The 57,671-nt window shown below is 45.0% G+C and carries 54 protein-coding genes (2 of these 54 cut by a window edge); 26 read left to right on the top strand and 28 right to left on the bottom strand.

Going from position 1 to position 57,671, the window contains the following annotated elements; translation table 11 throughout:
• Window positions 1-470, top strand: the 3' portion of a protein-coding gene (locus tag QMG91_RS24560) for a methyl-accepting chemotaxis protein (protein WP_022599211.1). 1,159 nt of this gene lie to the left of the window's left edge; only the last 470 of its 1,629 coding nucleotides appear in the window; the start codon falls outside the window, past its left edge; its stop codon occupies window positions 468-470.
• A gap of 156 nt (window positions 471-626) precedes the next feature.
• Window positions 627-1,277: an isoprenoid biosynthesis glyoxalase ElbB gene (elbB, locus tag QMG91_RS24555; RefSeq protein ID WP_281830648.1), complete on the top strand. Its 651-nt coding sequence runs from the start codon at window positions 627-629 to the stop codon at window positions 1,275-1,277.
• Between the two features lie 19 nt (window positions 1,278-1,296).
• Here elbB and QMG91_RS24550 read toward each other — a convergent pair whose 3' ends face one another.
• The 3 genes from QMG91_RS24550 to QMG91_RS24540 form a co-directional block, all read right to left on the bottom strand.
• Window positions 1,297-2,481 carry an NnrS family protein gene (locus tag QMG91_RS24550; RefSeq protein ID WP_004407270.1) on the bottom strand — a complete coding sequence of 395 codons (1,185 nt, stop codon included), beginning with the start codon at window positions 2,479-2,481 and terminating at the stop codon, window positions 1,297-1,299.
• 180 nt (window positions 2,482-2,661) lie between these two features.
• Window positions 2,662-3,555, bottom strand: coding sequence for a cation diffusion facilitator family transporter (locus QMG91_RS24545; RefSeq protein ID WP_281830647.1), 894 nt, complete (start codon window positions 3,553-3,555; stop codon window positions 2,662-2,664).
• Window positions 3,556-3,780: 225 nt separating this feature from the next.
• Window positions 3,781-4,659 carry a LysR family transcriptional regulator gene (locus QMG91_RS24540; RefSeq protein WP_004407275.1) on the bottom strand — a complete coding sequence of 293 codons (879 nt, stop codon included), beginning with the start codon at window positions 4,657-4,659 and terminating at the stop codon, window positions 3,781-3,783.
• Between the two features lie 260 nt (window positions 4,660-4,919).
• On the opposite strand from QMG91_RS24540, the gene yiaA reads away from it, so the two are divergent.
• Complete coding sequence (gene yiaA, locus QMG91_RS24535; protein ID WP_281830646.1) at window positions 4,920-5,396, top strand: inner membrane protein YiaA; 477 nt, start codon at window positions 4,920-4,922, stop codon at window positions 5,394-5,396.
• A gap of 63 nt (window positions 5,397-5,459) precedes the next feature.
• On the opposite strand, the gene QMG91_RS24530 is transcribed toward yiaA, so the two are convergent.
• Window positions 5,460-7,427 (bottom strand): acetoacetate--CoA ligase, encoded by a 1,968-nt coding sequence (locus QMG91_RS24530; protein ID WP_281830645.1) that lies wholly within the window; start codon window positions 7,425-7,427, stop codon window positions 5,460-5,462.
• Window positions 7,428-7,592: 165 nt separating this feature from the next.
• On the opposite strand from QMG91_RS24530, the gene QMG91_RS24525 reads away from it, so the two are divergent.
• Window positions 7,593-8,570 (top strand): Gfo/Idh/MocA family protein, encoded by a 978-nt coding sequence (locus QMG91_RS24525; RefSeq protein WP_281830644.1) that lies wholly within the window; start codon window positions 7,593-7,595, stop codon window positions 8,568-8,570.
• A gap of 23 nt (window positions 8,571-8,593) precedes the next feature.
• On the opposite strand, the gene QMG91_RS24520 is transcribed toward QMG91_RS24525, so the two are convergent.
• The 13 genes from QMG91_RS24520 to QMG91_RS24460 form a co-directional block, all read right to left on the bottom strand.
• A complete protein-coding gene (locus QMG91_RS24520; RefSeq protein WP_281830642.1) occupies window positions 8,594-10,969 on the bottom strand; it encodes a bifunctional diguanylate cyclase/phosphodiesterase in 2,376 nt (791 codons plus the stop codon).
• Window positions 10,970-11,177: 208 nt separating this feature from the next.
• Window positions 11,178-12,386 carry a multidrug efflux MFS transporter EmrD gene (gene emrD / locus QMG91_RS24515; RefSeq protein ID WP_281830640.1) on the bottom strand — a complete coding sequence of 403 codons (1,209 nt, stop codon included), beginning with the start codon at window positions 12,384-12,386 and terminating at the stop codon, window positions 11,178-11,180.
• A 269-nt stretch (window positions 12,387-12,655) separates the two neighbouring features.
• Window positions 12,656-13,153, bottom strand: a complete 498-nt coding sequence (locus QMG91_RS24510; protein WP_022561586.1) for a L,D-transpeptidase family protein — start codon at window positions 13,151-13,153, stop codon at window positions 12,656-12,658.
• A gap of 297 nt (window positions 13,154-13,450) precedes the next feature.
• Complete coding sequence (locus tag QMG91_RS24505; RefSeq protein WP_281870262.1) at window positions 13,451-14,941, bottom strand: NAD(P)H-hydrate dehydratase; 1,491 nt, start codon at window positions 14,939-14,941, stop codon at window positions 13,451-13,453.
• 335 nt (window positions 14,942-15,276) lie between these two features.
• Window positions 15,277-15,498 carry a hypothetical protein gene (locus QMG91_RS24500; RefSeq protein WP_281830638.1) on the bottom strand — a complete coding sequence of 74 codons (222 nt, stop codon included), beginning with the start codon at window positions 15,496-15,498 and terminating at the stop codon, window positions 15,277-15,279.
• Window positions 15,499-15,802: 304 nt separating this feature from the next.
• Window positions 15,803-16,204, bottom strand: coding sequence for a hypothetical protein (locus tag QMG91_RS24495; protein WP_281830636.1), 402 nt, complete (start codon window positions 16,202-16,204; stop codon window positions 15,803-15,805).
• Window positions 16,205-16,312: 108 nt separating this feature from the next.
• Entirely contained in the window at window positions 16,313-16,684 is a 372-nt protein-coding gene (locus QMG91_RS24490) for a VOC family protein (protein WP_004407306.1), read from the bottom strand.
• A 365-nt stretch (window positions 16,685-17,049) separates the two neighbouring features.
• Entirely contained in the window at window positions 17,050-18,114 is a 1,065-nt protein-coding gene (locus QMG91_RS24485) for an acyltransferase family protein (protein WP_281830634.1), read from the bottom strand.
• Window positions 18,104-19,498, bottom strand: a complete 1,395-nt coding sequence (locus tag QMG91_RS24480; protein ID WP_281830632.1) for an O-antigen ligase family protein — start codon at window positions 19,496-19,498, stop codon at window positions 18,104-18,106. The genes QMG91_RS24485 and QMG91_RS24480 overlap by 11 nt, the downstream gene beginning before the upstream one ends.
• A 275-nt stretch (window positions 19,499-19,773) precedes the next feature.
• On the bottom strand, window positions 19,774-20,394 hold the full coding sequence (locus tag QMG91_RS24475; RefSeq protein WP_281830631.1) for a DUF2057 domain-containing protein: 621 nt from the start codon (window positions 20,392-20,394) through the stop codon (window positions 19,774-19,776).
• A 61-nt stretch (window positions 20,395-20,455) separates the two neighbouring features.
• The gene (locus QMG91_RS24470) at window positions 20,456-21,613 is read right to left on the bottom strand and encodes a porin (protein ID WP_281830630.1); all 1,158 of its coding nucleotides are present in this window, start codon (window positions 21,611-21,613) and stop codon (window positions 20,456-20,458) included.
• A 527-nt stretch (window positions 21,614-22,140) separates the two neighbouring features.
• Window positions 22,141-22,815, bottom strand: coding sequence for a GIN domain-containing protein (locus QMG91_RS24465; protein WP_223097529.1), 675 nt, complete (start codon window positions 22,813-22,815; stop codon window positions 22,141-22,143).
• A gap of 128 nt (window positions 22,816-22,943) precedes the next feature.
• The gene (locus QMG91_RS24460; protein ID WP_004407319.1) at window positions 22,944-23,675 is read right to left on the bottom strand and encodes a MipA/OmpV family protein; all 732 of its coding nucleotides are present in this window, start codon (window positions 23,673-23,675) and stop codon (window positions 22,944-22,946) included.
• Window positions 23,676-23,946: 271 nt separating this feature from the next.
• Between QMG91_RS24460 and QMG91_RS24455 the strand changes: the two genes are divergently transcribed.
• The 9 genes from QMG91_RS24455 to QMG91_RS24415 all read left to right on the top strand — a co-directional run bounded on the left by QMG91_RS24455 (window position 23,947) and on the right by QMG91_RS24415 (window position 35,249).
• Window positions 23,947-24,591, top strand: coding sequence for a hypothetical protein (locus tag QMG91_RS24455; protein WP_281830629.1), 645 nt, complete (start codon window positions 23,947-23,949; stop codon window positions 24,589-24,591).
• An 8-nt stretch (window positions 24,592-24,599) separates the two neighbouring features.
• Window positions 24,600-25,283 (top strand): ABC transporter ATP-binding protein, encoded by a 684-nt coding sequence (locus QMG91_RS24450; RefSeq protein WP_281830627.1) that lies wholly within the window; start codon window positions 24,600-24,602, stop codon window positions 25,281-25,283.
• Entirely contained in the window at window positions 25,271-26,554 is a 1,284-nt protein-coding gene (locus QMG91_RS24445; protein WP_281830626.1) for an ABC transporter permease, read from the top strand. Before QMG91_RS24450 ends, QMG91_RS24445 begins: the two co-directional genes overlap by 13 nt.
• Entirely contained in the window at window positions 26,547-27,317 is a 771-nt protein-coding gene (locus tag QMG91_RS24440) for an outer membrane lipoprotein-sorting protein (protein WP_281830625.1), read from the top strand. Before QMG91_RS24445 ends, QMG91_RS24440 begins: the two co-directional genes overlap by 8 nt.
• A gap of 1 nt (window position 27,318) precedes the next feature.
• On the top strand, window positions 27,319-28,590 hold the full coding sequence (locus QMG91_RS24435; RefSeq protein WP_281830623.1) for a hypothetical protein: 1,272 nt from the start codon (window positions 27,319-27,321) through the stop codon (window positions 28,588-28,590).
• Entirely contained in the window at window positions 28,590-29,642 is a 1,053-nt protein-coding gene (locus tag QMG91_RS24430; RefSeq protein WP_022599827.1) for a sensor histidine kinase, read from the top strand. Before QMG91_RS24435 ends, QMG91_RS24430 begins: the two co-directional genes overlap by 1 nt.
• Before the next feature lie 16 nt (window positions 29,643-29,658).
• A complete protein-coding gene (locus tag QMG91_RS24425; protein ID WP_281830622.1) occupies window positions 29,659-30,444 on the top strand; it encodes a LytR/AlgR family response regulator transcription factor in 786 nt (261 codons plus the stop codon).
• 516 nt (window positions 30,445-30,960) lie between these two features.
• Window positions 30,961-32,094: an efflux RND transporter periplasmic adaptor subunit gene (locus QMG91_RS24420; protein ID WP_022608327.1), complete on the top strand. Its 1,134-nt coding sequence runs from the start codon at window positions 30,961-30,963 to the stop codon at window positions 32,092-32,094.
• Window positions 32,095-32,096: 2 nt separating this feature from the next.
• Entirely contained in the window at window positions 32,097-35,249 is a 3,153-nt protein-coding gene (locus QMG91_RS24415; protein ID WP_281830620.1) for an efflux RND transporter permease subunit, read from the top strand.
• Between the two features lie 73 nt (window positions 35,250-35,322).
• Here the strand turns inward: QMG91_RS24415 and QMG91_RS24410 are convergent, their stop codons facing one another.
• From QMG91_RS24410 to QMG91_RS24400, 3 genes are read right to left on the bottom strand one after another with little or no spacing between them, the layout of a single operon-like run.
• The gene (locus tag QMG91_RS24410; protein ID WP_281830619.1) at window positions 35,323-36,522 is read right to left on the bottom strand and encodes an RNA polymerase sigma factor; all 1,200 of its coding nucleotides are present in this window, start codon (window positions 36,520-36,522) and stop codon (window positions 35,323-35,325) included.
• Window positions 36,519-36,872, bottom strand: coding sequence for a YciI family protein (locus QMG91_RS24405; protein ID WP_004398231.1), 354 nt, complete (start codon window positions 36,870-36,872; stop codon window positions 36,519-36,521). The genes QMG91_RS24410 and QMG91_RS24405 overlap by 4 nt, the downstream gene beginning before the upstream one ends.
• A gap of 41 nt (window positions 36,873-36,913) precedes the next feature.
• Window positions 36,914-37,423: an SRPBCC family protein gene (locus QMG91_RS24400; RefSeq protein WP_281830617.1), complete on the bottom strand. Its 510-nt coding sequence runs from the start codon at window positions 37,421-37,423 to the stop codon at window positions 36,914-36,916.
• A 567-nt stretch (window positions 37,424-37,990) separates the two neighbouring features.
• Here QMG91_RS24400 and QMG91_RS24395 point away from each other — a divergent pair.
• Both QMG91_RS24395 and QMG91_RS24390 read left to right on the top strand, forming a co-directional pair.
• Window positions 37,991-39,199 (top strand): NupC/NupG family nucleoside CNT transporter, encoded by a 1,209-nt coding sequence (locus QMG91_RS24395; protein ID WP_022591809.1) that lies wholly within the window; start codon window positions 37,991-37,993, stop codon window positions 39,197-39,199.
• 129 nt (window positions 39,200-39,328) lie between these two features.
• Window positions 39,329-39,751 carry a GNAT family acetyltransferase gene (locus tag QMG91_RS24390; protein ID WP_004398235.1) on the top strand — a complete coding sequence of 141 codons (423 nt, stop codon included), beginning with the start codon at window positions 39,329-39,331 and terminating at the stop codon, window positions 39,749-39,751.
• A gap of 80 nt (window positions 39,752-39,831) precedes the next feature.
• On the opposite strand, the gene QMG91_RS24385 is transcribed toward QMG91_RS24390, so the two are convergent.
• On the bottom strand, window positions 39,832-40,086 hold the full coding sequence (locus QMG91_RS24385; RefSeq protein ID WP_004398236.1) for a YgjV family protein: 255 nt from the start codon (window positions 40,084-40,086) through the stop codon (window positions 39,832-39,834).
• Window positions 40,087-40,430: 344 nt separating this feature from the next.
• The gene (locus QMG91_RS24380) at window positions 40,431-40,745 is read right to left on the bottom strand and encodes a DUF496 family protein (protein WP_004398237.1); all 315 of its coding nucleotides are present in this window, start codon (window positions 40,743-40,745) and stop codon (window positions 40,431-40,433) included.
• A gap of 422 nt (window positions 40,746-41,167) precedes the next feature.
• Here QMG91_RS24380 and QMG91_RS24375 point away from each other — a divergent pair, with 422 nt between their 5' ends.
• The 7 genes from QMG91_RS24375 to phaC all read left to right on the top strand — a co-directional run bounded on the left by QMG91_RS24375 (window position 41,168) and on the right by phaC (window position 48,238).
• Window positions 41,168-41,827 (top strand): YceH family protein, encoded by a 660-nt coding sequence (locus QMG91_RS24375; protein WP_022591811.1) that lies wholly within the window; start codon window positions 41,168-41,170, stop codon window positions 41,825-41,827.
• Window positions 41,824-42,120: a GIY-YIG nuclease family protein gene (locus QMG91_RS24370; protein WP_004398240.1), complete on the top strand. Its 297-nt coding sequence runs from the start codon at window positions 41,824-41,826 to the stop codon at window positions 42,118-42,120. Before QMG91_RS24375 ends, QMG91_RS24370 begins: the two co-directional genes overlap by 4 nt.
• Window positions 42,121-42,276: 156 nt before the next feature.
• Window positions 42,277-43,413, top strand: a complete 1,137-nt coding sequence (locus QMG91_RS24365) for a conjugal transfer protein TraF (protein ID WP_281830615.1) — start codon at window positions 42,277-42,279, stop codon at window positions 43,411-43,413.
• Between the two features lie 558 nt (window positions 43,414-43,971).
• A complete protein-coding gene (locus QMG91_RS24360) occupies window positions 43,972-44,712 on the top strand; it encodes an SDR family oxidoreductase (RefSeq protein WP_022561563.1) in 741 nt (246 codons plus the stop codon).
• Window positions 44,713-44,731: 19 nt separating this feature from the next.
• Entirely contained in the window at window positions 44,732-45,937 is a 1,206-nt protein-coding gene (locus QMG91_RS24355; protein ID WP_281830614.1) for an acetyl-CoA C-acetyltransferase, read from the top strand.
• A gap of 84 nt (window positions 45,938-46,021) precedes the next feature.
• Complete coding sequence (locus QMG91_RS24350) at window positions 46,022-46,369, top strand: phasin family protein (protein WP_004398245.1); 348 nt, start codon at window positions 46,022-46,024, stop codon at window positions 46,367-46,369.
• Window positions 46,370-46,426: 57 nt separating this feature from the next.
• Complete coding sequence (phaC, locus tag QMG91_RS24345; protein WP_022599805.1) at window positions 46,427-48,238, top strand: class I poly(R)-hydroxyalkanoic acid synthase; 1,812 nt, start codon at window positions 46,427-46,429, stop codon at window positions 48,236-48,238.
• Window positions 48,239-48,356: 118 nt separating this feature from the next.
• Here phaC and QMG91_RS24340 read toward each other — a convergent pair whose 3' ends face one another.
• From QMG91_RS24340 to napF, 6 genes are all read right to left on the bottom strand, one after another.
• Window positions 48,357-48,494, bottom strand: a complete 138-nt coding sequence (locus QMG91_RS24340; RefSeq protein WP_004398247.1) for a TIGR02808 family protein — start codon at window positions 48,492-48,494, stop codon at window positions 48,357-48,359.
• 11 nt (window positions 48,495-48,505) lie between these two features.
• Entirely contained in the window at window positions 48,506-49,081 is a 576-nt protein-coding gene (locus tag QMG91_RS24335) for a NapC/NirT family cytochrome c (protein WP_022561560.1), read from the bottom strand.
• A 25-nt stretch (window positions 49,082-49,106) separates the two neighbouring features.
• Complete coding sequence (locus QMG91_RS24330) at window positions 49,107-49,565, bottom strand: nitrate reductase cytochrome c-type subunit (RefSeq protein WP_004408236.1); 459 nt, start codon at window positions 49,563-49,565, stop codon at window positions 49,107-49,109.
• Between the two features lie 69 nt (window positions 49,566-49,634).
• Entirely contained in the window at window positions 49,635-52,124 is a 2,490-nt protein-coding gene (napA, locus tag QMG91_RS24325) for a periplasmic nitrate reductase subunit alpha (protein ID WP_022561559.1), read from the bottom strand.
• Complete coding sequence (locus QMG91_RS24320; RefSeq protein ID WP_004408234.1) at window positions 52,121-52,423, bottom strand: chaperone NapD; 303 nt, start codon at window positions 52,421-52,423, stop codon at window positions 52,121-52,123. The genes napA and QMG91_RS24320 overlap by 4 nt, the downstream gene beginning before the upstream one ends.
• A 2-nt stretch (window positions 52,424-52,425) precedes the next feature.
• Window positions 52,426-52,917, bottom strand: a complete 492-nt coding sequence (napF, locus tag QMG91_RS24315) for a ferredoxin-type protein NapF (protein ID WP_079655594.1) — start codon at window positions 52,915-52,917, stop codon at window positions 52,426-52,428.
• 200 nt (window positions 52,918-53,117) lie between these two features.
• On the opposite strand from napF, the gene narQ reads away from it, so the two are divergent.
• From narQ to QMG91_RS24295, 4 genes are all read left to right on the top strand, one after another.
• The gene (narQ, locus tag QMG91_RS24310) at window positions 53,118-54,836 is read left to right on the top strand and encodes a nitrate/nitrite two-component system sensor histidine kinase NarQ (protein WP_022611641.1); all 1,719 of its coding nucleotides are present in this window, start codon (window positions 53,118-53,120) and stop codon (window positions 54,834-54,836) included.
• On the top strand, window positions 54,823-55,455 hold the full coding sequence (locus QMG91_RS24305) for a response regulator (RefSeq protein WP_004408230.1): 633 nt from the start codon (window positions 54,823-54,825) through the stop codon (window positions 55,453-55,455). Before narQ ends, QMG91_RS24305 begins: the two co-directional genes overlap by 14 nt.
• Before the next feature lie 149 nt (window positions 55,456-55,604).
• Window positions 55,605-56,702 carry an autoinducer 2-binding periplasmic protein LuxP gene (locus QMG91_RS24300; RefSeq protein WP_281830613.1) on the top strand — a complete coding sequence of 366 codons (1,098 nt, stop codon included), beginning with the start codon at window positions 55,605-55,607 and terminating at the stop codon, window positions 56,700-56,702.
• A gap of 18 nt (window positions 56,703-56,720) precedes the next feature.
• Window positions 56,721-57,671, top strand: the start of a protein-coding gene (locus QMG91_RS24295; protein ID WP_004408228.1) for a LuxQ periplasmic sensor domain-containing protein. The gene runs 1,659 nt beyond the window's last position; the window shows 951 of its 2,610 coding nt (coding positions 1-951); the start codon lies at window positions 56,721-56,723; its stop codon lies off the right edge, out of view.

Below are 57,671 nucleotides of genomic sequence, written 5' to 3'. Positions count from 1 at the left end.
ACCTGTTGGCACTGAACGCAGCAATTGAAGCGGCACGTGCAGGTGAGTCTGGTCGCGGGTTTGCCGTGGTTGCGGACGAAGTAAGAATGCTGGCAGCTCGAACTCAGGATTCCACTCAAGAGATTCAGGCAATCATCGAAGAACTTCAGGCGAAGTCCGGGCTTGCAAACCAAAGTATGCAGACCAGCCTGGAAATGTTGAAGCGCAATGAAGAGTTGAGTAATCAGGCGAATGACTCTGTGGTTGGCATTACCGAATCCGTTGCTGATATCAATGATATGAATGCGCAAGTAGCGACAGCAGCAGAGCAACAGTCTCAGGTTACTCAAGATATCAACCGCAACATCAATAACATGTCTGAGTTAGTTAACCAAAACGTAACGGGGATAAGCCAGAGTGCCACCGCAAGTGGTGAACTTTCTGAACTGGCGGAACAGCAGAAACACCAGCTCTCATTCTTCAAGTTATAATCTCTTCTTTCAGACCCGCCAGATGGCGGGTCTTTTGTCTGAGCACGATCTCGCTTTTGCTTCATCTCTTCTGCTATAACTGCTTAGTACAAAACCGTGTCTGATTAAGACATGGTTTGTGCGAGAGGTTATACGTCAGGCAAGGAAGGTTAAAGAATGAAGAAAGTTGCGGTAATTTTAAGTGGTTGTGGTGTTTACGACGGCGCAGAAATTCACGAAGCAGTACTATCACTGTTTGCTATCGAACAGAATGGAGCTTCGTGGCACTGCTTTGCTCCTGACATCAGTCAGCACCACGTTATCGATCATTTGAAAGGTGAAGAAGTCTCAGAGACGCGTAACGTCCTAACAGAAGCGGCTCGAATCGCTCGTGGAAATATTCAGGATGTGGCAAGTCTAAATGTAAGTGAATTCGATGCGCTGCTCGTTCCTGGCGGGTTTGGCGCGGCTAAGAATCTTTCAACGTTTGCTTTTGAAGGGAAGGAGAGCAAAGTTGATGACACAGTGCTATCTGCTTGTAAAGCGTTTGCTTCTGCAGGAAAGCCTGCCGGTTATATGTGTATTGCTCCGGCTTTGTTGCCTGAAATTTATGGGCAAGGCGTCAAACTGACGATAGGAACTGATGCAGAAACAGCTGCAACACTTGAAACTATGGGAGCTGAACATGTGGATTGTCAGGTCTCAGATATTGTTGTAGACGAAGCAAACAAGTTGATAACTACGCCAGCTTACATGCTTGCTAGCTCCATCTCGGAAGCGTCATCAGGCATTAATAAGCTGGTTAAAGCTTTACTCGACCGCCTATAGCATCCATTTACTGGCAGACCTAGCCAGGTCTGCCATCGACTCTTGGTGTACATAACATAGGCGCAAAATGCCAGACAAACATGCCAAAGGCGACTACCCACAAAAGCGCTGATACATGGATAAACCCCATCATGTACGAAGGCATAACAGAGACACCAATTGCCCTTAAAACAGCAGCCAGAATAAGCGCTCCAAAAGCCAGCCACATACTCGGTCCTTTGTAGATTTCTCGACCCGTGTGTCCCATGGTCACTCTGGAAATCATTGACAGAATTAACCCACCCAAAGCACCAAGTGCGAATAAATGGATCATGGTGTGATTAACAAACGAGTCCGACGTTAATCCTTTAATCGCCAGTCCTAAAGGAATACACAGATACGCCAAATGCAGTGACCAGACCAGAGGTTCAGAAAGTGTCTTCCATGGTTTCCAGCGGGCAACACGATAAAACTGCCCCACAGCTGAGGTAAGCATTAGCCACTGACCGATTTGCGGTGGTAGGAGTGGAAAAAAGCTGGTGATGAACAATAGTACTAATGGGAAGTTTGCAACCCATTCTAACCATACGATAGGTTGGGGTTTTTCGAACTGAAAACGTCGGGCGGTAAAAAAAGGAATGACACGCCCACCCATAATGGCAAGCAGCAACACAAACCACCACATCATGGATTGCCATACTGCACTCGCTGGAAAGGGGGGCATACCCTTAATAGCGGCATAGCTCGCAAAGTTAGCAACGGTTGCCAGCAAAAACATTGGAATAAAAAACAGGTTTCGCCAGCCTTTTGTTTTAAATACACGCCAGCCAACTTCCCATGCGACCGCGAGCAAAAAAAGCGCTTCAATTGAAGAGACCAGCCACAATGGTGCTGGCGTCCAGAACAAAAGTCGGGGTATCAACCAGAGTGAAAAGATGATGGCGAGAACTTTCCCTTTAGTGCCGTTCACTCCTGTCCAGTTTTGTACTGCGGTTAGCACAAATCCGGCGACAATGGCCATAGCAAATCCAAAGAACATTTCATGCACATGCCACCATAATGCTGGCACACTCAGAGCGGCGGGTTGGCCTTTTTGAAAGGCGTAAACCCAAACGAGAACTGCAACAATGGCGTACAAAGCACCAGCCAGAAAGAAAGGACGGAAACCAAGGCGAAGTAACGGAGGGATACGATTTTCAACACGCAGATCAGTAATGTTTAGCATAGGAAACACCTACAACCTTAAAGATGCATTTATAATACAACTTTAAGGTTATTAAGCCAGTGAAACTTTGATCAAGGTTAGGGGGAGAGGATCTTTTTAGAAAAAACTAACGATTAACGCCTCTGATCAGAGGAAGCAATTCGCCCAACAATGTGGAACTGCTTCCTCAGATAGAGATTATTAGTGGGAGATATTCAGATTCAGTTGGAGATCGTAAGGCAGAGCCGACAAACGACGAGTAATTTTGTTGCGTGTTTGCTCAATATCTTTGATATCAATGGCTTTCTTGTTGGTCAGAATATCGACATCAACCCGAAGTTCGCGACCAATTTTTGTTACACCAGTGACTTGAATGTCCTGCGGCATCTCTTTTTCTACCGCCGAGATATTGTTATCTACCTTCTGACATAGTTCTTTGTCTGGTGACATCATCAACAACTCTCGCGCTGCTTCTCTAAGCATGTCGAATGGCACTTTAATAAAGTAGAACGACATTAAAAGCATCATTAAGGGATCAGCATAAACGGCGTATACGCTTGCTGGTGAAACGGAAACCAGCCACGCTATCACGAAGCCTGCCGTCACCGCGACACTTAACAAGGTATCCATTTGCCACTGTTTGGATTCGGCTTCAATCAGCCCAGAAGAATGTTGCTTGCTTTTACGTGCAATAAACCACCATGCATACCCACAACCTAATACATTAACAACCCCAAACAGAGTTGCGATCGACGCGTCGACTTCGCGACCACCAGTGAACATGGCTTCTATAGCCGAGTAAAGGGAATAGCTGACTACCGCGAGAATTGTGGTGGCTTTGATGATGATAACGATGGGTTCAATTACCGCTCGTCCAAAAGGAAACTGAGCGTCAGAGGGCTTTTGAATGTACCAGGATGCAGCAAGTGACAATAAAGTTAACAGTAAGCTGACTAGAGAATAAACGCCGTCAAAAACAATGACTAATGAACCAACCCATAGCCCCAGCACTAAACCACCAAACGCAAAGCCTGATGCTAAAAGGGCTGAAAAGGTAAGAACACTATTTTCGTTTTTGCTTGTCCTGGCACACATAAAATATCTCGGTGGTAAACACTCTTTTATTTTTCGTGCTAGATGGTGTTTTTACAAACAGTTTATGGCTAGTGATAGAAATGAAAATAGATAAAACAAACAAAAAACAAATTAAAACAATAGGTTATTGATTAATCTTGGTGTCATGAATATTGACGGTGAGTGATATGTGCCTTAATTAAACAGAGCCAATCACTCGATGGAACGCAGATGTTGAGTGCGAAGCTAGAAATCAAACAAGTAGTCACTGAGTTGATCGGCTAGCCATACCATTGCGGAATCTTCTGTCATACCCGCAGCCGTGAACATGCAGTAATCTTCCTGGGTCAGACCATAGGTATGCTTGATAACCGAAATCCGTTCTTCTCGAAGTAAAGGACGGATTAACGGTTCAGGTAGTACGCCCCACGCATCTTCATCAAGAATGGTATTGAGCATGTAATCAAAGCTGGAGAAGCCAATGTAGCGTAATGAAAAGGGTTGTAGCTCTGGGTTGTCTTTTTCATTCAGGTAAGCGATAGAAGCCTGCATTGCGTTTCTCAGGTCTTCATCCGCCACACGACGCATTTTGGTAAGCGGATGCCCAGATCTGCAAACTGACATCATGCGAATTTTACCAATTGGGTGATAGGTGACTCTTGGATCATCAATGCGTTCGTAATCGACGCCAAATGCAAAATCGACTTGCTGAGTTTCAACCAGGTTCGCAAGGTCGCCACTGGACGCAAGAACGATGTTGAAGGAAGTTGCAGGGAATTTCTTGTTGATTTGATGAGCTAAATTTTGCCACAGCTCATCCGGTAGTGAATCGTCGCGAGCAATCCAAACTTCAGCGTTAAATTCGCCAGACACTTGGCGGCAAGTCTGCATAATGCGTTTTTGAGTCACAAGCATGCTTTCACAATCTTTGTATATCGCTTTGCCTGCTTCTGAAAGGCTTAAATGATTGCCTGCTCTTACAAAAAGCTCGGTATCCAGTTCTTTCTCCAGTGCTTTTATCGCCATGCTGAGTTTAGTTCGGTTGCACTCAAGTTGTCTTGCAGCTTCCGAAACAGATCCTAAATCAGCAACAGTGCAAAAGGCTTCGATTTGGGAAAGGTTCATGTGTTTGAGCTCTTATCGATTGGTTATCAGAAAAATAGCAGATATCGCAACCATTTACGACCGATCCATGCGTGTAGGTTAAATCCTGTTTCTGCAAATACCTCGTTTATTTCAGTAGAGTAGAGGTATCAATTTAATGTGACTTATGTCGCATTTAGAATTTTGGCTCTAAATTTCTTCTTGTTTGATTCGAATTCTTGAGCCAAGATTATTTGCAATAAAACAGTGTTCGATTGAAAAATGAGAGAAGGAATAAGAATATGGAAAACGTAATTAATCAACCAACAAAAGCGTTTATCGGTGCATCTTGGGCATGCTTATTTGCGGGCTTTGGTGGGTTTCTTCTGGGCTTGTGGAACTCAGAGTTACTACTGAATGAAAAAGGATTCTACTTCACGGTTATTTTGCTTGGTCTGTATGCCGCCATTTCGTTGCAAAAAACTGTTCGAGATAAGTCTGAAGGTATTCCTGTAACAGATTTGTATTTTGGGCTTTCATGGGTAGCGATATTGGCTTCAGTTGCTTTAATGGGGGCAGGGCTATGGAATGCTGATATGTTGCTTAGCGAAAAAGGCTTCTATGGTCTGGCGTTTCTAATGTCTCTCTTTGCTGCTATTACGGTACAGAAAAATACTCGTGACATGAGTTTACTGAAAAAAGCAGAAGAACCAGTAGAAGAAGAGCATCACTCTCAAGTAGATTGGTCAGAGTCCGAAGCCACTGACGATAAAAAATAGATACCAAAATTAGACTAACAGATATTAGTTCAAGCGCAGGCATATATGCCCGCGCTTTTGCATTCAACCTTGAGCGAAAACCGAGGCAATTTCCCCCAATACTTCTGGGTTGGCAATGGCACCAATGTTTTTGACTTCATTGCCATGGATGACCTCTTTAACAGCCACTTCCACCAATTTACCTGACTTAGTTCTTGGTATGTCGCTAACCGCATAAATCAGAGAAGGAACGTGTCTGGGTGAACATCGATTTTTTAGTGTCGACTTGATCTCGTCAATTCGCTCGTCCGACAAAATTTGCCCATCTTCCATCTGAACAAACAGTACGATTCTTTCGTCCCCTTCCCATTGCTGACCAACGGCAATCGAATCAACAATGCCATCTAGCTGATTCACCTGCTGATAAATTTCCGCAGTGCCGATCCTTATCCCGCCTGGGTTGAGTACGGTATCGCTGCGCCCATAGAAAATCATTCCTTTTCTGGACGTCATTTCCACATCATCACCGTGATGCCATACGTTCTCAAATTCTCCCCAATAGGCATTGTGATAACGCTCACCACTGTCTTGCCAGAAACCGATTGGCTGGTTAGGAAAGCTGTTAAGGCAGACAAGTTCTCCTCTTTCACCAAGAACAGAATTCCCCTGACTGTTAAAGACACGGACATCCAACCCCAAGCCCGCCGCTTGGCATTCACCCCGATAGACTGGGGACATAGGGTTACCCAAAACAAAACAGCCACAAATGTCGGTTCCGCCAGAAATCGAAGCAAGATGGATATCGCTACCAATGTTTTGGTAGACATAGTTAAATTGTTCGGGAAACAAAACAGAACCTGTAGAGCACAATGTTTTCACTGAACTCAGATCATAGTGTTCAGCTGGGTGGTAACCGTTTTTTTCTAATGCAGCCAGATATTTTGCGGAAGTACCGAACAGTTTTACTTTGGAGGACTCTGCCAGTTCCCATAAGATGCCCTGATGCGGGAACACCGGGCTACCATCAAATATGACGAGCGTTGCTCCGCTAGCCAGAGCGGAAACGTGCCAATTCCACATCATCCACCCGCAAGTGGTGTAGTAGAAAGCTTTATCTCCCCGTTTAACATCACAGTGAAGCTGGTGTTCCTTCATATGATTCAGCAAAGTACCGCCCACGGAGTGTGTGATGCACTTTGGTTTGCCAGTGGTGCCTGAGGAATAAAGAATGAACAGAGGTGAATTGAAGCCGACTCTTTGGTATTCCAGCTTCTTTGCTTCGTAGTTTCCGAGGATAACTGACCAAGATGAAAAATCGCTTTGCACATCGGTATTTAAATACTGTATTTCACAGACTTGATTAAGTGAAATAAGCTGTTCATTTAATGCCTGATTCTTTTCACGCATAGAATGCTGTTTACCCGCAAAGCTGTACCCGTCACAACAGAACAATACTTTAGGTTTTACCTGCCCAAATCGTTCCAAAACACTGTCGATGCCAAAGTCGGGAGACGTTGAAGTCCAGATGGCGCCGAGGCTGGTTGCTGCAAGCATCGCGATGACGGTTTCTGGTAAATAGGGGAGGTAGCCGGCAACAACATCTCCCTTTTCTACACCACAATCTATTAGCCATTGCTGGATAACTGACACCTGTTCACAAACGTCACGCCAGCTTAGGCTTACCTGCTGACCTCGCTCATTATGGAACTCGATAGCTATTGCGTTTGGGGTTCGAGATCCATTAGCCAGTAAATTCTCGGCGTAGTTGAGTGAAGCATTAGGGAACCATAAGGTGTCGCGGCTGCTTGCTGGAGATTCCCATTTTGAGGGACCCACCTCCCTGACGGTATTGCCTTTATTGCCAATCAGATTGGTAAAGTCCCACAAGCTTGTCCAGAAATCTTCACTAGAACTTACGGACCACGAGTGCAGAGATGGGTAGTCAGAAAGACACAAATCAAAGTCCTTGTTCACTTTCTGAATGAACTGGGTGATATGAGCATTTTCGACCCGGTTTGGATCTGGTGACCAGATTGGTGATACGTCTGACATAACGACTCCGAAATCTGCGAAAAATGAGTAAGGAACAACCTGAGTTGGAACCTAAAGTACTCAGTTTATTGAAGTGTATAGATCTATAGTTGTAAATAATTTGTTGAACAATCAGTTGATTCAGTCACAATTCCCTTTGTCTTGTGAGATTTCATGGAATTACGAATGATTAAGTTAGCCATTATTGGAACCAATTGGATCACTGAACGATTTTTAAATGCAGCACTGCTGACCGAACAATATGCACTGAGCGCTGTCTATTCACGATCTGAGGAAACAGGCAGGCAGTTTGCGTCGAAGTTTGATTGTGAGGTGGTGTTTACTGAATTCGGTGAACTGTGCTCAGATGAATCCATAGATGCGGTTTACATTGCAAGCCCTAATTCATTCCATTGCCAACAGGCTATTGCTCTTATGAATAGCGGGAAGCACGTTATTTGTGAGAAACCGCTTGCTTCTAACTACGATGAAGTACAAAAGATGTTTCAGGTAGCAGAAGAGAATCAGGTTGTTCTCTTTGAAGCCTTTAAAACTGACTACCTGCCTAACTTCAACCTGATAAAACAGCGCATGAACGACATCGCACCCGTTCGAAAAGCCGTTTTGAACTACTGTCAGTATTCTTCTCGCTACCAGAAATACTTAAATGGTGAAAACCCAAATACTTTTAATCCAGAATTTTCGAATGGCTCAGCTATGGACATCGGATATTACTGCGTTGCCAGTGCTATCAGCCTGTTTGGGGAACCAGAACGCGTGAGCGCAACCGCAATAATGCTGGATTCTGGTGTGGACGGGCAGGGAAGTATGCTGTTTGAGTACAATGGGTTTGATGTGGTGATTCTCCATTCTAAAATTGCAGATTCTGCCATTCCTAGTGAGATACAGGGCGAAAAAGGTAACCTGATTATCCATGCGCTATCAGACGCCGAAAAAGTAGAGTTCAAACCCAGAGGGGAGTTGGTGCAAGATATTACGCTGCCTTCAGATGAACAGAGCATGCGCTATGAAGCTGAGTTTTTTGTGCAGTTAGTTCGTGAAGGAAAAGCAGACAAAGTGTCAAAGCAACGTTCTTTGTCTACCGCGAAGATCCTGACTGAAGTGAGAAAGCAGATTGGGTTGGTTTATCCCGCCGACAGGTAAAAAAACGAACTCGCCAGAGCCCATCAGGCTTTTTCTACTTTCTCTGGTCTTGTTGAAGGGTGGGAGATGGCAGTAAGCCTTTGTACCGTCTTTGATGCACCCACAAACCTTGAAAGCTCGTTTTTCGAAACGGGCTTTCCTTTTAAGTACCCTTGAATGTAGTCACATTCATAGTTTCTAAGCATGTCTAACTGAGCCTGAGTTTCGACCCCTTCTGCCACCACTTCCAACTGGATGGCATGTGACATCTGAATAATGGCTTCACATAGCTGAGCAGATTTGTCTCCCGGTTTGTCCATTTTCCAGATGAAACTGCGATCCATCTTTACGACATCAAATGGATAGTCATTGAGAACAGATAGTGAGGAATAGCCAGTTCCAAAGTCGTCCAGATACAGGCTCACCCCCAGTGATTTGATTTGCTTGAGCGTGCTCAGTGCCGTGCTGTGGTTTAAAAGTGTCGATTCAGTAATTTCGACACCTAAGCGTGACGCTGGGAATCGATACTTTTTCAGTACATGACGAAGAGTTTTAACGATATGGCCCGATTTAAGCTGCTTTACCGATACATTAACGTTGATGCGTGGGCATTTCCCTGATTCAGATTTGTCCCATAGTTCCTGAATGGTTGAACACACTTCCTCTAGCACCCAATCGCCAATTTCAATGATTTGATTGGTTTCTTCGGCAACAGGAATGAAGGTATCTGGCGAAATCCAACCCTTATCCGGGTGTTTCCAGCGTAGCAGCGCTTCAAATGCTGAAAGCTGGTTTGATTCGGTCGAAAACACGGGCTGATAGTTGAGCAACAGTTGTTTTCTATTGTGTGCCTCACTCAATTCGTTTTCGATAGTGAATCGCTGCTTTGCCTGATCAAACATGGTGTTTTCGTAAAAAACAATCTGGCTTGATGAAGATTTTTTCGCCCGGTACATGGCTGTATCGGCTTCCCGCAGAATATTGGTTAACGTCTGGGTGGAAGAATTAACGGTCGTGACTCCAATACTCGCACCTATGTTGTATAACTGACCATTACAGTTGTAAGGCTCGGTTAAAGCACTTAAGTATCTCTGGCAGACGTTATTAATGTCGTAGCGATTTAGCTTGTTTCGCAGGCAGACAATGAACTCATCTCCACCGAATCGATAGCATATGTCGTCATTTCTTACGTTGCTTTGTAGTCTTAACGCAACCTGCTGCAACAGGAGATCGCCAACCATGTGACCCATCGAGTCGTTGACGATTTTGAAGCGATCCAAATCGATAAACAGAATGGCAAAGCCATTGCCTCCGTTTGGAGTGATGTTCTCAATAAATTCTTGAAGTTGTTCGGCAAGCGCCTGTCTGTTGAACAAACCAGTGAGTGCGTCATGCGTTGCCTGTGTACGCAGTTTCTGGGTTTTCTCAGCGACCAGCTTGTTCGATACTCTGAGCCGATTAGCATAGCTTTTCACACTGACTGAAACCGACAGAGTCAGCATAAAAATCAGTAATGTTGAAACCGTACTGTAAATATAGGGTCGGTAGTCTTTTGATAAGTGTGTAACAGTGACACTTAACGATTTATCTAATATAGGGAAATATAATGTTCGGGTGGCTGATGGATATTTAATCAAACCGTATTGATTCTGTTTAAAGCTTTGATTTTCGGTTTTAAATAGCTGACGACTATCGTCGTCTTCGACCAATATATCGATATTTTTCGCAATGATTTCTTCCTGCCACGTCAGCTCTAAAAATTCGTGGAGGATAATATTCATTACCAAAATGCCTAAAGTTTGCCCACTTCCAGACTGCACAGGCAAATAGATTTGTAACCCTCTTCTTCCTTCATGGTAAAACGTGGAAGCCTTCACTTCGTTAATTTCTATTGCCCGTTTTAATGCAAAATTGTTTGGGCAATGGCTCTCAATTCTTGAACCCAGAAAGTCGCTGCCTTCAAATTTAGGGGAGGCAAACAACACGGGGAATGCATGTCGACCAAGCCAACTGGCACAGGCATAAGTAGTTGAAAGTGAGGGAGTAATTGTATAACCCAATTGACCACTGAGATTCGCCAGACTTTGCGCTTGAAGTTTGTCTTCTGTCGAAATTAAAGGTGCCCAGAAAATAGTATGAATACCAGAACCAATGCCCGTTCTGTCTTTTAATAGTGTATGAAATTGTTCTGATGATAAGTTGTTGTTAATTTGAAGGAAATCACGAGTGGAATGCAGAATAGTAGTAAGAGAACCAATAGATTTCTCTAAGGTTTTTACCTTTTCGTTTGTTTGCAGTTCAAGGGCGTATTGCGCGCGTTTGTTTTCGTAATAGTTAATTGTAAATAAACAAAGGAGGGCGACTAAAATTCCTATTAGCCAAATATAGGTTGTTCGCGGCTGAATCCGGTTATATTTCAATCTTTTCTCAGGTCTTTCTGGTAGCAACTCGATTAATGTTAGTCATATTTTTTAAATATGTAAATGATATTTATTATCAACTGTAAATATAAATACTGACTCATTTGCGTATTCGTAAATGATAAACAGAGGGCGCATAAGGTTGTGAGATTAGTCAGCGCTCATGACAGATTTATGACATGCCATGAGCGCGAGACTAAAGCTGGATCTATATCGCAGAAATTTCAGGATTTTGTTGAGAGTCAGGGTGCTTGTCTACCCAAATCAAACTTACAAAGGCTGCAATGGCGCACACCAGCATGATGATTCCAAGAGGAAGCTGATTGCTTGCAGGCAATGCAGAAGCCGCTAATGTGGCTACACCAGCCCCAAAATTCTGCATTCCTCCTAGTACTGCGCCAGCCGTGCCAGCATGTGCAGGAAATGGTGCAATCGCTCCCGTTGTTGCCGCAGGAAACAACACCCCGGCACCAAGGAAATAGACGGTAGCGCCACCAACCAAAGTCACGGCAGTGGTCTGGTCGTTCAATCCCGGTAGCAAAACAATGCCAGAGCCCAGAATTGCAGCAATCAAACCAAAGTTCATCGCGTATTTTTCGGAGAACTTTTCCGCAATCACGCTGGATAGCCCTGCACCTGCAAGATAGCCGGGAATTGGGGCAATAAATAACAGGCTTACTACCGTTGCCGGTAAGTTAAGTGTTCCGCCCAATAACACCCCAGCCGCAGCTTCAAACACAGCAACACCTGAAAATGTTGCGATAAGGCATCCCAGATATCCCTGGAATCGGCGGTTTGATAAAACATAGCGATAATTCTGCCAGACTGGTGCCGCATTTCTTCTTGATTTGGGCAGGGTCTCTTTAAAGCTTGTCATCATGGTGAGCACGACAGCCGCTGCAAACAAAGCAAGAAACAGATAACTGCTGCGCCAGCCGAATGTTTCAGTCAGGTATCCACCTAGTAATGGAGCAACTAAAGGCGAAAAGATGACGCACATACTGATTAGGCTGTTGGCTCGATGCAGCCTGCTTCCTTCGAAACAGTCGCGTGTCAGTGTTCTGGCCATTGCTCCACCACAGCCAATGCCAGCCCCTTGAATAAAGCTTCCTAACAGAAATACATCGTAATTGTGTGCAAACAGAGCAACCAAGGTACCCAGTAGGTAGATGATCAGTCCAACCACGATAATGGGCTTTCTGCCTAAGCGATCTGAGAGGGGACCATATATGAACTGAGATAATCCATAAGGAATCAAATAGCACGCCATTACTGCCTGCAATACGGCAGGATCAACAATAAACTCAGACGCCATATGTCCAATAGAGGGGACGTACATGGTTTGAGTCATCTGACCAACAGCGGTCAGAATTGCGATCAGAAAGGTCAACCGAGCCAAAGGCACAGATGAAGGCATGTTTACTACTCCTAATGGAAAATATTGGGTATTTCGATACTCGGGAAATGAAAAGAAATGCTATCTGGCGTTTATTTAAACTGTATATTTACCAGATACAACACAAAATCCCGATACGGGCGAGATAGTAAGAGTAAAGCCTTTGTCAGACAAGAAAAAACAGATAGCCCAAGCACGATAGTTTTCTATGATTATGATTAGAAAAACTAATGCGAAATAAATGGCAGTAAATTCCTTGGGCTATTGAGAAAAGGGAAATGAAAGCGAGGTTAGTTCTGTTGGTCGGATTCTGTCCACATTATTTCTATTGGGGTTCCCACTTGAACTAAATCCATAAACTCGTCCATCTCATCATCTGTAATGGCAATACAGCCCTCAGTCCAGTCTACCTGAAGATATTTGTTCTTAGGGTTGTTGCCATGAACCATGATAAAGCCACCAGGATCGACGCCCAGCTCTTTGGCTTTCGCTTTGTCTGCTGTATTGGGGTAGCTGATGTGCATGGCTCTGTGGAATGCCGAGTCTTCTTTTTTGTAATCCAGAATGTATCGACCCTCTGGGGTTTTGTGGTCGCCTTCCTGAACTTTATGCCCCTTGGGAGAGCCACCTAAAGCGATCCGGTATTCCTTAATGATTTTTCCTTCATCAATTAGGTACATTTTCCTCTCAGCCTTGACGACTTTGACAAGATCGACTGAGGAACAGGCAAGTGTAGGGAGAAACAACGTTATGATTGAAAGGCAAAGAGTGAGTGTTTTTTTTATCATTTTTATAAATGTTTTATCTGTCGTAACCATTAAATTGACCCTGATGGTTACTGTTGTGTCAATGAACTATACGAGCAATCTACTTCAAGTTTATGAATTGAGCGAGAAAAAATGAACATGGATTATCAGCCTAGCTCTTATGTCTGAATGAAATTTATGCAAGCCTGCATCACACGACAATTTGGGTAAGAGCGGTTGGTAAACACACATTATTGCTGGAAGCGACCTAAAAGAATGACCGCATCCTGCTTTTACAAGCCGGATGCAATTTTCGAAATTAAAGGTCTAATGCAATCATTATTCTTCCATTTTGTTGATGAGTTTTCTCAAATACGGAAGTAAATCGCTGGCGAGTAACCCTACTGTGCCTTCCTCTCTGGCACACCAGTCAGCGGCATTACTGTGAAGCCATACCCCTAGCTTCGCAGCGTCCAGCAAGTTCAGTTTTTGCCCTAACAAACTGCCGATTACACCGCTTAATACATCTCCCATTCCACCTGTCGACATGCCGGGGTTGCCCTGACCGCAGACCCAGAAGGTTCCGCCATCGTAAACAATGGTGCCTGCACCTTTTAATACAACAACCCCACCAAATTTTTCATGCAGGTTCGCCGCAGCCTGATAGCGGTTGTCCTCTACTTCTGCCACTGTGCATTCAAGTAATCGGGAGGCTTCACCAGGATGAGGAGTAATAATCCGGTTATCATCCTTATCTGGTTGAGTAGCCAGAAAGTTAAGCGCGTCGGCGTCCAGTACCTTTGGTAGGTCAAGATGACAGAACAGATGATAGAGTTCGCTTCCCCAAACCAGTTGACCCAGCCCGGGTCCCAAAACCAAAGTGTCTGCCCACTGAAGTGAGTCATTGACCAGATGCTTATTGCCCATGTTTGGATCGATCATGATTTCTGGATGCGTAGCTAATAAAGAGGGAGCATTGTCCTTGTATGTGATGACTTTAGTTAACCCCGCACCAGTACGTGCACAGGCAGAAGCTGCGAGAGTAATAGCGCCTCCCATACCGTGAGCTCCGCCCACCAAAAGCACCTTGCCAAAATTACCTTTGTGACTGTTAGGCTTTCGTTTGGGTAACGCATCATCAAGGATTCGTGAGCCTATCATCTGATAGGGTGTGGAAACATTCTGTTTAAAATACTCGCTTGTCCCCAGAGAATCGCAACTCAAAGTCCCAGTAAAGTTTTTTGCGCGCCCTGTGACCAGACCTTTTTTCATCCCGATAAATGTTACGGTAAATTCGGCTTCTATTGCTGTCCCGAGAGGGAAGCCAGAATCGGCACAAAGCCCTGAAGGAACATCCACCGCAACAACAGGAGCTGGGTGCAGGTTCACACGTTCAATCACTTCTGCGTATTGTCGCCTGACGTTTCCAGACAACCCCGTACCCAACATGCCATCAATGATCAGTTCCAGATGTTTGGGAAAGGATGAACTTGGCGAAAGAATCTCCCCTCCGATACCCAGCCAACCCTGTTGCGCAGTCAGGGCGTCACCCGTAAGGCGGTCAGAGTCGCCCACATGCCACAAAGTCACATCCAATCCTGAGAGTTTAGCCAACTTGGCAACAACGTATCCGTCACCGCCGTTGTTTCCGGTGCCACATAAAACCAGTATCTTTTTTGCCGTGGCGTATTCATGTGTCATGAGGTGAAAGATGGCTTTGCCCGCTCTTTCCATCAGCTCGTACATGGGGATACCGAGCTTTTTTGCCGCCAGTTTTTCACCTTCTCTAATTTGTGAAGTGGTGTAAATCGGGGTGTGTTGATTGTTCATTGTCCTAGCCTGTTTTAATTTTCAGGTTTGCCCTGTGTTTTGAATCCTGAGTGTAGGTAAGACCTATATGGTTTTGAATGAAAAATTGCTTTTAAAATAAGACACATAAGCAGTTTTTCTTTACCACATAGAACCGAGAAAATTATGGGAAAGCACTGACTATTAGAATAGTCTTTATTAGAGGTTTTATCAGCAATTGGTGTGAATACATGTGACGATTGAGAGGGGAAGGCTTCTTAGAATTTTGCTTATGGAAGTAATTAGAGGATAGCTGTATGAACATCCTGATACAGCCAGCGAGAGCCGCTGGCTGTTCTACTCTGAAGTTTGGAGTTCTATTTTAAACTCCAGCGATCATCTACCCAACCTCCGGCGTTTTCATCAAAGTGAACACCGATAAAGCGATTTTGGTCTTCCATTTTCTGATCTTTACTTGGGTCTTCTGCCAACATTTGGCGTATGTGGCTTGCCATAGGGTCATCGACCGGTTGCTGCTGATTCCTAATTGCGACTTCTTTAATCATTTGAAGGCGATAGGTTGAACTGGCTCTTTTCATAACAATGACTCCTATGTTTGGTGTGTGGAAACCTGAACTGACTATTCAGAACAAGTGAGGGTATAGCAAACTTTAGGAGCCACATCTGACAGCGTCAAACGCGTTTTAAGAACATTTGAGTGGCTGGATATTCCGTTCGGATATCAAGCTTTAATTTGAGCTCAACTGATTGTATTAAGAGTGCAGAGAAGTGGGGTGTAAGAGTATGAAATGAGAGGTTACTTCAATAAAATTGCCAATCGACATGTAAATTTTGACCATGTGTGCGACAGGGTTAATTTCCTGTCGCGGACAGAAAATGAAATTAAATTGAAGCAAGTTCTTCGTAGATAGATGGCACTGAAACGGATAAGAAAGGCTTAATTCGTTCGATAGCTTGTTCGGGTGTCAGCTCTTCAAAATCTTTTGAAACGCTCTGCTTTCCGAATATACCGAGAAACCCTTTTTTCAACACAACGTTAGCAAACAACATGCAATGCTCATTGCCAAAAGGCACAATCTGAAAGGTCGCTTCCTGCTTATTGTGATTGGTGATTTCCACAAAAATACCACCGCCAGCGTGCTCTTCTGTTGGCAAGTTGCCTTCGGTATCCCAAGGGTATTCGGTCATAATGGACATGACCTGCTCGATGGTTGCGTTTTCAGATGAGAAGTGAGTGGGCTCTTTCGCATCACCTTCGCGATAGGAGTAGTGAACGTTGATCATGATGTGTTCCTTTATGAATTGAACCCCAAACTTGGCTTATTGAACCGAGTAAATCATGGGCATTCAATCATAGTTACACCTTTATGTGATATAGGGTCAGAACAGACCCTAGACATGCTGGTCTAGCAATATGGGATTGCCATCGGGATCTTCCAGCATAATATGCGCTGGTCCTGAACTGTTTTCATCGGCTTTGGAAGCAAGCGTAATCCCCGAGCTTTCCAGATGCTTCTGGATATCTCTAACATCGGTGAAGTTTTCAAGGGTAGCGCAGCTTTGCGTCCAGCCGGGGTTGAAGGTCAGCATGTTCTTCTCAAACATCCCCTGAAACAACCCAATTTTATGTTCACCATTAGACATGATGAGCCAATTTTGCGTTTCGTCACCTGCGAATTCAGTAAACCCTAGCGCTTGGTAAAACGCTTTGGATTTCTGTAAGTCTTTGACGGTTAAACTAACCGAAAATGCACCCAGTTCCATCGTCCTCTCCTTGTTTGATCGCTCACGTGGCTATCAATTCTTAGGGTCTGTTGACCTTTCGCGGTTAAATTTTGTTCGAGTTCTATGTGGTTTAATCGCGGCGCAAGGTCTTTCGCTTAGTCATTCTAAGTAAATACCTTGCAACAAAGAGTAAAGCGCATAGAACCGAACCCTTCGGGCAGCATTTGTGGCTCCTTTCTACTGTGTTACCGCTTATTGATGTAGAGCGACTACACCGAATAAGCGCTGCCTTGTATAAAGAACCCACAAATTGCTGCAAAAATCATCTCGAAAGGTCAACAGACCCTAGTAAGAAGCCATGTGATTCCTGTGCTGTTATGGTTAAACGTACTGGGTCAGGTATATCATGCTTTCGATCCTCTTGTGTTTACCGTCCTCACACTCTCTCGGGGTGTCATCAGCTTTTTGCGTAGCTTTAACCCCGGTTTCTCAATTATGTAATAGGAGAACAGAGCGAATGCAAACGCAAGAATGATGTTAGTCGGCCAGTTGGCGTACCACTCTCGGGTCCAGGAATTTAGGAAAGGTTCTTGCCACAGATACAGTGAGTAGCTCAAAACACCCAGCCAAACGGCAGGTTTACTGTTAAGCACTTTAAAGGTGATGCCCTGATTGAATTGGCTATAACGTAAAATCATCAGAGCCGCGCAAACATTGATGATGGTTTGCCCAGCGACATAAAACCAGGCAGGGCTAAGTTTGTAGATTGCACTAGGAACCAGAATCATGGCTGCAGGTATCACGATGAACCAGCCAGAGCCAAAAATCTCAGGGAGCCTGAAGCCACTTTCCTTCATGTAAGCGAGAATACAGCCCATCGCGAGTGCATCGGCGATTGCCTGAAATTCCCGTGTCATGGCTGAAGGGGAACTGCCTGCTTCAAACCACATCCAGTAGCGAACGCAAGGAATGATGACTACAGCGATGACCAATAAGTGTTTGGCATGCTTTTTACCCAACAAAGTCAGAAGTAGAGGCCAGAGAAGATAAAACTGCTCTTCAACCGCGAGTGACCAAGTATGGTTTAACCACCATTCTCTCTCGTGGTGGTAGTTCATGGTGTAAGTGACAGCGTGGAAAAGATCACCGGGCATCAGGGAGATAATCCCAGCATATTCTGCCACTGCGATACAGAGAACGTAAAAATAGAAAGCCGGAAACAGTCGGAATATACGGCGAATGAAAAACTGAGACAGGTTCACTTTTTCGTTTCTGTTCATCTCATTCAGCAAAAGAGTGGTGATCAGAAATCCTGAAATGACAAAAAAGACCTTCACGCCAAAGTTGCCCAAATTGTGAAGAGGCATGAATATCTGCGGAAAGTTTACGGTGCCAACCAAGTGACCAAAACAGACAAGAGAAATGGACGCTGCGCGCAGCCCATCCAGTGATGGAATTCTATTCTCCATGATTTTTCTCCCCGTGTTGCTTAACGAAATGATAGTTGGCCGCTGTCAGGGCCACCAGAATGTAGACAGGCCATGTAAACCCTTGAGTTAAAAAAGAACCCGAAACACTGAAAGCAATGATTCCGGCTAACGTGCCCTCACTCATGGCATAAGTGACAGGTGGGAATCGATCAACGTTCTCACTGACTTTTCTGAGTGAGTAGATGGCAGTTTTGTACATGGTGATCACCATGGCTAAGAAAACGAAAAGACCGACAAATCCTGTTTCACCCAATACGCCGAACCAGGTACTGTGAACCGCATGGTTCTTACCGTCCCAGTAGCTGCTGTAGAAGTAATAGTTGTAGAAGTAGTTATCGATGCCAACTCCGGTAACCGGGTTGTCTAGTGCCATTTTGAATGCGGCTTCCCAGGCATGAATCCGCCCCATAGCTGATTCATCAATACCTTCCTCTGCGGCACCTCCAGACTTTCGTCCGCTGATTCCAGCAGCGAAGTACAAGATCACCATAAGAACGCCACCGCCAGAAAACAGCAGCGCTTTAGATTTCACACGTCGATAAGCAAAAATGCCGAGCACGCTGGCAATGCCAAGTAGCCCGCCTCTGCTTTGAGTCGCAATGATTGCCCATACAATGAGTACGCTGGTAATAGCACCGAAGACACGCTCATATCTGTTCATACCCGGAGCCATAACGAGAGCAAGCGCAAACGAGAAGGGAAACAGTAAGACCAAAGAGAGGTCATTTGGATCTCCAAGTACAGATTGAAAACTTCTGCCGATGGTGACTCGCGTTCCCTCGACCAGACCTATTCCAGCGAGTTTGTTCGAGATAGCTACAAAAGCGACCAGTCCACCGGCAATACAGAAAAGGCGAATAGCGAGTTTGAAATGATTGGGTTGAGTAAGGATCCATGACAAGACGGGCGTCATAATGGCGATTTTGACATACGTACTGGTGAAGTAGTTGATGGAAGCCGTTTTATTACCAGCAAACAGAATTCCGAGCATCACAATAATGAAAAACACCGCAAACCACTTCAGTTCCTTACTTGGCTTGAACTGAATATTTCGTGTGATGGCTATGTGCCAGAAGAAGGTCATCAGTGTCGCCAGTGAGAGCAGCAAAGGAATGCGCAAAGGCATTAGAACCGGAAACGCTTCATGTAACCTGAAATAAGAAAAAACAATAAACAGTAGGGCGAGAAGGACAGGGAAATTAAGTGTAAACAGAATAGCAAAAGGCACAATGGCAAGCGCAACAGGTATCGCAGGATGCGGGACCAGATACCATAGCCCACCCAGCACGGCGCACAGCGCACTGACACAAAAAATCGTGCTCAGGTGTTTGCTGTAGTCTGTTTGCTGTTGGGTAGAAAACATGGCATCTCCTTGATATCTATATGAGAGATAGCAAGGGAAGTGCCAATATATATGGGTTTATAACGTATTGTTTTTAAAGATATAAATATATAAAGAAGTCGACCTTCTCAGAATGAGAGTCAAAATAAATAGAATGATGTGTTGTATGTTTGATATTCAAATGGTATCTTAGCCGCCGCAATGAATTATACACCCAATAAACGAAAGGTTAATTGGGTCTAGCACTATTCTTTCAGCCGGAACGGGCTTTGCGGGCATGCGGTGCCCGCTTTTTTTTACTTTAAATTCTCCATCGCCCAAGCCATAAACTTTCTTTGAGTATCAGAATTTAAATCCTGAAAGGCAGATTGTGCTGACTTAAGAAGATGTTCTTCAGAATGAGTCAACGTAACGGTCGTCTCTTTTTCTGAGCGATAGACCGCAAGTCCTTCACCCTTTTCATTGTATCGGCGAATCGCTCCTTCAAAGTCTTGCAACGTCTGCAAACCACCTATGTGTATCGTATCTATTTTGTAGTCGATTGGGTTGGATGAGGCATCGGTCAGAGTAAAGGCTGGCGCTTTTTCAAATTGGCGTGCATCACTCATTGTTCTGAACGCCTTGTAATCTAAAGTCAGTGACTCTCTTCCTTCGAACAGGAGGACGTAGGGCTGTGAATAGTATTTGGTTCTTCTGCCATCCTCTACCACGATCTGACCAATTGTCACGGCAATCTGATTTAATCCAGGCTGAATCTCCAGAGCTGAGCTGGACTTAATCCACTGACTCTCAATTTTAGCGCCATTGATGGTTCTTGGGGTGAGCTCGTTACTCAGGCTCAATGTAAGTGGGGATGCAAAGGTAAAGCTGGTAAAGCCAGCCAGTGCTAAGACAACTATACGTAAAGCGAATGCCATGAAGCCTCCAGAAACAGGTTAGGGCGGGGTAATATCCCGCCCAGAGTTTTATTTTGACTGATTAGAAGTAGTATTCCACGCCAACGGATACTTCATTAAATGAATCTGACTTCCAGCGATCATAAGTCATGCCTGCGTTACCGGAGTCAACCGTGTTACCACCCATGGTGACATCACGAGCACGTACGTAAAGCACCGCTGATGGGTCTACAAAATACATCGCCTGAGCAGAGATAATATCGTCAGCTGAGTCTGCCACTTTCTCGCCATTCACTTCTAGCTCAAAGTTTTTGGTGTAGCCGACTTTAAACTGCCAGTCGCCTGTGTTGTACATCAAACCAGAAGTCATGGCATTTTGTTTCTCTTCACGCCCGTTATCGACGCCTTCGGTAACTTTTGCATCTTGGATACGATATTGCGCGAAGAAGGAAATACCATTTTCAAACCATCCCTGAACCCCAATCAGGTACGTATTGTTATCCCAGATACGGTTAAAGGTATCTTTGGTTGATGGGTCATGGGCGTCGGGATCAAGCGTGCCATCCTGAAAACTTTCAGCAGTGTTTCGGTTGATCTCATAGGCTGCATCAAACTGGATTGGTCCTACTTTGTAATGTGCAGCAGCGCCTTGCCACCAACCTTCGTCACTTCCGGTTGCTGCGGCTTTGGTTCTTCCGTAAGCCACATCTAGAGTCAGACCGCCCCATTCCGGTGAGTCCCAACGAACCGTGTTTGATGAGCGATCCTGGAACTTTGCACCGCCAATCAGGCCACCCCAGTCCCACACATCACCCAGACCTGGGTTTGCACCGGGCCAGTCAACCACTTCATAGAGTGGTGTCAGAACACGACCTAGTCGGAACTGACCGAATGAATCAAAGTCTTCAAAACCGACAAAGGTATCTCGTTCACCGAAACCGCCGCTTGCCGTGTGATCAGAATAAGAAGGGTCGACATAGCCGCCTTCTATCTGCCAGATAAATTTAGGGCCAAAGTTTTGGAATTGTTTAGAACCTCTGAAACCAATGCGGCTTTCATTGTTGGTTTGAAAGCCAGTAAGGCTAGGGGAGTTTTCGTAGTCACGATAATGCGCCTGTAACGCGATGATTCCGTACACATCGTATTTCGTATCGGTTTCTTCTGCGACAGTTGGAAATGCTGTCAGTGCAACGCTGCTTACTGCCATTGCGATGATGCTAGGCTTAAAGATTTTGTTCATGTTTACTCCTAAAGTGTATAGCTGAATTCTGTGCCAGCTCCTGTAGGCCGCTGGATACTCGCACAGAGAATCGTTGTTGTTAGATTGAGTACGTGAACAAGCTTAATCAGAAATTTTTCTTGGGTAGTTTCAAGCAGTTATGGATTTGAAGACGGTCAAAATTTAGCTTTTTAGAAAAATATAAATCCATATTTTTCAATGGGATAGAATCACTGTGCAAACGGATGTAAAAATAGATAATCAGCGATTTAGAGAGATGAATAATTGAAAGAGAGTGCTTGGGTAAGGCTTGAAACAGAAGGGAACATACGGAGATTTTTTGTTTGTTTTAGATGCTTTGAGATGTCGCATATAAAAAGCTTGATGCATATCTCGTTGCAAGGAGATAGGACAGGGTGAACTTTTGTCAGGCGAGACTGTCTCGTGTGCTTTTTGTCTCGCCTTTTATCTCCTAGAGTTTGAATAGTACGATTATTTTGGTTTTATGTAAAACCATTTTTGCGACAGTTTTTCTATCAATAACCTTTTTACCAACAGCCATCGTAGGAAACTACGGCTCCCATTACCTGATCAATTTTATAGCGCGTATTCTCGCCAACGTAGAGAGCAGCGCCCATTTCCTGTGAACCTGTCACCCGTTTGGCATGACACAAATAGGCATTGGCTCCCATTGAAAAGTCGATATTGGCATTTTCGACATCAAGTAAAGAATCTGAATTGTTGAAGTTAGCACCCAGAGACAAATGAGCATCCAAGTTTGAAACCTTGCCCTCAACGAAGATTTCTGCCCCCATGCTGCCCACAACTTTTAACTCGTCGCTTGAAATAGCACATGGAACGGCGGTGAGATTTGTGCCCATTTTTGCTTCGACGCTTGTGAGTGGCTTGTCGGTTACCACGGTAATGTCGAGGTGTTTAGTCGCAAACCATCCAGGGTCTTCGCCTTCATTGCTGATCAGCAATTTGCCTCTGGTATTCTTTAAAGAAAGCTTATCCAGTACGTCTTCGTGACCTTGAGCAATCACCATAGGTTTTGCTCCGCATTGAACGTTGACGCTAATGTCTTTAGAAACACCCAGTGAGTGGAAGGAAGTGGTAGGAAATGCACGTTCTTCGTCTGCCATTGCAGAGTCAGCAATAACCAGAGAAACGATCCCGGTTAGGAATAAAAAACTCGCGTAAAACCTTGATTGAGAAAACATAACTAGCCCTTTAAATTAGAATTGGCACACATGCTTGGTATTTCAATATGTGTGCCAATTTATAATTGTTTGATTTTAAAGGGGTTGTTATATTTCGTGGTGAATTTAACTAACTGTTTTAGCTAAAATTACCAAGATTTCCCAGCAAATTTATAGGTAAGACCAACTTCAAATGACCAACCAAAATTACGCTGAACGATTGGGCTGTCATCATCATGACTTTCCATTCTTGCTTTACTGATGATCACCAACTTCTTCGAGAAGTCGTACAAACCAATTACACCAGCCTGATAGACAAAGCTGCTGGATGCGTCATATTGCTTTAATCCTGATGCACTGGATTCCGCAGCGCTGACACCGTACAAATGGTCGGACAGCTTTCTGTCTCTCCAGTCTAATTCCACGTAAGGAGTCAGTGTGAATCGACGCATTGGCGTGTTGAATGTTTTTCCTAGGTGAACCTGAATTTCTTTACCACCGTGGACATTCATAACATCCTGAAGGTAGGTAATTCGAGCGCCAGGTGTACCAATGGTAAGACCTAATTCCAGGTTACCGTCTCGCTCATCGATGCCATCTGGAATGGTATCAAAAGTGTTAGATACCTGAGCAAAACGCCAGTTACCGGAGATACCGACGTATGGCAAAACGTTGTAGCTTGCCAGGCTGCCGTCAATAAATCCGCGCTCACCGTAATAAAACAGGTTAGGCGTAATGCCAAACTTTGCAGAATCTTCGGTAGAGTAAACCGATTGTCCAAATGTACCGCTGGCACCAATGATGCCGTATTCCTCACCTGGCTCGAATGCGAATGTAGAACCAGATACCAATGCTAATGAGAGTGCGACAAGTTTTTTCATAATATACTTCCATGACCTTACTATACCCAAGTGACCTCGCTTTATGGGTTTCTGAGGTCACTTGGGTATAACAACCATATAGAACTGGCAACTGCGTTTTTTCTTTCACATGCGGCAAATAAAAATTGCCACCTGAAAGAACTGCAAAATAAGTGCCTAAAAAGTATAGATTACCATTCACTCCTTATAACGACCGTTTATCGCATTCTTCTGATTCTGGAATCTGGCGTTGCTAATGTAGCTTCACCAAACAACAGAATGGATATCGGTTATGAAACTCATCAAACGCACATTTATTATTTCTTCACTGCTACTGGCGGGACTTTCGCAAGCTGTTGCCAATCCATCCAATGAACTTATTCAGCAGTACAACCTGGCGGCAGCAGGCGACAGTGACAAAGTAGAGCTGGTTTTCGAACAACTCAATAAATTGATTCAGAAAGAAGGGGCTAAGCCACTGAGTCTGGTTTACCTTGGCAGTACACAAACGATGCAGGGTCGTGATGCCTGGATGCCCTGGAACAAAATGCAATACGTAGAACAGGGTCTGGCAACGATTGATAAAGGGCTTAACCTTATCGCCTCTCAAGCGGTTCCTGTCGAATCTCAACCTGTGATTCAGGGATTGCCGGACACATACCTTGCCAGAGCATTGTCTGCGGCAACTTTCAGCCAGTTGCCGGATATGTTTAATCACTTCGATCGTGGATACGATCTGTATATCGATTTGCTTGCCGAGCCAGAATTTGAGCAGGCACCTTTTGCTGCGACTTCATGGGTTTATTCATTTGCGATTGAAACTGCCATTCGGGCTGAAGATCAACAGCGCGCCCAAGAGTGGCTGGCAGTGATGCTAAAGAAAGACGCTTCACACCCCGAGACCCAAAAAGCTCAAGCCTTGGTCAATGAGGCTTAGGGGGCAATATGATTGAATTTAATCAAATCAATAAGAGCTATCAGTTGGGGACGATTGACGTTCCCGCTCTGAAAAGCGCAACTGGGACAATAGAAAAAGGAGAGATGGTCGCACTTTGTGGTCCTTCCGGTTCCGGGAAGAGTACTCTGCTAAATGTGCTTGGTCTTCTTGATACTGACTATTCCGGACATATTCATTTCGAGGGCAAACCGCTGCCAAAAACACCCAAACAGGCTGCGGAAATCAGACGCTACCAAATGGGATTCATTTTTCAGAAGTTCAATCTGGTTCCGGTGATGACCGCACTGGAAAACGTAATGTACCCCTTGAAACTCAACGGTCACAGCCGAGATCAGCAGCGAGAGATCGCGTTTTCAATGCTGGACAAAGTCGGACTCGGTGAATACGTCCATCACAGACCAGACAATCTTTCAGGGGGACAACAACAGCGAGTGGCCATAGCCCGTGCGCTAGTCAACAAACCCAAACTGATCATCGCCGACGAACCAACAGCGAGTCTGGATAGCGAAAGTGCCACGCTTGTTATCGACATAATGAAGTCGTTGGGGCATGAATTCGGCACCACCTTTGTGATTGCCACTCACGATCACCGAATGGCAGAACGGTGCGATCGCAGTATCGCCCTGTTTGATGGCGTTATTCAAAAGGAGGTTCTGAAATGGGTCAGCTAAATCGAGTTTCATTTTTATCTGCGTATTTTGAAAACCTCAGGTATGCGTTTTTAAACCTGAAGCGCAATTCTCGCCGCAGTGCACTTTCTATCTTAATCATTGCCATTGCTGTTTTCGCCATGGTAAGTGCTGGCGGGTTTGGGCTATTTACTTATCAATCTCTGAAGGAGTCGACGGCTCGTGACACTGGGCACTTAACACTAAGTCAGGTCGGGTATTTCGAGCAGGATGAAGACATGCCTTTATCTAACGGGCTTTCCGGAACCAAAGAGCTGGTCAACAAGATCATGGCGATGGACAAAGTGCGTTCGGTACAACCGAGAGTTTATTTCACTGGCTTAATTTCAAACGGCAACAAGTCGACCATTTTTGTTGGTAATGGCGTTAACGAAAAAGAATTCGATATGAAAGGTCCTTTCTTGAATGTGAAAGAAGGCAGAACCCTGACCAGCATGAACTCCAGCCGCTACAACGCTGATGAGCCTCAAGTAATGCTTGCTTATGAACTCGCCAGAAACCTCAAGGTTAGCATCGGAGACTGGGTAACACTGTTAGCCACCACCAGTGAAGGGGCATTAAACGCGCTGGACTTTAAAGTGCATGGCATCTACAGCACAGGTATTCCTGAACTGGATAAGCGTCAGCTATACCTTCATGTTAATTCTGCTCAGGAGCTATTGGTAACAGAAAAAATCAGCACCTTGTCGGTATTCTTGTTCGATACCGAGCAAACCAACCCAATTCAGAACCAAACTCAACAGTTGCTGGACTCTTCTGTACTGGATCAGGAGATACAGATTACACCTTGGCAAGACAGAGCGTTTTTCTACAAGAAAGTGAAAGATCTGTATGACCGAATTTTCGGCATTATGGGACTAATCATGGCGCTGGTGGTATTCGTTGCTCTTTTCAATACCATGACTATGTCTGTCACCGAACGCACAAGAGAAATCGGGACACTTTCTGCGCTTGGCACATACTCTAACGAGATCATTTCTTCATTCATTAAAGAGGCTGGGTTACTTGCGCTTATCGGTAGCCTGATTGGTGTACTTGCCAGTTTGATTGCTTCAGTCTTGCTACTGGTTGTGGAAATTAAAATGCCACCTCCTCCAGGTCACACCGAAGGTTACCCGCTACAAATCAACTTCTCTCCAGAACTGGCTGCTTATTCGACATTGGGAGTCGTCGCTATTTGCGTATTTGCGGCTTACTTCTCTGCCAGAAAGGGAGTAAACAAACCCATCACCGAGGCACTTGCATATGTTTAATTGTTCTATTCGTCAGGTATTGAATCTTGTCCTGGCAACAACAGCGTTGCTTAGCGGCCAAGTTGTAGCAAACGACGTGACATCCATGCTGAAAAATGCCGATAACTTCCGTATGGAAGAAGAGTCTTCAAAAGTTGTTTCTGTTGTGCACGTTTTCAAAAACGGTGAGAAGGAAAAAACGCATCAGTACCACGTTTATACTCGCCCTCAAAGGCAGTCACTGGTGGTATTAAAATCCAGAGTGGAAGCCGGGCAGAAGATGCTGATGCTGGAAGATAACTACTGGCTGGTTATGCCCAAAAGTCGCCGACCAATTCGAATTACACCCATGCAGAAATTGCTAGGTGAAGCGTCTGTAGGTGATATTTCAACACTGACCTGGAGCGACGATTATCAGGGGGCATTTGAAGGACAAGAAACCCTGACTACGTTATCGGGTAGCGAGATCCAAACCAATAAACTGCTACTGACTGCCAAGACAAAAGGCGCAAGTTACCATTCTATCGAGCTTTGGTTAGAGCAGGAGTCAGACTTTCCTGTAAAGGCAAATCTGATAATGAAATCGGGCAAACTGGCGAAGGTGGCTTGGTTTACCAAAGGTGAGCGTAATAATGAAGATGCCGTAGTTAGCATGACTTTGTTAGATAAAATTCAGCCTAGTAAAAAGACGACCATTGAATATCAGGAGATCTCGTCTTATGAGTTGGAAGACAAATATTACAACCCTTCATTTTTAGTCAGAAGTAACGTGTCGGAGCTGTAACGTGAAGATTGCAAAACCTTTAATCCTGTCTGTGCTTGTTTCACCGGTGGCATTGTCTTCGGAGTTGTCATCGAACTGGGATTGGATGATAAGTGCAGACACGACTCAGCACCAAGCAACCAATGGTGTGTTTGCTTCAGATGGAGAAAGTATCCAGAGCGTAGATGCGCTTTTAGAAGTGGAGCTGGGTTACCAATCGTTCAACGCGTCTCTGGCTTTGCTAGGCAATGGCATCTATCACTCAGACAGCTCGGTAGATTCAGAATCAGACTTGATCATCAGAGAGTTTTTCTGGCAGGGAAGTGTAGATATCGCTGGTACGACTTTGGATGCTACCGTCGGCAAAATTCGTCAGGATTATGGGGTGGGGTATGGTTATCGTCCGCTGGACGTATTCAATCCTTATCGTCGAAACCCAGTAGGGATTCAGGTTGAAGAAGGGGTAGGCGTAGTCAGCCTGTCCCACTTTGGAGCCGAAGGGGAATGGACGGCGATTGCTACGACGTCTTCGCTGACTCAGCAAGAAGCCACAGAGATTCAAAAAGCCGCGCAACAACATGGGGTAGGTGTTCGTTACTACGGTCTGCGAGGTGACAGTGAATTTCAGGTTATCGGCTATTTTGATGACGTAAGAAAAGGGCTGGTTGGGGCGAGTTGGGTAACTGTTTTCGGTAGCGAATGGGAGTGGCATTCATCGGCAGTGATTCAAAGAAAACATCTTGCTTACCAACAGCCAAGTCAGCTTTTTGCACCCGTTGCGCTCGAAACGCAAGGGGCTGCGCAACAAGTCATGACAGGTATAACCTGGAGCAGCTTTTCCGGACACAGCGTCATTGCGGAGTACTGGTATGACAGCCGAGCATGGGGGAAAGAAGAATGGGAAGATGCACAGGTTTCAGCGACCTCGCTCAGAGAAACTTATGGTCAGGATCGTCTTGCCGATTCCTACGGACTGGGACTCACAAATGCCAACTTAACCAAACACAACGTTATGTTTCACTGGACATTGGATACTCAAAACTGGCAGGGACAGCACTGGACTGCTGCTCCGGGTTGGTTTGAAAAGCTAACGCCCACAGTGGATTTGATGATAGCGCCCGAAGATGGTGGTGTGATCTCAACACCAAGATTGAGTTTTGAATGGTACGACGACGGGGCGTCCCGCTTTGAAACTGAACTTGCCGCACGTTTTTACAACGGTAAAGATAAATCACTCTATAAAAACCTAAAAACTAACAGTATGATTTTGCTAAATTTTAAAGGAAGATTTTAATGGGACTGGGGTCAGAGCTAGCCAAAAATGAGTGGCTAAAAAGCTTTTTATTCACTTCTTTATTTTGTTTTATCATCGCGATCACCACTTCCTTTGTCTGGGAAGCTCCATTTTACACGCACATAGTGATCAGCTTTGGCTTTGGCTACAGCGCGGTTGTCGGTGGCTATCTGGTTACTTTGGTGCTTCCGGAGCTATCACGACGAACAGTCAACTTAGTCGCACTCACCATCTCTATGCTGGGCGGTAGTGTTAACGCACATTTTTGGGTGAGTGATTACCCGAGCTTTGCGTCTTACTCCGACATGAAGCCTATCGTGTTATTGGGTTTTATCTTTACGGCGTTTTGCTTTTACTACTTTTATTCGGCAGAACAGAAAGCACAAGCCAGCCACGAGTTAGAGAAAGCGCGACGCATTCAGGCCGATCAGGAAAAAGCGCTGGTTTTAAGTGAGCTACAACAATTGCAAAGCCAGATAGAACCCCACTTTCTGTTTAATACTCTCGCAAACATCAACGTGCTTATAGAAAGTGACCCGAGTAAAGCTAAGCAAATGCTGTCTCGATTAACGGACTTACTTCGGGCAACCCTAAGAAAGAACCGCACACAACTTGTTCCTGTTGATCATGAACTGGATTTGTTGTCCGCCTATTTAGGGATTCAGCAAATACGATTAGGCGAGCTGATGAGTTACAATGTCACTAAAGACGAATTTACCGAATCCTTAATGGTGCCTCCATTTCTGTTGCAACCTTTGGTAGAAAACGCTGTTATTCATGGCTTGGAGCCGAGCCTGAATCGTGGTCACATCGATGTAAAAGTGTTGGATGGAAGAAAGGAAGTTGTCTTGGAAGTCAGAGATAATGGTGTTGGTCTATTGGCAGACAAGTCGTCAGGTGGTCATGGAATAGGGCTTCAGAATATACGAGCCAGGTTAAAGACCTTGTTTGGGGAAGATGCATCCCTTTCAGTCATCCAGAATGACCCTCAGGGTGTCACCTCTCGCATCTCAATTAACAGGTTGGCATTGGGCTCTCTTCAAAGCAGATAATAAAGGTTTATTAGACATGGCAAAGTATGTAAAAGCGGTAATTGCGGACGATGAACCTTTATTACTTCACCACTTACAACGGCAATTAAACGATGTCTGGCTGGAGTTGGATATTGTCGCCAAAGTCGGTGATGGTAAAAGTGCTTTTGATGCCATCCTGGAGCACGAACCCGACGTCGTTTTTCTTGATATCCGAATGCCGGGGCTAGACGGCATAACACTTGCGAATAAGCTAAATAAGCTTCAACACACGCCCCATATTGTGTTTACCACGGCATACGATGAATACGCGGTAGAAGCCTTTGATAACAATGCCACAGACTACCTGTTGAAACCCATCAACGAAGAGCGCCTGACAAAGGCGGTTGCCAAGGTGCAGCAAAGACTCAATGATCACCAAACCAGTAGCCAGCCTGATTTACAAAAGTTGTTCGAACAACTCTCTCCTGAGAAAACTCAACCTCAAAGCTATCTTCATTGGATAAAAGCATCAATGGGGGACGAGATACACCTCATCCCTATCGATGATGTGGTGTATTTCAAATCTGAAGATAAGTACGTTTCTGTTTATTGTCAGAATGGTGAAAGCCATTTGGATGAGTATTTAATCAGAATGTCGTTGAAAGAACTGTTGGGACAGCTCGACCCCAATCAGTTCTGGCAAATTCACCGTTCGACCATTGTTTCTGTTTCACGAATCAGTAAAGTTAGAAAAGATCTGACCGGAAGAATGTATGTTGTGATAGGTCAGAAAGAGCTTCCTGTCAGCCGCGCCTCTCAGTCTCTGTTCAAAGGAATGTAACCTGCCCAACTCAAAACTTTAGCCCTCCCACACTCAAGCTATTAGGTTATCATTTTTATGAATTATTTCACGTTGAACTATATGTAAAATGTAATAGGTAACTACATAAAAATGATGACTTTATCACTTCTTTGTAATTTGCAATAAACTGACACAATTTTATGTGAGATATTTGCAGCACTCTAACAAAAATAACTGTCAATATACGCAAGCTATCTCTTGAACCTTGGTTTAGTGAGAATGCATTGGTTTTCTGGCGAAACATCACTTTGAAGATCCTACGGGGCTGAATCAAAAACTGAAAACGCGTCATGAAAATCATTTCTACTCGCCACTAGGCAATCATATGAGGTAACTTGCGTATATCGCAACGGTTTCGCTGACATCTATTGTGTCACATTTCTTATGTTGGTGATTCCGGCTACGGATAATTGGTTAAAAGTAAAATCATAATCGCGCTAGCAAGGCATTATCCGTTAGACAAAACTCAAAACTCTTCTAAAAAATGGTAGATACATGAAGAAAACATTACTCAGTCTGGCAGTCGCCAGCTCATTAGTATTAGTAGGATGTGGTGAAGCAGAACAAGGAAATCGAAACGCCGTAGCACCTAATGTGGTGGCTATGGAGTCAACCACTGTCATGCATCAACAAAGTAAAACCTATGTTGGCAGGGTACAAGCCGTTGAAGATGCCAACATTACAGCCCAGGTTTCTGGTTACCTTAAAGATCGTCTGTTTATCGAGGGGCAGCTTGTTGAAAAAGGCGATGTTTTATATCAAATCGAACCTTCCTCCTTTGACGCTCAGGTTGCAACCGCCAAAGCCTCATTGGCACAGGCACATGCCTCATTGAAAAAAGCAGAAATGGACTTCAAGCGTGGCAAAAATCTCTTGCCGAAAGGCAACATCTCCAAATCTGAATTTGACACGCTTACAGCGGCGAAATTGAGTGCCGAAGCTCAGGTAGAAGCCGCAGAAGCACAACTCAACCTCGCCAATGTTAACCTGTCTCACACTCAAATTACTGCGCCATTCACAGGAAGAATCAGCAGCAGCAATGTGAGTATTGGTGATCTGGTTTCTCCCTCTTCCGGTCCTTTAACCACCATTGTCAGTTTGGACCCAATTCATACCAGCTTTAACGTGAGTGAGCGGGAAAGACTGGAGTTTGGTATGGATAAAGTGAAAGGTGATGGTGAAGGAGCTGCAAAAGCGCTTGAAGTAGTGATCAAGCTTGAAAATGGCAACGTGTATGAACACAAAGGCAAGTTAGATTTCATCGGTAACCGAATCAATCTGAACACCGGGACAATTGCACTTCGAGCCAGCGTCGCCAACCCAGATCATGCATTATTACCGGGGCAGCATGTTCGCGTTGCCATTCAGGAACAAACACCAGAAGAAGTGGTGGTTATCCCAAGACGCGCTGTTCAGACTGATCTTGAAGGCGACTTCATCATGATTGTTGCCAAAGGCAACATAGCTGAGCGCAGAAACATCACACTAGGAAAGCAGACCGAGCAAGGTGTCATCGTGACAGAAGGGCTCGCTAAGGGAGAGCAGGTTGTTACGCAAGGCTTGCAACGTGTTAGGAATGGAATGCCTGTCAATATCCAAGACTCCGATTCCGCCAACACGGGAGCTTAATCATGCTGAGCCGATTTTTTATTCAGCGCCCTAAATTCGCGCTGGTTATCTCCATCATTCTTACATTGGCAGGGGCAATTTCATTGCTTGTACTGCCGGTTTCTGAGTATCCGGAAATCAGCCCGCCTTCTGTTAACGTTACGGCTTACTACACTGGTGCCAGTGCAGAAGTTCTAGAGCAGGCAATCGCTGACCCGATAGAAACCTCCGTTAATGGCGTGGAAGACATGATCTATATGTCTTCGAAGAGTGCCAACGACGGTTCTTACTCTTTAAACGTGACCTTTGATATCGGAACCGATCCCGACATGGCTCAGGTCAACGTTCAAAACCGTGTAACCCAGATCGAATCAAAGTTGCCACCAGAGGTTCGAATGGTGGGTGTCACGGTGAAGAAAAATTCACCTGACTTGTTGATGGTACTGAACTTTTACTCGCCTGAAGGTAAGTACAATGACCAGTTCCTGATCAACTACGTGAACCTGAACGTTAAAGACCAGCTTGCTCGTGTTAAAGGCATCAGTAACGTGAGTGTTATCGGTGGCGGTGAGTACGCAATGCGTGTCTGGCTGGATCCGGAAAAGCTGGCTTCGCTGAAAATGACGACTTCGGATGTATATGCAGCCCTTGCTGAGCAGAATGTTCAGGTAGCAGCAGGTAACATCGGGGCGGCACCATACGCTAACCCACAGGAAGTGCAGTTTAACCTGGTGACTAAAGGCCGACTAGAGACGGTGGAAGAGTTTGAAGGTGTAATGCTTCGCGCTAACCCAGATGGTTCTGCGGTTTACTTGAAAGATGTCGCTCGTGTAGAACTGGGCAAAAACTTTTACAACGGTACGGGCTTATTCCGTGGTCAGGACGCTTCTATCGTGGTGCTTTCTCTCCAGTCAGGTGCGAATGCACTCGAGAGTGGTGGTTTGGTGATGGAAAGGCTGGAAGAGCTTTCCAAGACTTTCCCTGAAGGCATGGTGTATGAAACCAGCTACGATACGACACTGTTTGTCGAAGAGTCGATTAAAGGCGTAGTCAAAACACTTATTGAAGCCATTCTTTTGGTTATCGCAGTCACTTACCTGTTCCTGGGCAGTGCGCGTGCCACTCTGATTCCGGTTATTGCCATTCCCGTTTCTTTGATTGGTACCTTTGCCATCATGTTGGCAACTGGTTTTACCATTAATACCGTAACTCTGTTTGGTCTGATTCTGGCCATTGGTATCGTGGTGGACGATGCGATTCTGGTTATCGAAAACGTTGATACCATCATGAAGCGGGATCCTAGCCTAACGCCAAGACAAGCTACGTTAAAAGCGATGAAAGAGGTAACCGGACCTATCATTACCTCTACGCTGGTTCTCCTTGCCGTATTTATTCCAGTGGCAATGCTACCGGGAATCACCGGGATCATGTACCGCCAGTTCGCCTTAACTATTTGTATTTCTGTAGTTATTTCTTCGATTAATGCGCTTACCTTATCACCTGCTGTGTGTTCTCTGGTGCTTAAGCAAGGCGGAGGCAATACCGCGAAGTGGTTTGATGCCTTTAATCGGGTTCTGGACAAAGTCACCAGTCAATATGGTAAGGCAGCGGGTTTTCTGGTTAAGAAAACAATTCTGGCTCTGATTTTCTTTGGTGTCGCAGTGGCAGCAGTTTCGTTCCTTGCGAAAACCACTTCAACAGCATTCGTGCCACAGGAAGATAAAGGCATCATGCTGGTTAACGTGCAGTTACCGGATTCCGCTTCTCTGTCTCGTACAGAAGCGGTAACTGAAAAGCTGATGGATGTGATCAACCAGGAGCCTAGTATCGAAGGTGTGACTGTCGCTAATGGTTATGCTTTCCTGACCGGTGCAGCGGCATCAAACGGTGCTTCACTGTTCGTTAAACTCAAGGATTGGGACTACCGAAACAATCTGGACGGCGATCATTCTTCTTTTGCCGTTACGAATCGTATTAATGCTCGCGCGGCACAGGAAATTCCAGAAGCTGTTGTATTTGCAATGGGTGCACCAGCCGTACCGGGAATGGGAGCAGGGTCTGGCTTTGAATTTGTACTTGAAGATGCGTTAGGTCGAAACCGAAGCGACTTAGCTCAGGTTATGGGCGAAGTCATGGCTAAAGCGAACGCTCAGCCAGAAATTCTGTACACCTACAGTACGTTCCGTGCCAACGTTCCGCACTTCTATCTGGATATTGATCGCCAGAAAGCCAAGCAGCTTGGCATTCCTTTGGGCGAAATCTTCCAGACGCTTCAGGGTAACCTCGGTTCCATTTACGTTAATGACTTCACCATGTTTGGTAAGAACTTCCGTGTGACACTTCAGGCTGATGCTGAACACAGGACAGACATGGAAGATCTTGGCAGGTTCCACGTTCGTAGCCAGTCTGGAGACATGATTCCGCTAGGTACTCTGGTGAGTTATGAGCAGGTCTTCGAACCGGATGTGGCTTGGCGTTACAACATGTACCGTTCTGCTGTCATTCAGGGTGAAGCGGCACAGGGTTATTCCAGTGGTGATGCTATTGCAGCGATGGAGCGAGTTGCGGCTGAAGTACTTCCTCATGGGTACCAGTACGAATGGACAGGATTGGCGTACCAGGAGAAGCTAGCGGGCAATCAGGCGATCTATGCGTTTGCACTGGCTCTAATCTTCATTTACCTGTTTATGGTGGCACAGTACGAGAGCTGGACGATCCCACTGGCTATCATTCTTGTGGTTCCGGTAGCGACACTGGGCTCGTTCATGGCTCTTAACTTGACGGGCATTCCACTGAACCTGTATGCCCAGATTGGTTTGGTGTTGTTGATAGCCCTCGCAGCGAAGAACGCCATTTTGATAGTCGAGTTCGCGAAATTGGAGCGTGAGAACAAAGAAGTACCGATCGATGAAGCCGCTGTTCATGGTGGTGAATTGCGATTCCGTGCCGTGAATATGACTTCCTGGTCGTTTATCTTGGGTATTACTCCGCTAATCTTTGCGTCAGGTGCGGGTTACATCAGTCAGAATTCATTGGGTGTGTCACTGGTTGGTGGCTTACTCTGCGTGCTACTGGCGGGTACCTTCCTGATTCCGAGCTTCTATGCCATGGTTCAGCGCAAGCGTGAAAAGTTCCATGGAGGAAGTACTAAGCTGGTGGAACTTAAAGACGAGTAACACTAACAAGCTTTGTAAATTGATATTGCATGCCCCAGTTTATCTGGGGCTTTTTTATAAGCCTGTTACGCGCTCAGTTTAATCTCATTGAATTCAACTGGTTTTCCAGGAATCGTATGGTTGGCGTATCCGTCGAGAGAGAAATAGCTTTCTGATAGCAGTCTGCGGCTTCTTTGGGCTGGCAGAGCTTGCGGTAGAATTCAGCTTTCGTTGCCCAAAGAGGCTGGAAACCCGAACCAATTTCAGATTCTAAATCCAGAACTAGATTAAGCCCTTTCTCGTAACCAAAGTGTTTAGCCACTACAACAGAATAAGCCACCTTCGCGCCAACAGAAGGGGCAAACTGAATGAGTGCAGGATAAAGCTTACTCAGGGCTTCCCAGTCCGTTATTCCTGAAGACTTCCTAGCCTGATGAACCGACTGAATCGCGGCTTCAATCTGGAAGCGACCAACGCGATTTAACGCATGTGCGTCCTTTAGTTTACGTTGAGCATACAGTGAAAGGCTGTCGTCCCACAGTGTCATGTCTTGCTTTTCAACGGGGACCAAGGTCTGTTCATGAATTCTGGCTAACCGTCGCGCGTGTCCAAAGGCAATCAGTGCAGCAAGCCCTTTGGCTTCCGGATCGTCAGGAACGAGAGAAACAAGAAGGTCCGCCAGATACAATGCCTCTTCACCAAAGGTGTCGTTTGGGTCAAGCCAGTCGTAGGTGTGCAGAGCATAAATGGCTTCGTATATTGTCTGGCAACGTGAAGGTAACTGAGAAGGGTCTGGGACCTGAAAGGGGATGCCAGAGTCCCGGACTTTGGCTTTTGCCCTGACGAGGCGTTTTGCCAGCGCAGCAGGGGGATACATAAAGAGTCTGGCGATCACCTTTGCTTCAATTCCCAGAACAGTTTGCAGCATCAGGGGCGTATGCAAATCCGCTGAGATAGCAGGGTGAGCACAAACCATCATCAGTTCGAGTCTCTTGTCTGGCAGAGCGGGGGAGTCGGATTCCATGTTCGCTTCCTCTTCAATTTCTGGTTCTTCGGGAAAGCGAACCAATTGACGCTGGCGATCTGTGATCTTGTTTTTGGCGACCGTCATCAACCAGGCTTCTGGGTTGTTCGGAATGCCGTTCTCTTTCCAGTGGCTGAGTGCTTTAGTAAAGGCTTCCGCTAATGCGTCTTCAGCGAGCGCAATGTCATGAGTTCTGGATGACAGATACGCCAGCAGCTTTCCGTATGAGGAACGTGCCGCCATTTCGGCGGCACGATATTCTTTGCTCATAGTGAATCCATTGCTGAGCAGCGAATTTCAACTTTTCCGCGTTTTGCTGCAGGGCACTTCTCGGCCCAAACCATAGCAGCATCCAGGTCGGGTACATCGATTACGAAGAATCCCCCAAGCGTTTCACGTGTCTCTGCGAAAGGACCATCTTGCACCTGCTTTGTCCCGTCTTTCAGCGTGACTGTGGTTGCAGTATCAACTGGCTGTAGCCAGTCCGTATCTACAAACACTCCTGCTTTTTGCAGTGATTCGATGTAAGCCCCATAAACTTCTTTTTCTGCAATCCAGTCTTCCTGAGTCATGTCTGCTAGATCTGCCGGGTCGGTGTAAAGTAAAAATGTATAGCGCATCGTTTTTCTCCTTAAGTTCGCTAAGTTTTAAATTTGGTGGGTTAAGCAGCTTTCGCCAGGTTATCCAGACCTTTTTCGAAGGTTTTGCCTACCATCTTGTCCATAAACAAACCAAATACTCGAGCAATTGGGTTGTTCCCTAAATCCATTTCCATGCGCCATGTGACGAGTGCGCCATTTTCTTTTGGTTCTGCTTTGATGATCTGAGTGGGCTGCCCCATTGCTCCAAGATCAATACTGTACTGAACAGAGTGATTCGTGACAGATGAAACCACCTGGCTGCCTTTGCCATCTTTTCCGTTAAAGTGAAAACCAGAACCGATTCCATTCTCCGGGCCAAAATGTTGAATACTTAAATCTGGGTCAGCCGATTTATATGGATTGAATTTCTGGTATCCCTTGTTTGAAGCAGCCAGATTGATGATGTCTTTGGCTTGCTTAGGCAACATAGATTGTCTTTCGACTTCAATGTGTCTGGGTAACAAAAGAGTTGCCAATGCTAATACTGTCAGTATGCCTACAGCCGCCATTAATATCGTAGTAAGTGTCATGATAATTCTCCTTTAAATGAAAAAGCCCAACTGCTTTTCATTGACATGACGAACAACGATCGGCTCAAAAGACATGTTCACAAAAAAATTTAAAAATTTTTTTAAATGTTGGAAATCAAATGCCATGACCCATTGAAAACAATAGTAAAGAGTAGTTTGAACATTATTTATACGCTTGAACGTTTGCGTGAAAATATGTGATGAAGTTCTCATTTGTGCCGCTATACTTCTCGCTCGGTTATAAGCCGAAGCTGGCACATTCGGCTGTTTTATTGATTTGAACAGGCGATATAGAGGCGTGTTGATCTTTTGTGATTTATACGTTTTGCATAACCAATACAAGCCGTCACAAGGATTGCTAACGAGAGTCAACAGATTCTAAGCATGTGAATGACCCCACGGACCGGACCAGCTAATTTTAACTGCTTGTAAAGGTGAATCCGCAATGACGATTTTTTCCAATTCCATTCTGGGGTGGTTCAGTTCCGCGCCATCACAACCCTACCATTTACTGTCTGAATTGCGCTTGGGCGCTTCTTCAATTTCCATTCGATAACAGGGTTGATAATGAACATTCTTTTTAGCATTTTGGGTGTTATTACCCTACTGATTTGCGCCTACGCTTTCTCAGAGAATCGCAAAGCCATTAACTGGAAAACGGTATCCAGAGCGTTGATCCTTCAGGTTGGTTTTGCGGCACTTGTCCTGTACTTTCCTTGGGGACAGTTGGCTTTGACCAATCTGAGCAACGGTGTATCCAGCCTGTTGGGGTTTGCTGACGAGGGCATCGCTTTTCTCTTTGGTGATCTGGCGAGCAGTGGATTTATTTTTGCAATCCGTGTTCTTCCAATCATTATCTTTTTCAGTGCCTTGATTTCCGCACTTTATTACCTTGGCATTATGCAGAAAGTCATCGAGTTTATTGGTGGCGGCATTCAGAAATTCTTAGGAACCAGTAAGGCAGAGTCGTTAGTTGCGACTGGTAACATCTTTTTGTCTCAGGGTGAATCTCCGCTATTGGTTCGTCCGTTTCTGTCAAAAATGACACGTTCTGAACTGTTCGCTGTAATGGCTGGTGGTATGGCATCGGTCGCGGGCAGTGTTCTGGGTGGATACGCTGGGCTGGGTGTTGAGCTGAAGTACCTGATAGCGGCAAGCTTCATGGCGGCACCGGGTAGCTTACTGATGGCTAAGATTCTGGTTCCGGAGCAGGGAACACCATCGCAGCAGCTTGATGTTGAAATGGATAAAGCAGAACAGAGCAATGTTATTGATGCACTTGCTAGTGGTGCCATGAATGGTATGAAAGTAGCCGTTGCTGTCGGCACTATGCTGATTGCATTCGTGAGTGTCATCGCGATGGTCAATACCGGTCTTGAAACACTTGGCGAATGGGGTGGCTTCAGTGGCATCACTTTGCAAGCCATATTCGGCTATATATTTGCGCCTCTAGCCTGGGTGATTGGTGTTCCGGGCAGCGAAGTGTTGGCTGCGGGTTCTTATATTGGTCAGAAAGTGGTGATGAACGAGTTTGTTGCGTTTATCGACTTTGTGGCGAACAAGGAGATGCTGTCTGAGCACACTCAAGTGATTGTTACGTTTGCATTATGTGGGTTTGCCAACATTGGCTCTATCGCCATTCAGCTAGGTTCAATTGGTGTGATCGCGCCAGAGCGTCGCTCTGAGGTGGCAAACTTAGGTTTCAAAGCGGTACTTGCAGGTACACTGGCAAACCTGATGAGTGCGTGCTTGGCAGGGTTATTTATTCTGCTTTAAGTACTTAAGGTCCACAGACCTTAATTTATAAAAATTCATAAATATCAAAGGCTAGGGGGTTCTCCTAGCCTTTTTATTTAGGTACTTTGTAATAAGCTAGAAAATCAGTGCTATAGAAAAGGATTGCGAATGAATATCAGGACGTATCAGCCTTCAGACAAACAAAGCATCATAGCAATATGGCAAGCTTGCGGATTAGTGGTTCCCTGGAACGACCCAAGCAAAGACATCGATATTAAAGTGGCTCACGATAAGGAGCTGTTTCTGGTTATGGAAGAAAGTGGCAAGGTTGTCGCGTCTGTTATGGGGGGATACGAAGGTCACCGAGGGTGGGCAAACTACCTTGCAGTGGATCCTGAATATCAGGGAACCGGAGCAGGACGCTTACTTATGGAAGATCTTGAGCGACGGTTAAAGGAAAAAGGGTGCCCCAAGATAAATCTTCAGGTCAGAAACACTAACGCCAAAGTCATTCAATTCTACGAATACTTAGGCTATAGCATTGATGAGTCAGTGAGTATGGGAAAGCGTCTGGATGGCGTTAAAAAATAACAAGGTCAACAGACTCTAATCAACCAGAAAGTAGAAAAGCCAGTGAAGACACTGGCTTTTCTTATAAACGATTCAGCTTATCAGGCTTTGGCTGTTTCCAGACTGGCTGCTTTTTTCTCGTTGTACATCTTCAGCAGGAAGTAGACATTCACACATGCGATAAAGCCATTTGTTACAACAACTGGCATTGCATCGATCATTAAACCGTAAGTGGTGAACAGTGCACATCCAATAAAGTTAAGTACACGCAGCAGTACGATGTCTTTCATCATTAGCGAGATCGCTACCATGATAGAAGACGCATACCCCAAAATTTCAACAGTGCTAAATTCCATAAATTGACCCTCTTATTCTCATCGGTGTTTACCGCTACCAATTCTTCTCTTCATGAGATAAAGGGGGTTATCCGTGCCCCGAATGGTCATTTTTCGTCACTATACCAAGGCTTGATTTACTCGGGAATACAGTGGATTAAGGAAAGTGAGAGTAAGCGATTACGCAAACGTTAAACGCAGAAAAAAATTTCCTCATACCGATATTTGTTGAAGTAATGAATGCAATGAATCGGTTAGATTAGGTGAATGTTTTTTTCAACAGACACTAAAAAGCCCCTGCTAAGCAGAGGCTTTGTACGTACAAGTGCTAACCCTGAAAAACAGGGTGCAGACAGTCAGGCTGTTTATTTTTTGCCTTGAGTTTGTTTGTCTGCTTCAGTCAGCTCGCGAATTTTGCGGCTGATGTCACGGCGAACTTTAGAGATTTCAGCACTCTTAATGATGTGATCGTCAACGCGATCTTCGTAGTCCGCTTTCATATTTTTGATGATAGCGACAATTTCATCGTGCTTCATTTCAGGCTTGATGTAGTCAAGCAGGTTTTCAAGAAGATCAACACGCTTAGAGTTATCGCGGATTTTCTTTTCGTTGTCTTGAAGTTCACGTTTTAGCTTGTTCTTACGACGAGCTTGGTTAACGATTTCAAAAACGTTGTTCATGGGATTTTTACCTCAAAAATCAAAATGAGTAACTTTTTTCGATTAAAACACAATGCTGGTTGGCTTAACAGACTTTAGATCAATCCCTTGCGTCTTATGACGAATTTTTAGGCATCCACTTCGACAAGAGTTGTCTTAACGCGGATAACCGCTATATCATTATTTTCTCTTTTTATAAGTTTTAAAGATACTATGACGCCTCAGGACGATTTAGAACCCGAAAACAGCTCTCATTCTAAGAGAGAAAAGTTAAGTTCATCCTACAAAACAGGGCGTCAGTTGCAGGAACTCACCGAAATAGAACTCAGCCGCAGTAAAATTATTGTTCTATCTTTGGATGGCAAGCCACAGCGAATCCCATTGGTTACAAATCACTGAGCAGGTTTGGTTGTCAATAGGAACGAATTAAGAAGGAAAGTCGAATGAGCATTGAATTGAACGCGATAGAAGCTCGGGTAATAGGTTGTTTGATAGAAAAGGAAGTCACAACGCCTGACCATTATCCCCTAACGCTAAACAGCCTGACTTCGGCGTGCAACCAAAAAAGCAATCGGGAACCTGTCCTCTCGCTTAGTGAAAGTGATGTGCAAAATGCATTGGATTCACTGATGCAGCGCCGTCTCGTCACAGACGAAAGTAGCTTCAATGCTCGTGCCGCAAAATATCAGCACCGTTTCTGTAATACTGAATTTGGCAGTTTGAAACTGACTGAGCAGGAGAAAGGCGTAGTGTGTTGTATGCTGCTTCGCGGCGCTCAGACACCCGGAGAGCTCAGAACGCGCACCAACAGGCTGTGTACTTTTGCAGATGTAAAAGAAACAGAAGCAGTACTTGAAGCGATGGCAAATCGCGAAGAAGGAGCGCTAGTTGTAAAGTTGCCTAGAGAGCCTGGCAAGCGAGAGTCACGCTACCAGCATTTGTTTTGCGGTGAAGTGGATATTGAGTCATTACCTGTTGCTTCGGAGCCCGTCGGTGACAACTCGCGAATTCAAGCGCTAGAGAATGAAGTGTCTGAGCTAAAAAATGAAATTGAAGAGCTGAAAGTATCACTTTCTCAAATCCGATCACTTGTAAATCAATGATTAAAAGTAATCCCTGGTTTGTCTATCTTATCAGGGACAAAAACTCCTCTCTTTATTGTGGCGTAACCGACCATATGATTCGTCGGTTTCGTCAGCATCAATCCGGAAAAGGCGCTAAATTTTTAAGAGGGAAAGCCCCGTTAACCCTTGAATGGCTTTATATTGCCGATTCTAAAAGTACAGCAATGAAACTCGAATACAAAATCAAACGCCTTTCAAAAAGTCAGAAAGAGCGGATGATTTTGACCCAAAGATTACCCACTTCTTTAGAAATCCTTCCTGCTTTACCTTAGCCTTGAACTTATAAAACTTGGTTGTAAATCACACAAATCAGAAGCTAGTTGCGAATTTATACATTAAAATATTTAATTGAATGGAAAGTGAGTTTCATTCCATGAATGAATTTTATAATTCATTGAGCTATAAAATAAATAAAATTGGATATCGTTATGAATAACAAATATGCAGTGGGTTTTGGTTTGTCTTTGCTGTCTCTTTCCGTTTCTGCAGCCAATCACGTAGCTGATGGCAGAGGGAATGGTATGGGAAATACGGGTGTGGCTTCAGGTGAGTATTTAGTCGCCCCATTTTATAACCCTGCCTTGGCGGCAGTCATCGATGAATCTGACGATTTTGCAATTCTAATCCCCGCCGGTGGGGTGAAAGTCCGTGATACCGATAATGCGATAGAAGTCATTGATGACGTGCAAAAAACTTATAAAAAAGTGCAGAGCTCACCTTCTACCGATCTATTAGCCGAGCTTAATGGCCACCTGGACTCTCTGGCAGGGCATAAGCCTCTTACAGCATCAGGAAATATTGGCGTTGCTGCCGCATTGCCAACTAACCTGGTGGCAGCCAACCTGTTTACGTCTGGTTATGTTGAAATTATCGGTGTGACAGACGTGGCAAACAAGGTCTCAGACAGCCTTACCGATACGAATCAGCGTATACAGGATACCAATGTTGATCTGGTCGCATTCGGCTACACAGAAGTGGGTCTCGCGCTGGCAAAGCAGCTTGATCTGGCTGGTCAACGAGTTTCTATTGGTATCACTCCTAAGTTCCAAAAGCTCACCACATACTCTCAAAACATCAACGTAAACGACTTTGAGCTTGATGAATACGATAAAGGTGAAACTAACGAATCAGCGTTCAACATTGACCTAGGTGCGGTATGGCTTCTTGGTAACTTCAGAGCGGCATTTGCCATCAAAGACATCATGAAGCAGTCGATCACAACCGACACCAAATACGTTTACGAATTGAAGCCTCAGATGACGGTTGGTGCTGCATACACAACGGAATTTTTCACTGTAGCAGCAGATGCTGATCTAACATCGCAAACGCGTTTTGTAGGTGTAGCGGATGATACTCAGTTTGTTCGATTAGGGGCAGAAGCCAACGCCTGGGACTGGGCTCAGTTAAGAGTGGGCTACGAAATGGATACTAAGAGTACAGTAGACAATTCTGTTACATTTGGCTTAGGGCTAAGCCCATTTGACGTAGTAAATATTGACCTGGCAGGTAGTTATGCTGGAAATAACCAGTTTGGCGCTTCTGCAAGTTTAGGTTTCACGTTCTAATATTATTTTTAATAATAAAAGGCAGCACGTTATTGCTGCCTTTTATTTTATAAAAACCTTTCTTTTTTCTCTTTAATAAAAGACCTGATATTTATGTCAATATAATTGAATGAACTATATGGTTTTTATTTCTGTTAGAATTATTTTTATTTCCTAAATAACATTTTCCTTAGTTATTTAAATAAATTACACATCTATAAATATAACCTTTAACTTACTGAAAAATATAGCAATAGCTCGAAAATCACTCAAGTTTGTTTAAAAAATGTAAACAATATTTTTCTTGTTTAGAGTTTTGTTAACATAAGTGCCTGATATTTGAGACTGTGATCTTGTTTTTCTAATAAACTCAACTTTGTGTGTAGATTTATTAAAAATGTTGCTTATTTTAAATATCAAGCAATAAAAACGTCACAGTCTCGAATTAAATTAAATAAAAATAAGAGTCTTTAAGACGTATTAAAAAAGCTCTAAGAATAAATCTCATTGAGGCGTTAAAAATAACGTCAGTTGGTTTTGACGTCTTGCGTCACGCTTGTTGTAAGAACGGAGTCATTAATGGAAAAACTCGCTTTGATCACTGGTTCCAAGGGTGGAATCGGGTCGGCTATTAGTACGCAATTAGTTAGTGAAGGTTATCGTATTATCGCGACCTATTACACTGGTAACTATAAGTGTGCAAAAGAATGGTTCGATGAGAAGCAATTCACGGAAGATCAGGTTGTACTATTTGAACTTGATGTTACTAACACTGCTGAGTGCAGTGAAAGGCTTGAAAAACTTCTCAGAGAAGAAGGTACACCAGATGTTGTTGTTAACAACGCTGGGATCACCCGAGACGGTGTCTTCAAAAAAATGTCGGCTGACAGCTGGTTTGATGTTATCGACACAAACCTGAACAGCTTATTCAACGTTACCCAACCGCTTTTTGCCGCTATGTGCGAAAAGGGGGGTGGGCGAATCATCAACATTACCTCAGTAAACGGTCTAAAGGGACAATTTGGTCAGGCGAACTACGCGGCTGCAAAAGCTGGCATGATCGGCTTTACCAAATCACTGGCAGCCGAAGGTGCGCGTTCAGGCGTTACAGTTAATGCTGTCGCTCCTGGGTATACGGCAACACCAATGGTCACTGCCATCCGTGAAGACGTACTGGAAACCATTAAAAACGAAATTCCAATGAAGAGGCTAGCTCAACCAGATGAGATTGCGAAAGCGGTCAGCTATTTGGCAAGCGATGCAGCGGCTTACATTACTGGCGAAACTTTGTCAGTCAATGGCGGCCTGTACATGAGTTAACTTCAGAAAGGAATTAAAAATGGAAAAGGTATACATCGTTTCTGCGAAGCGTACGGCTATCGGTGCGTTTGGTGGAACATTAAAAAACACATCAGCAGGTGAATTAGGTGCTGCCGCGATCAAAGGTGCGCTTGAAGCCGCCAATGTAAACCCAACCGAAGTCGACGAAGTGATTGTCGGCAATGTTGTTGGTGCTGGTCAGGGCATGGGTGTCGGTCGTCAGGCTGCAATCTTTGCCGGTGTTCCAGAAACTACCCCTGCATACACGCTCAACATGGTGTGTGGAAGCGGCATGAAAACCCTTATGGATGCAGCTTCTCATATACGCAGTGGAGACGCCGAAGTGGTTGTCGCTGCAGGTGTTGAGGTAATGTCTCAAATCCCATTTGCTGCTCCGGCTAGCCTACGCCAAGGTCAGAAAATGGGGGATATCAGCTTTAAGGATCTACTGATTTCCGACGGTTTAACAGATGTTTACAACCAGTACCACATGGGAGTCACTGCCGAAAACATTGCCAAGGAAGTTGGATTATCTCGTGAGGTGCAAGATGAATTTGCACTGTCTAGCCAGCAAAAAGCAGTGGCAGCCATTGAAGCCGGAAAATTCAAAGATGAAATTATTCCGGTGGAAGTGAAACAGCGTCGTGAAACGATTGTGTTTGACACAGATGAGTATCCTAAAGCCGATGCGAGTCTGGCTGGGTTGCAAAAACTAAGACCTGCTTTCGACCGTGAAGGTACTGTCACCGCTGGTAATGCTTCTGGCATCAACGATGGTGCAAGTGCACTGGTAGTGGCATCCGAAAGTGCCGTTAAGAGATTAAACCTGACCCCTCTATGCGAGTTGGCAAGCTATGCACAAACAGGTCTGGACCCCAAAGTGATGGGACTAGGACCAGTCAAAGCCGTAACAAGTGCTTTGAGCAAATCTGAACTCTCCATTTCAGATGTGGACGTATTCGAATTAAACGAAGCCTTTGCCGCTCAGGCACTGGGTGTGGTTTACCAGCTTGCGGATCACCATGAAGTGGACAAAGAGACCATCTTATCCAAAGCCAATCTAAATGGCGGTGCGATTGCACTTGGTCATCCGCTAGGGGCATCTGGAAACCGAATCATTGTATCTCTGATTCATGAAATGAAGCGCCAAAATAGCAGTACCGGAGTGGCTTCACTTTGTATCGGCGGTGGAATGGGCACTGCAGTAGTACTGAAACGCAGTTAACAACTGTTTTACTCATTGGGGCAGGAGCCCCGACTGAGAAATATCGATTCACTTAATGGAAATTTGTTTATCAGGAGAGACACCATGTACACTGACATTTTTAAAGCTTTTACCGATCAAACTGAAAAAACGTTCGAACCTTACACAAAAATCAACAAACTATTCACCAAAAACGCAGAGGTGATTACTGAACTTCACCTAAACGCACTGCGTTCATACAGCGACTTAGGTCTTGCTCAGCTAAAAGCGGCGGGTGAAGTGAAAGACGTGACTTCTCTGGCTTCTTTCAGCAACCAGCAGCTGTCTGTTATTACTCGTCTTTCTCAGCAACTGATGGACGACAGCAACAAACTTCAATCCATTGCTAATGAATTCAAAGAAGACGTTGAGCAAATCACTTCTGAAAGTCTGAAAGCTTCTACTCCAGCTTAAGATGAGGGCGTCACCCTTACGGGTGGCGTTTTTTTGATCCGAAGAAAGGGTTTTATCATGTTTCAAAACTTCTTTTCGGACTACCTTGTTAAGCTCCAAGAGAGCAACCAGCAATGGTGGAAAGATCTTGAGCAAGGCAAGGCAGCCGTCAATACCCCTCTTAATAAGGCGATGCACGAAATCAGCCTGGAAGATACAACAGAATTGTTCGAAAAAGCCGCTCAGCAGCCAGCCGCTCTTCTTGAAGTTCAAACTAAATGGTGGGAACAGCAACTAGAGATTTGGCAAAAAGTTGCGCTGCAAGCGAACCAGGAATCTGTTGTTGAAGCAGAAAAAGGGGACAAGAGATTTCAAGATAAAGCGTGGCAAGATGATGCGTTTTATAACTTTATCAAGCAATCTTACTTATTGTTCAGCCGCACGTATCTAGACACCATCAACGCTGTTGAAGGTCTGGATGAAAAAACCAAAGAAAGGCTGAATTTCTTCTCTCGCCAAACCATTAACGCTTTATCTCCAAGCAACTTTATCGCGACCAACCCTGAGTTGCTTAAGCTGACAATGGAACAGAATGGTGAAAACTTACTGACAGGTTTGCAGCACTTCAAAGAAGATGTAGAGGCCAGTGCCGACATTTTGAAGATCCGTATGACCAATACGGATGCGTTCCAAATTGGTGAACATGTCGCAAATACCCAAGGTGACGTTGTTTACCAAAATGAACTGTTTGAGCTGATTCAATATCGTCCGGTAACAGAGCAGGTAAACGCAACGCCACTGCTGATTGTGCCGCCGTTTATCAATAAGTACTACATTCTCGATCTGCGTGAGAAAAACTCTCTGGTGAAATGGTTGCTAGAGCAGGGTCACGCGGTATTTATGATGTCCTGGCGTAACCCTGGCCCTTCTCAGGCGAAAGTAGAATTTGGTGACTACGTAACAGATGGTGTGGTTAAAGCGGTCAGCGCAATTGAATCCATAACTGGTCAAGAGCAGATTAACGCCGCGGGCTACTGCATCGGCGGAACAGTACTCGCTTCCACCGTTGCATACTATGCTGCGAAAAGAATGAAAAAACGCATTAAGTCTGCGTCATTCTTCACGACATTACTGGACTTCTCACAGCCTGGAGAAGTTGGTGCTTATATCAATGACACGGTAATACGTGCGATTGAAGCTCAGAATAATCTGCAGGGTTACATGGATGGTCGCTCGTTGAGCGTGACATTCAGCCTGTTGCGAGAGAACAGTCTGTACTGGAACTACTACATTGATAATTACTTGAAAGGTAACAGCCCAGTCGATTTCGACCTGCTTTACTGGAACAGCGACAGTACCAATGTAGCCGCGGATACACATAACTTCCTTCTCAGGGAGTTGTATCTGGAAAACAAACTGGTTAAAGACAAAGGCGTCAAGATAGGTGGTGTCTGGATCGATCTGAATAAGATTCGCATCCCAAGCTACTTCATCTCTACCAAAGACGACCATATTGCGCTTTGGCAGGGAACGTATCGTGGTGCGCTTAAGACTGGTGGTAACAAGACGTTTGTTCTTGGAGAGTCAGGGCACATTGCAGGTATTGTTAACCATCCGGACAAGAAAAAGTACGGTTACTGGACTAATGATAATCTGGACGACACGGCTGAAGAGTGGATGGCTAACGCTGAACACAATGAAGGCTCTTGGTGGCTGCACTGGCATAAGTGGCTGCTTGGCTTTAATCCAGAAGAGCAGCGCGAACCGTTCAGCGTGGGCAACGAAGACTACCCAGTGCTTCGAGTCGCTCCCGGCGATTATGTGAAACAAACGCTTCCTGTTATCGAAGATATCGTGAAAGAGGAAGAAGCAGAAACAGAAACTGCTTAAGCATTCTAAGATAATAACTCTAACAACTCAGTTGGCTAGAAAAAGAAACTCCCACCGCAAGGTGGGAGTTTTCTTTTGGGCAAATGCCCATAGCAAGCAAAGGTGCTAAAACTTGGCTCTATTGTGGATCTTTATCTTTCCCTAGAGAGAGCAGCCATAAAGACACAGCTGCCACTCCCGCGAAACCTGTCAGAATGATGATTGGCATGGCAGAGTAGCCGAGCACATGCCAAATCACAGATTCAAGTGTACTCATTGATTTTCTCCTTATTGCCAGCCTTCAACGCCATGCATGTCTGGTAGTTTGTGCGCAATGCCTTTATGGCAGTCCACACATGTTTTCTCACCTGATGCCAGAGCGGTTGAATGTTGATTTGCGCTGCGAGTGCTTTGTTCTGAAAAATCCATGTATTCGAACTCATGGCAGTTCCGGCATTCGAGCGAGTCATTCTTTTTAAATCGCGCCCATTCACGTTCTGCCAGATGGGCACGTCGAGCCTGAAATTTCTCTGTCGTGTCTATCGTTCCCATAAAATGTGCGACCAGCTCTTTCGAAGCCTGCACTTTACGCACGATTTTATCTGTCCATTCATGAGGAACATGGCAATCAGAACAGATAGCCCGAACCCCAGAGCGGTTTGAATAGTGAATGGTTTCCTGTATTTCCGCCACAATCGGGGCGTGGCATGCGGAACAGAACTCTTCCGTATTGGTCGCTTCCATTCCGGTGTTGAAAGCGCCCCAAAAGAGGAGACCACCGGAAAAACCCATAAACAGTACAATACCTGCCGCTGCTTTACTCGGGGTTTTCAACCGTTGCCAAAATGCTTTTAATATCTTCATAATCAGCCTCTTAATTCGCTAAAAATCATTTGCTGAGAGAATCAACACTTTGGAATTCATTCTCCACAAGCGGGTTAGCGTTTGCCTGAGGTACATGACATTGAAGACAGAAGTAACGTCTTGGAGACATGTCTGCCAGCACCGCATCTTCGCGGTTTACGTAGTGCGTGACACTGATTTTTGTCGCGCCCATTTCCTTGGCATTTTTCCAGCTGTGGCAAGCAAGGCATTTGTTTGCATTCAGAGAAACTTCGTATCCCCGAATGTTATGAGGAATCAAAGGAGGCTGATAAACGTAGCTGCTTTCCAGTGCCTGTTCACGAGGGTACTTTTTGAAGTCGTCCGCTGGGCGAGTGTCTTCCAGCTCGCTTACTCCACGCAGAGATTCTAACCCGCCAATACCTCCAGGGTTATCGAGTTCGGCTATGGCTGCACCACTGAGAAGTGCACCGACCGACAGCAGTGTTACTAGAATTTTTTTCATAATGAGTTCTCCGCCATTAGGCTAATTCTGATTGTCTGACCGCTATGAAAGCGGTCAGAAGCAAAATTCTTAAGCGATCTTGGTGATTTTGACCGGGCACTTTTTAAAGTCTGTCTGCTTCGAAAGTGGATCAGTCGCATCTAGAATCAGCTTATTGATGAGGATTCGTGCATCAAAGAACGGCACAAATACCAAGCCTTGTGGCGGGCGGTTTCGCCCACGGGTTTCTACACGGACTCTCACTTCACCGCGTTTATTGGCAATCAGTACTTCTTCACCTCGGCGTAAGTTTCTTGCTTTGGCATCCGCAGGGTGGATGTAGCACACCGCATCAGGAACCGCTTTGTACAGCTCAGGAACCCGACGAGTCATGGTACCGGTGTGCCAGTGTTCAAGGACACGTCCGGTACATAGCCACATATCGTACTCAGAATCAGGTGATTCAGGTGGCGCTTCATATGGCGCTGAGATGATCAGAGCTTTACCGTCTGGCTTGCCATAGAAGTCCCAACCGGAGCCTTTCTTAGCGTAGGGATCAGAACCTTCCTTATAGCGCCATAGGGTTTCTTTACCATCGACTACCGGCCAGCGAAGTCCACGAACCTGGTGGTATACGTCGTATGGCGCGAGATCGTGTCCATGGTCGCGACCAAATCTGGCGTATTCCTCAAACAACCCTTTTTGAACATAAAATCCAAAGTGGTGGGCGTCGTCATTAAGCTCACGTGCTTCCTCGACAGGGAACTTATCCACCTCGCCATTCTTGAACAGCATGTCGTACATGGTTTTTCCACGATATTGTGGCGCTTTTGCGAGCATTTCTTCGGTCCAAACCTCTTCCATCTTGAAGCGTTTTGAAAACTCCATGATTTGCCATAGGTCAGATTTCGCTTCGCCAACCGTGTCGATCTGTTGGTACCAAGCCTGAGTTCGTCGCTCAGCGTTACCGTAAGCACCTTCTTTTTCGATCCACATTGCAGTAGGCAATACAAGGTCGGCAGCTTGCGCAGTCGCCGTTGGGTAAGGGTCGGAGCAGACAATGAAGTTTTCTGGATTACGGTAGCCCGGCAGGCGTTCGCCATTAATGTTCGGACCTGCTTGCAGGTTGTTGTTACACATTACCCAGTACGCATTCATTTTGCCATCGCGAAGCATACGATCCTGCAATACGGCGTGATAGCCAGGTTTAGGTGGAATAACACCTGATGGAATGTCCCAGATTTTTTCGGCATACGCACGGTGTTTTGGGTTCGCAACCACCATATCTGCTGGCAAACGGTGCGCAAAGGTACCCACTTCACGAGCAGTACCACACGCAGAAGGCTGACCCGTTAACGAGAATGGACTGTTACCCGGGGTCGAAATTTTGCCTGTCAAAAGGTGAATGTTGTAGATCAGGCTGTTCATCCAGACACCACGAGTATGCTGGTTCATCCCCATGGTCCACAGTGACATGATTTTGGTGTTTGGATCGGCGTATTGTTTTGCCAGAGCAATAAGCTTGTCTGGTGCAACGCCCGATATTTCCGATGCTTTTTCTACGGTGTAAGGCGCAACAGACTTCTTGTATTCCTCAAACGAGATAGACGTCATTTTACCGGAGTTCGGATTTTGTGCCTGTTTCTGCAGCGGGTCGTCGTCTCTCAAGCCGTAGCCAATGTCAGTGGCGGTTTGCTTAAAGTTGGTATGCTTGTTAACGAAATCCCAGTTAACTGCGTCATTTTCAATGATGTAATGCGCAATAAAGTTGGCAATGGCTAGGTCACTTTGTGGCTTGAAGATATAGCCGGAATCCGCCAGCTCAAACGAACGGTGATAGTAAGTAGACAACACGTTGACTTTTACATGAGGAAAGCTCAGTCGGCGGTCGGTAATGCGAGTCCAGAGTACTGGGTGCATTTCTGCCATGTTTGAGCCCCAAAGTACAAAGGAGTCTGCGTGCTCAAAGTCATCGTAGCATCCCATGGGTTCGTCGATGCCAAATGAACGCATGAAAGCACCTACAGCAGAAGCCATACAGTGGCGAGCGTTAGGGTCAATGTTGTTAGAACGCAGACCCGCTTTCATCATTTTGGCAGCGGCATAGCCTTCCATTACGGTCCATTGACCCGAACCAAACATACCCACGCCAGAAGGACCGTGCTTTTTAAGCGCATCTTTCCATTTTTCTGCCATCACATCGAATGCGGTGTCCCAGGATACGGGCTGGAAGTCACCATCTTTGTGAAATTTGCCATCTTTCATACGCAACAAAGGTTGAGTGAGGCGATCTTTTCCGTACATGATCTTTGAAAGGAAATAGCCTTTGATGCAGTTTAGTCCTTTGTTTACAGGGGCTTCAGGGTCACCCTGCGTGGCAACCACTTTTCCGTTCTGTGTACCTACCAGTACAGAACAGCCAGTACCGCAAAAACGACAAGGCGCTTTGTCCCATGTGATTTTGGTTTGATCTGAACTGGCAATCAGGTTGGTGGCGGAGGCGGGTAGGGTAATACCAGCGACTGCGGCGGCTGATGCAGCTGCGTTTGCCTTAACAAACGCACGTCTTGTCATTTTCATGCTTCACCCTCAATTTGGTGTTGAGTTCCAGTGTTTTTATCTTCGCCATCCAGTTCCTGTTCAATCTGGTGATAAACCAAAACTGTATTCAGAACGTTGGCTAATTGGTTAATGGCATCAATGGTGTCGGTAATGAATCCCTGATTTTCGGTCTCCAAAACCACCACGATTTTTCCTTCCGGGCTGTCTCCGTAGATTTCTGCGCTGTCTAATTGCGAAATCTGGGTTTTCACACTCTCCAAATGCTGAGGTGAAACGTGAACCACCAAGCTGGAAATGTGCACTTCATTTAGTGCCATAGTTATCTCTCGTTGTTATTTATGCTCACATTGATGGATGAAGTCGGGCACACTGATACGCAGGCGCCACAGCCATTGCACTCATCAAGATTTAAATTTGGCTGTGCTACTTTTCCTATAGATAACTTGAACTGGATAGCCATGGTTTCGCACATATCACCACAGCTTCTGCATTCAACATTCTGGCTTGCAAGGCAGGTGTTTGATATTGCAGCTTTCGCGTTCCAAGGAGTGGAGTCTTGAGTGTTAAAGAGTTTTTCCGGGCAGGCATCTGCGCATTGATAACAAAACGTGCATTCTCCCAGGTCAAAGTCGACAATGGGGAAGCCACCGCTACCGAGTTTTATGATTTTTGTTTCACAACCGGAAGCGCATTGGTTACATCGGGTGCATTGCTCTGTAAACTCAAGGGCGTCTTTAACCCACGGCATGCGAGGTTGGTTTTCGCTTTCGTTATTTCTTGTGAATAGACGTCTTCGGATTGGGTCGACCAAAACCACCTCTGCATTAAGTTATTAAAATCTGTTAACAGACTTTCATTACTCCACATAAACAGTTTAGTTTTGGACATATTTGATTAAATAACCCTAAAGGGGTAATCAAAGACTAAACTGTTTTAGATCAATAAAATTGTCAGTAATTCAAGCGCTAATGAATATGCAAAATGGCGTGAGACGTTCAAAGAGGGTTGTATTTGTTTAAAATTTTGAAAAAGCCAGTAACCAGCACAGTGGCACAGGCGCTGCTCTGGATATTGCTTTTGTCGATAGCAACCACCAGTTTTGCGATTTTTACGTTGGCATCAAGCCTGAATGATGCCGAAGCAGTCAATGTGGCTGGCTCCATGCGAATGCAGAGTTATCGGTTAGCGTATGATATTCAGAGCCATTCGTTAGACTTCGAACTTCACGTAGAGCAGTTTGAGCAGTCTCTGTTTTCTCCCTCTATGTCAGCCTTAAAACACTGGACGGTGCCCGAAGACATTCAAACCGATTACGTGTTGATCATTCAAAGGTGGGAGCAGTTAAATGGGTTGCTCTTATCTCAACAAAACGACGTTTACCTCACTCAGGTCGCCGACTTTGTAGAACAGATAGATGAGTTTGTGTTTGATCTTCAGGAGCATTCTGAGCAAAAGCTTATTGCACTTTCCTGGATTGGTGGAGTCGGGCTTGGCGGCATACTGATCATTTCTACCTTTGTCGTTCGATATGTAAGAAGAGAAGTCGTTAATCCACTCAATCGATTGAGCCACGCCAGTGAGCAGATCCAGAAAAGAAATTTTAATGTCTCACTTCATGTTTCTGGTGACAATGAACTGTCACGCCTCACGCATACTTTCAATTCCATGGCGAGGGAATTGGGCGAACTGTACTTTGGTCTGGAAAGAGCGGTTGGGGAAAAGACTCACCGACTGAGGCATGCCAATGATTCCTTGCAAGTGCTGTATAACTGCTCTCAGGCACTTAATGTTTCACGTATTACCAAATCTCATATTGAAACCGTAGTTGGATACTTGTTCAGCTTAGAGGGTATCGCCGCGGTTAAGCTCACTGTAGGCATAGGAAAGCAGAGTGAAGTTATTCGGCAAGGTGAGCCTAAAGACTATAGTGACTGGCATCGGTTACCGCTGACTCTGGACGAGCAGGAACTGGGTACACTTGAAGTACAGTACATGCTGCCTTGCCCAGACAAAGAACTAATCGACAGTATCTGCCAAGTATTAACGCAAGGTATTTACTATTCACAAACACAGAAACAGGAAGAGTACCTGCTGCTAATGGAAGAGAGGGCAACCATTGCGCGAGAGCTACACGACTCTCTGGCTCAGTCTCTTTCCTACTTAAGAATTCAGGTCAGCCTGCTTAAAAGAGCGCTTGGCTCTTCAAGTCCAGCTAAGCAGGAAGCCATCCCATCAGTCATTGCTGATATTGATTCTGGTTTGTCTGCGGCTTATACCCAACTGCGAGAACTCCTCAATACCTTCCGATTGAACATTAAAGATGCAGACTTTGACGATGCGCTCAAGCAGATGGTCATTCCACTGCAGGAACAGACGGAAGCAAAAATCGTGATTCAAAACGAAGTTGCCTCTTTGAATGTGCAGGCCAATGAGCAGGTTCATGTTCTTCAGTTGATTCGTGAAGCTGTATTGAATGCGGTTAAACATGCCGAGGCAACGAAAATTTCTGTGCACTGTCGTAAAAAAGGCAATGAAATTTCGGTCGCGATAACGGATGATGGCGTAGGATTTGATGTAAACCACCACAAAATCAACCATTATGGTCTAAGTATTATGGAGGAGCGTGCAGCGAGATTGAATGGGCACGTTTCTGTAAAAAGCACTCCCGGAGAAGGGTGCCATATTCAGTTAAATTATACCGCAGAAGAGAGCATAAATGACGACATGTAATGTGCTGATCGTCGATGATCATCCGCTGATGCGTAAAGGCATCACTCAGTTACTCAGTTTTGAAGAGGAGTTTCACATAATAGGTGAGGCAAGTAATGGGTCTGATGCACTTGCCATTGCATTGAAAGAACAGCCTGACTTGATTCTTCTCGATCTCAATATGAAGGGCATGTCGGGGCTCGACACACTCAAAGCATTCCGTGCTGAGGGCATTGAAGCTCGTATTGTTGTTTTGACTGTGTCGGACAGCCCGAGCGATATCGATACCATGGTTAAAGCCGGCGCAGACGGGTATCTTCTAAAAGACACTGAGCCCGATGAACTGATTGAATTAATCAAAGACTCGCTTTCTGGCAATAAAATTTACAGCGACGAAGTCCGTAAATACTTGAATGAGCGCACCAATAACCCTTCTATTATGGATTTGCTGACCGATCGCGAGCATCAAATCCTGAAAGAAGTGGCGAAGGGGTTTCGCAATAAACAGATCGCCGATAACCTGTTTATTTCCGAGTCTACTGTTAAAGTTCACATGAAAAGCTTGTTAAAGAAGCTGGAAGTACCATCCCGGACCGCCGCCACAATTTTGTATTTAGAGCACTTTGGTGACCCGAGATAGCAAAATATCATTGCAACATGATGCATTTTTGTTGATTCGTGCCAGCATTAAGGATAAGCAGTCAGAATAATCCTAAGCATTTGCGATACAAATTCTTTTTTACATCAACTATATTAACGTGATGCTTCACGCAAATTGGTGATTAAGATATGAAATTGCGACATCTTTTGGTTGGCACCATCAGTTTGGCTTTAACGTCGAGCTTAAACGCAGCACAAGTTCTCAACGGGTATTGGGAATACAGTGATTTCCTTAAAACCTTTCCAGAGCAGCAGTCACTGGTCAGAAACTTTAGTGATGTTGTTCGCTCAGAGCCCGTCCCACTTAAGGTAAAACAGAGAAAACCTGTCACGATCTCGGTTATCTATCCGGGTGAGCAGGTGTCTGATTACTGGCGCAGAAACATCAAAGCATTCAGCAAAAGAATGGATGAACTGGGCATTGAGTATAAAATTAACAAAGTTTTTACTCGCCCGAATGTAGACATTCGTCAGCAAAGTGCTTCTTTGATGGAAGCCATCCGTAACAAGTCAGGCTATCTGATCTTCACGTTAGATACAGGTCGACACAGAAAATTCATCGAACACGTTCTCAATAGCCCAGATACCAAACTCATACTGCAAAACATCACCACACCGCTTAAAGCGTGGGAACAGAACCAACCCTTTATGTATGTTGGCTTTGACCATGCCACAGGAAGTCGCGCTCTTGCCAGCCATTTTAAATCTCGTTTTCCGCGAGGCGCAAACTACTCAGTACTCTTCTTTTCTCAGGGCTACATCAGTGCTGCACGTGGCGATACTTTCATCGATGCCATGAGTAGCGAAGGGGAAAACTACCAACTTCGTTCATCTTTCTACACCAAGGCGAGCCGAGAAAGTGGCTATCAGGCCGCAAAAAATGCGATTCAAAAAGGCGACAATTTAGCCTTCATGTACGCGTGTTCGACTGACGTGGCATTGGGTGCGACTGATGCGATTAAAGAACTTGGTAGAAATGACATAATTATCAACGGCTGGGGTGGTGGAAGCGCTGAATTAGAAGCGATACAAAAAGGTGAATTGGATGTTACCATTATGAGAATGAACGATGATACAGGCGTTGCGATGGCAGAGGCCATCAAAATGGATCTTGAAGACAAGACCGTACCTACCGTTTATTCCGGTGATTTTGAAATTGTCACCAGTCAGGACAGTGAAGAAAGAATACAAGAGCTAAAATTACGTGCTTTCAGATATTCTGATTAATGGAAGTATCAAGCTAGGATGATTAAAAAACTTACGACCAAAAGACGCTCACTGGCGAACTTAATAGTTCGCCTGATTGTCATCATTTTTGGTGTTTTGACCGTTGGCGTAATGGTACAAAGCTACCATTTCTCATCCAGCATTATTAAGCAGGAAGTCGCTCGTAGTTCTACTCAAACGTCTTCTTTGTTACAAAACCTTCTCGACTATAAGTTAGCCACATTACAAAGTCACCAAGACAGCAATGCTCTCAATATAACTCTGCAAAACAACCTCATTAGCAACAGCCCCGATCAGGTTGATTTTTTCTTTTTGGATTTAGAACAAAACGACCCGCTTAACTCTCCTGATTTTCGGTTTATCACCTCTGATAATGGTGACGTGAATTGGAATGATGGAAATGGTCTGTTTTACGGGTTAACAGAAGTACATCTCGAACGAATTTCTACGTCCATCAGTTTGGGTCGAGACTGGCATTACATAAGTCAGGATACGGTGTTGGGTGAACGGAATTTGCTCATTCGCAGAACACCAATCATTAGTTTGGAAAATGGGCAGGTGCTGGGGCATTTGTACATCGCCATTGTTCTGAACCGCAATCTATCCCTAATTGATCAGCTGCAAGTCGCATCCAACAGTGATGCGGTGATCATGATGATCGACTACACACCTATTGCCAGTACCATCAACTCTGAAGACCCGCTTTATAATGAAGTGCTTGAAGACCTGAATCAGGATAATACGGGTTCTTCGGGTGGGCATTTATTCAATGCAACGAATCTGCTGGTAAACGGTGAAGACACGCCGATCTATGTTTACACCATTCAGACCAATTCCAATATTCTGACTCTAGAAGAGAACTACAAAGTTGGTCTGGCGATCAGTATGTTCACCATGTTTGCGCTGGCACTGCTAACCAGACAGATCATTCAACGGCTGGTTTCGAACGAGCTGAAAAGCTTAATGGAA

The sequence above is a fragment of the Vibrio nigripulchritudo genome (assembly GCF_027924785.1).
GTDB lineage: Bacteria > Pseudomonadota > Gammaproteobacteria > Enterobacterales > Vibrionaceae > Vibrio > Vibrio nigripulchritudo.
This window is presented reverse-complemented; position numbering and strand designations above follow the sequence as displayed.

Excerpts from the sequence above, each read along its gene's own strand:
- emrD (WP_281830640.1), bottom strand. The coding sequence starts at position 12,386 with ATGCCTTCATCTGTGCCTTTGGCTCGGTTGACCTTTCTGATCGCAATT.
- QMG91_RS24530 (WP_281830645.1), bottom strand. The coding sequence starts at position 7,427 with ATGTCAGACGTATCACCAATCTGGTCACCAGATCCAAACCGGGTCGAA.
- QMG91_RS24370 (WP_004398240.1), top strand. The coding sequence starts at position 41,824 with ATGATTAAAAGTAATCCCTGGTTTGTCTATCTTATCAGGGACAAAAAC.
- QMG91_RS24525 (WP_281830644.1), top strand. The coding sequence starts at position 7,593 with ATGATTAAGTTAGCCATTATTGGAACCAATTGGATCACTGAACGATTT.
- QMG91_RS24545 (WP_281830647.1), bottom strand. The coding sequence starts at position 3,555 with ATGTGTGCCAGGACAAGCAAAAACGAAAATAGTGTTCTTACCTTTTCA.
- QMG91_RS24330 (WP_004408236.1), bottom strand. The coding sequence starts at position 49,565 with ATGAAAAAAATTCTAGTAACACTGCTGTCGGTCGGTGCACTTCTCAGT.
- phaC (WP_022599805.1), top strand. The coding sequence starts at position 46,427 with ATGTTTCAAAACTTCTTTTCGGACTACCTTGTTAAGCTCCAAGAGAGC.
- QMG91_RS24420 (WP_022608327.1), top strand. The coding sequence starts at position 30,961 with ATGAAGAAAACATTACTCAGTCTGGCAGTCGCCAGCTCATTAGTATTA.
- QMG91_RS24455 (WP_281830629.1), top strand. The coding sequence starts at position 23,947 with ATGAAACTCATCAAACGCACATTTATTATTTCTTCACTGCTACTGGCG.
- QMG91_RS24355 (WP_281830614.1), top strand. The coding sequence starts at position 44,732 with ATGGAAAAGGTATACATCGTTTCTGCGAAGCGTACGGCTATCGGTGCG.
- QMG91_RS24385 (WP_004398236.1), bottom strand. The coding sequence starts at position 40,086 with ATGGAATTTAGCACTGTTGAAATTTTGGGGTATGCGTCTTCTATCATG.
- QMG91_RS24495 (WP_281830636.1), bottom strand. The coding sequence starts at position 16,204 with ATGATCAACGTTCACTACTCCTATCGCGAAGGTGATGCGAAAGAGCCC.
- QMG91_RS24485 (WP_281830634.1), bottom strand. The coding sequence starts at position 18,114 with ATGGAGAATAGAATTCCATCACTGGATGGGCTGCGCGCAGCGTCCATT.
- QMG91_RS24395 (WP_022591809.1), top strand. The coding sequence starts at position 37,991 with ATGAACATTCTTTTTAGCATTTTGGGTGTTATTACCCTACTGATTTGC.
- QMG91_RS24440 (WP_281830625.1), top strand. The coding sequence starts at position 26,547 with ATGTTTAATTGTTCTATTCGTCAGGTATTGAATCTTGTCCTGGCAACA.
- QMG91_RS24340 (WP_004398247.1), bottom strand. The coding sequence starts at position 48,494 with ATGAGTACACTTGAATCTGTGATTTGGCATGTGCTCGGCTACTCTGCC.
- QMG91_RS24365 (WP_281830615.1), top strand. The coding sequence starts at position 42,277 with ATGAATAACAAATATGCAGTGGGTTTTGGTTTGTCTTTGCTGTCTCTT.
- QMG91_RS24400 (WP_281830617.1), bottom strand. The coding sequence starts at position 37,423 with ATGACACTTACTACGATATTAATGGCGGCTGTAGGCATACTGACAGTA.
- QMG91_RS24445 (WP_281830626.1), top strand. The coding sequence starts at position 25,271 with ATGGGTCAGCTAAATCGAGTTTCATTTTTATCTGCGTATTTTGAAAAC.
- QMG91_RS24300 (WP_281830613.1), top strand. The coding sequence starts at position 55,605 with ATGAAATTGCGACATCTTTTGGTTGGCACCATCAGTTTGGCTTTAACG.
- QMG91_RS24450 (WP_281830627.1), top strand. The coding sequence starts at position 24,600 with ATGATTGAATTTAATCAAATCAATAAGAGCTATCAGTTGGGGACGATT.
- QMG91_RS24305 (WP_004408230.1), top strand. The coding sequence starts at position 54,823 with ATGACGACATGTAATGTGCTGATCGTCGATGATCATCCGCTGATGCGT.
- QMG91_RS24500 (WP_281830638.1), bottom strand. The coding sequence starts at position 15,498 with ATGAAAAGAGCCAGTTCAACCTATCGCCTTCAAATGATTAAAGAAGTC.
- QMG91_RS24320 (WP_004408234.1), bottom strand. The coding sequence starts at position 52,423 with ATGGCACTAAATGAAGTGCACATTTCCAGCTTGGTGGTTCACGTTTCA.
- QMG91_RS24475 (WP_281830631.1), bottom strand. The coding sequence starts at position 20,394 with ATGGCATTCGCTTTACGTATAGTTGTCTTAGCACTGGCTGGCTTTACC.
- QMG91_RS24550 (WP_004407270.1), bottom strand. The coding sequence starts at position 2,481 with ATGCTAAACATTACTGATCTGCGTGTTGAAAATCGTATCCCTCCGTTA.
- yiaA (WP_281830646.1), top strand. The coding sequence starts at position 4,920 with ATGGAAAACGTAATTAATCAACCAACAAAAGCGTTTATCGGTGCATCT.
- QMG91_RS24510 (WP_022561586.1), bottom strand. The coding sequence starts at position 13,153 with ATGATAAAAAAAACACTCACTCTTTGCCTTTCAATCATAACGTTGTTT.
- QMG91_RS24335 (WP_022561560.1), bottom strand. The coding sequence starts at position 49,081 with ATGAAGATATTAAAAGCATTTTGGCAACGGTTGAAAACCCCGAGTAAA.
- QMG91_RS24390 (WP_004398235.1), top strand. The coding sequence starts at position 39,329 with ATGAATATCAGGACGTATCAGCCTTCAGACAAACAAAGCATCATAGCA.
- QMG91_RS24375 (WP_022591811.1), top strand. The coding sequence starts at position 41,168 with ATGAGCATTGAATTGAACGCGATAGAAGCTCGGGTAATAGGTTGTTTG.
- QMG91_RS24415 (WP_281830620.1), top strand. The coding sequence starts at position 32,097 with ATGCTGAGCCGATTTTTTATTCAGCGCCCTAAATTCGCGCTGGTTATC.
- napA (WP_022561559.1), bottom strand. The coding sequence starts at position 52,124 with ATGAAAATGACAAGACGTGCGTTTGTTAAGGCAAACGCAGCTGCATCA.
- QMG91_RS24410 (WP_281830619.1), bottom strand. The coding sequence starts at position 36,522 with ATGAGCAAAGAATATCGTGCCGCCGAAATGGCGGCACGTTCCTCATAC.
- elbB (WP_281830648.1), top strand. The coding sequence starts at position 627 with ATGAAGAAAGTTGCGGTAATTTTAAGTGGTTGTGGTGTTTACGACGGC.
- QMG91_RS24540 (WP_004407275.1), bottom strand. The coding sequence starts at position 4,659 with ATGAACCTTTCCCAAATCGAAGCCTTTTGCACTGTTGCTGATTTAGGA.
- QMG91_RS24350 (WP_004398245.1), top strand. The coding sequence starts at position 46,022 with ATGTACACTGACATTTTTAAAGCTTTTACCGATCAAACTGAAAAAACG.
- QMG91_RS24460 (WP_004407319.1), bottom strand. The coding sequence starts at position 23,675 with ATGAAAAAACTTGTCGCACTCTCATTAGCATTGGTATCTGGTTCTACA.
- QMG91_RS24380 (WP_004398237.1), bottom strand. The coding sequence starts at position 40,745 with ATGAACAACGTTTTTGAAATCGTTAACCAAGCTCGTCGTAAGAACAAG.
- QMG91_RS24490 (WP_004407306.1), bottom strand. The coding sequence starts at position 16,684 with ATGGAACTGGGTGCATTTTCGGTTAGTTTAACCGTCAAAGACTTACAG.
- QMG91_RS24425 (WP_281830622.1), top strand. The coding sequence starts at position 29,659 with ATGGCAAAGTATGTAAAAGCGGTAATTGCGGACGATGAACCTTTATTA.
- QMG91_RS24405 (WP_004398231.1), bottom strand. The coding sequence starts at position 36,872 with ATGCGCTATACATTTTTACTTTACACCGACCCGGCAGATCTAGCAGAC.
- QMG91_RS24360 (WP_022561563.1), top strand. The coding sequence starts at position 43,972 with ATGGAAAAACTCGCTTTGATCACTGGTTCCAAGGGTGGAATCGGGTCG.
- QMG91_RS24430 (WP_022599827.1), top strand. The coding sequence starts at position 28,590 with ATGGGACTGGGGTCAGAGCTAGCCAAAAATGAGTGGCTAAAAAGCTTT.
- QMG91_RS24505 (WP_281870262.1), bottom strand. The coding sequence starts at position 14,941 with ATGAACAATCAACACACCCCGATTTACACCACTTCACAAATTAGAGAA.
- QMG91_RS24465 (WP_223097529.1), bottom strand. The coding sequence starts at position 22,815 with ATGTTTTCTCAATCAAGGTTTTACGCGAGTTTTTTATTCCTAACCGGG.
- QMG91_RS24470 (WP_281830630.1), bottom strand. The coding sequence starts at position 21,613 with ATGAACAAAATCTTTAAGCCTAGCATCATCGCAATGGCAGTAAGCAGC.
- QMG91_RS24480 (WP_281830632.1), bottom strand. The coding sequence starts at position 19,498 with ATGTTTTCTACCCAACAGCAAACAGACTACAGCAAACACCTGAGCACG.